We start from the raw sequence: 56443 nt of genomic DNA, 5'->3' as shown, positions 1-56443 counted from the left end.
AGTCGGGTTTTAAAGCACAGGAAGAAAATCTGAAAACCACATTACAGACGCTGACGCAAAAATACAGCAATGCCAATTCATTGTACGACAACCTGGTAAAAGTGCTGAGCAGTACGATAAGTAGCAGCCTGGAAACCGCCAAAAGCTTCCTGCAAGGATAACAGAAGAGGATATTAATAATGGTTACAAGTGTAAGAACTCAGCCCCCCGTCATAATGCCAGGTATGCAGACCGAGATTAAAACGCAGGCCACGAATCTTGCGGCGAATCTTTCCGCAGTCAGAGATAGTGCCACAACGATGCTATCAGGGGAAATTAAAGGCCTGCAACTGGAGGATTTTCCCGCGCTGATCAAACAGGCGAGTCTGGATGCGTTGTTTAAATGCGGGAAAGACGCTGAGGCGTTAAAAGAAGTTTTTACCAATTCAAATAATGTCGCCGGTAAGAAAGCGATAATGGAATTTGCCGGGCTCTTTCGTTCAGCGCTCAACGCCACCAGTGATTCTCCTGAGGCGAAGACGCTACTAATGAAGGTGGGGGCAGAGTATACCGCGCAAATCATAAAAGATGGCCTGAAAGAAAAGTCAGCTTTTGGGCCATGGCTGCCAGAAACAAAGAAAGCGGAAGCGAAGCTGGAAAACCTGGAAAAGCAGCTGTTAGATATCATCAAAAATAACACTGGCGGTGAATTAAGTAAATTATCGACGAATCTTGTTATGCAGGAGGTGATGCCCTATATTGCCAGCTGCATTGAACATAACTTTGGCTGTACGTTAGATCCGTTAACCCGCAGCAATCTTACGCACCTTGTTGACAAAGCGGCGGCGAAGGCGGTTGAGGCGCTTGATATGTGCCACCAAAAATTAACGCAAGAGCAGGGTACCAGCGTAGGACGGGAAGCCCGGCACCTTGAAATGCAAACGTTGATACCCCTGCTGCTACGTAATGTTTTTGCACAAATTCCTGCAGATAAACTGCCCGACCCTAAAATTCCGGAACCTGCGGCTGGACCAGTACCTGATGGTGGGAAAAAAGCAGAACCTACGGGTATTAATATCAATATTAATATTGATAGCAGTAACCGTAGCGTGGATAACAGTAAGCATATTAACAATAGCCGAAGCCATGTCGATAATAGCCAGCGCCATATCGATAATAGCAACCATGATCATAGCCGGAAGACGATTGATAATAGCCGAACATTTATTGATAACAGCCAACGCCATGGCGAGTCACACCATTCGACTAACAGCAGTAACGTAAGTCATAGTCATTCGCGTGTGGATTCGACTACGCATCAAACGGAGACGGCACACAGCGCCAGCACAGGGGCAATTGACCATGGCATCGCGGGTAAAATTGACGTCACGGCTCATGCGACGGCAGAGGCTGTGACCAACTCTTCATCCGAAAGTAAAAATGGAAAGGTGGTCACGTCAGAAAAGGGCACTACGGGTGAAACCCCCTCTTTTGATGAAGTCGATGGCGTAACCAGCAAGAGCATTATCGGCAAGCCGGTACAGGCCACGGTGCACGGCGTTGATGATAATAAACAGCAAAGCCAGACGGCAGAGATTGTGAATGTGAAGCCGCTTGCCAGTCAACTGGCTGGCGTCGAGAATGTTAAAATCGATACCTTACAATCAGACTCGACGGTAATTACAGGTAATAAAGCCGGTACGACCGATAATGATAATAGCCAGACAGATAAGACTGGCCCATTTTCTGGTTTGAAGTTTAAGCAAAATAGTTTCCTCTCAACGGTACCGAGCGTTACGAATATGCATTCAATGCATTTCAACGCCCGTGAGGCGTTTTTGGGTGTGATACGTAAAGCGCTGGAGCCGGATACCTCCACACCGTTTCCTGTACGCAGAGCGTTTGACGGCTTGCGTGCGGAAATATTACCCAATGACACGATAAAGAGTGCAGCGTTGAAAGCGCAATGTAGCGATATTGACAAGCACCCAGAATTGAAAGCGAAAATGGATACGCTCAAAGAGGTCATTACTCATCATCCACAAAAAGAAAAACTGGCTGAGATTGCACTGCAGTTTGCCAGAGAGGCGGGGTTGACCAGGCAAAAAGGGGAAACTGACTATGTGTTAAGTAATGTGCTGGACGGCCTTATCGGAGACGGTAGCTGGCGAGCTGGCCCGGCTTACGAGTCATACCTGAATAAACCTGGCGTGGATCGGGTTATTACTACCGTTGATGGCTTGCACATGCAGCGTTAATTAACTGGGAAAGATGCGATGAATATGGATATTGAAGCAAGAGTCAAAAAAGTGATCACCTCCTGTATTGCCGTTGATGTTGATAGTATCAATGGTCAGACCCATCTGGTTGAGGATCTTTACGCTGACTCATTGGATTTAATTGATATTGTATTTGGTCTTAGTGAGGAGTTTGACATTAGTTGTAATGAAAACGATCTTCCGGATATGACGACCTTTGCGGATATATGCCGTGTTGTTAAAAAAAGTCTTGAGTCCAGGGTGTAGTATTTTTCTCTCGCTCGACAACAATTGAACAAGATTAATTGTTATGAAAATCATCACACACGTAGTACCCGGTTCAGGTATGGCTGCAATATATGATGATATTGCTGACAGTCCGCGTTTTGTTATTAAAGGCAAGTTACGTCATGTTGAAAATGATCCGAAGGAGCTGCTGATATGTGTTCCGATGCGTAGTGAATGGCTATTCTACTGGATTAAAGGAGAGAAATATTGCGCCCGGCGATGGGCGCGAAAAAGTATCAAGTCATTGTGTAACCAGATTAAATTTGAAGAAGCAATCTTATAAAAGATATAATTCAAGAGGAAAGTAAATTGCAAGCACACCAGGATATTATCGCTAATATTGGTGAGAAATTGGGTTTACCGCTCACTTTTGACGACAACAATCAGTGCTTATTACTACTCGATAGCGATATTTTTACGTCTATTGAAGCTAAAGATGATATCTGGTTATTGAACGGTATGATTATACCGTTATCGCCTGTTTGTGGCGATTCTATCTGGCGGCAGATTATGGTGATTAATGGTGAACTGGCTGCGAATAATGAAGGTACGTTAGCGTACATTGATGCCGCAGAGACGTTGTTGCTTATACATGCAATTACCGATCTGACAAATACTTACCATATTATATCGCAGCTTGAGTCATTTGTGAATCAGCAGGAAGCGCTCAAAAACATACTGCAGGAATATGCTAAAGTATGAGGAGAGAAAATTGAATAATTTAACGTTGTCTTCGTTTTCAAAAGTTGGTGTGTCGAATGATGCCCGACTTTATATTGCTAAGGAAAATACTGATAAGGCATATGTTGCGCCTGAAAAATTTTCGTCAAAAGTATTAACCTGGCTTGGAAAAATGCCGTTATTTAAAAACACTGAAGTGGTGCAAAAACATACGGAAAATATCAGAGTACAGGACCAAAAGATTTTACAGACATTTCTCCATGCACTAACGGAAAAATATGGGGAAACAGCGGTTAATGACGCATTGTTAATGTCCCGTATAAATATGAACAAACCCCTTACCCAACGTTTAGCAGTGCAGATCACGGAGTGTGTAAAAGCTGCTGACGAAGGGTTTATAAACCTTATTAATATCAAGGATAATGTTGGTGTCAGGAATGCCGCTTTAGTCATAAAAGGCGGCGATACAAAAGTGGTAGAAAAAAATAACGATGTTGGAGCAGAAAGTAAGCAACCTTTACTCGATATCGCGCTAAAGGGACTTAAAAGAACATTACCGCAACTGGAACAAATGGATGGAAATAGCCTGCGAGAAAACTTCCAGGAGATGGCTTCAGGTAACGGCCCGCTGCGTTCATTAATGACCAATTTACAGAATTTAAATAAAATTCCAGAGGCTAAACAACTTAATGATTATGTTACAACGTTAACAAATATTCAGGTCGGTGTAGCCCGGTTCTCACAATGGGGAACCTGTGGAGGAGAGGTTGAGAGGTGGGTTGATAAAGCCTCTACTCATGAATTAACCCAGGCTGTAAAAAAAATTCACGTTATTGCTAAAGAACTGAAAAACGTTACAGCTGAACTTGAGAAAATAGAAGCCGGCGCGCCAATGCCACAGACGATGAGCGGACCGACACTGGGCCTGGCACGGTTTGCGGTCAGCAGCATTCCAATTAATCAGCAAACCCAGGTGAAACTGAGCGATGGAATGCCTGTGCCAGTGAATACGTTAACTTTTGACGGTAAGCCTGTGGCATTAGCCGGTTCGTACCCAAAAAATACGCCGGATGCGCTGGAAGCGCATATGAAAATGCTTCTTGAAAAAGAATGCTCATGCCTGGTGGTGTTAACGTCGGAAGATCAGATGCAGGCAAAACAATTACCAGCCTATTTCAGAGGGAGCTACACCTTTGGCGAGGTGCATACCAACAGCCAAAAAGTGAGCTCAGCCAGTCAGGGAGGAGCGATAGACCAATACAATATGCAACTGTCCTGCGGGGAAAAGCAGTATACAATCCCGGTATTGCATGTGAAAAATTGGCCAGATCACCAGCCGTTACCGTCTACTGATCAGTTAGAATACCTGGCGGATAGGGTGAAAAATAGTAACCAAAATGGCGCGCCGGGGCGTAGTTCATCAGATAAGCATTTACCGATGATTCATTGTCTGGGTGGAGTGGGGAGAACCGGAACGATGGCGGCGGCTCTTGTACTTAAGGATAATCCTCATAGTAATCTGGAGCAGGTACGTGCAGATTTCCGGGATTCACGGAACAATAGAATGCTGGAAGACGCCTCACAGTTTGTACAACTAAAAGCAATGCAAGCCCAGTTGCTTATGACGACGGCAAGCTGATAAAAATATAGCTTACTTTTAGAACTATCTGAAAGTAAGCTATTTCTGTATAATTATTTGTTTACCGCGATAGAAAGTCTTTTGTTTTTCTCTTCTGCTGACATCCCTTTTAATTTTCTGTAATTCTCCCAAATTTTTTTAGCATAACGTTTCCTTATATCCGATCGTTTCGGTGACGTCCCGGCATTATAAGCGCCAACGGCCTCCCAGCTATAACCGTAGATTTTCATCATATCTGATAAAATGGATGCGCCCACAATGACAGAAATGCAGGGGTCCTGTAACAACTGTTTTTCACTAATCCCCATTTTTTTCAGCCTTTTCATATGGAAGCTGTTAATTTGCATCAGGCCAAGATCGGTTGAACCATCTCGGTTATGACCAATGGCGCCAGGTTTCATGGCTGATTCCTGCTGGGCGATAGCGTAAAGTAGTTCGGATTCAATATTGAACATTTTTTCAGCCTGAAGCCAGCAATCAGCCCATGCCGTATTTATGCTAAGCAACCAGATTACGATGATAAAAAAATAATGCATATCTCCTCTCTCAGATTTTACCGTAATTTAATCAAGCGGGGATCCTGTTTCCATCTTTTGAACCAAATATTGTCTTCGTTTTTAAATTTATTCCACATTTTCTCGGCAATAGCTTCGCCGTGGGCTACCAGCACTAACGGTAATAATCCCGGATTATTATCAATACGCTGTTCACTTTCCAGAAATTCTCTTATCGTCGGTAAGGCACGCTCACTATTCTGACAGTATTCAGCATAAAGAAGATTAACAGCAATAAGCCCTGTTATTTCCTGCGTGGATATTTCTTTAGTTAATTTTCGTGCCAGTTCATGTTTACCTTTAAGCGAAAGGAACATAACCTGCATACTTAATAATATTGGATTATCCTGCAGGTGTTGTGAGCGTAATTCATCGCCTAAACGTATAGCATCATCAATACCGGTATGATAATAGGTAATCCATAGCTTAGTGATCCCTGCGGCTGCGCGCGTTGGGTCCAATTTTAAACACTCGTTAATCGTTTGTAAGGCCTCCTCCAACTGACCAGCCATGAAGAGATTCCAGCCATAATAATATTTAATATCTGCAGAGATGGGCGAAAGTAAGTTAGCTTGTTTGAATAGCAAACTCCCGACGATGTATTCTGAATGAATCGTATTAATTAGCCCCAGTAATCCTAACGCTTGTGGATTATTGTGGTCCAGCTCTGTTGCCTTAATCGCATGTTCTTTAGCTTTGATCATGGCGTTTTGTTTATCAAAAATCCCCATTTGCGCCATGCTGAGGTAGCATTCTGCCAGCGCACAGTAAGGCGCAATGCTGTTTGGCGACATGTTAACGCATTGAGTCAGCAATTTAAGCGCTTGCTGTAAGCTATAGGGGGTATATTGATTTAACTCATGCTTACCGCGTAAGTAAACCATCGTACTGTCAATCGAATTTAGCTCGCTAATCTGCTTTGTGTCCCAGCGAAGCCCGGGAATACATCTGAGCAAAAGATTCGCAATTTTGTTTTGCAAGAGAGAAGCGGGTTGGTGTTCTATCAACTTAATGCTTTCCTGGTGCAGCAGGTGATAACCTTTAACCCGAACTATCTCGATCTGTACAATATTATCATTACCATCGGGTATCATCTGCCCGGAGATATAATAATCGGGGCGTAATTGATCCATGAGCTCAAGAATATCCTTAACACTGCGGCAGTTCTTCGTAATGGTTACCGGCAGCACGCTCAGGCCAAAGGGCGCATACTGCGATAATCCCTTCACGATAGAGTAATGCAGACTCTCGGATTGAACCTGATCCTGCATCTGAAAAGGAAGTATCGCTAATGTATGAGTCGTAGGTTGCGGCGCTGGCGGAGACACCACTACGACCGGACGATTAAACCGATAGCCCTGTCCGTACAGTGTTTCAATGTAACGATGCTCTTTATCTTCCGACAGAATACGTCGTAAGGCATAAATACAGCGGGTAAGAGATTCTTCGTTAACTTCCGCGTCGCCCCATACCTGGTCCAGTAAGGTGTTTTTACTCACAATCTCGCCGGCGGCTTCGAGCAGGATGACCAGAACGGCATATTCTTTTGGCGGAATATTGACTTTCTTTTCTGAGCGTAGCAGGGAGCCGTCCATGTTGAGTATGAAATCATCAAAGACGAATTTTTTATTAGATACAGGAACAGGATTAAAATGTGGCATGATAATAGTGTATTCTCTTACAGGGTGAAAAGTTATAATAGTTAATACAAGTCGTTAGGATAGAATCTACGGTTTCAGTAATTCTGCTATTAGTACTAACGGTCAGGTTGAGCTTTTATTATGAGCTTAATGTCATATTCTACGGGCTCGGGTTTATATGTTTTTAACATTTGATTATTTAGCTTATGTCTGTGCTTTAAATAACTGACATGTTGGTAATAATATTGTTATAACTAACCGTGATTATCGAATGGACGCTGCCGTATATCCTGGTGCAGAGAGGGGCAGAGCCGGGCATCTAAATATTTACATATTTAACTTGGCCTCATTGCTATAGAGATTAGTTTTGTAGCTATCTTACTGCATTTTTTTGGGGTGTAAATGCTGCTTATTATATCTTCATGGTTAATGGTCTGATAATTACACCATCAGAACTATTTTTCTCGAAGGTTTCCACTAAATGACCATTCGTTGAAAGTTTAAGAGTGTAATTTGTCTTAGGTGTCAAAATATAAATGAAAGACCATTTTTAATGGTGCGCTTATTTTTATATTTTTTTGCAAAATAATGATATCGTCTTTTCTTTACTCCCTTCAGCTATAAAGTCAAAAGGCAGGAGGGTTATGAGCAGTATCATCCTCAGGCTGTCCCCCAGGCATTATATCGATATCAGGAGGAAGAGAAGAGGTATGCCAGGCAGAAGCTAACAAGCGTGACTGTTTCGGTGTAGACCGTTCAGGCAAATAGTTCCCAGAGGGAACGGATGATGTATAAATATGAATAAAATGCCGGCCTTAATCCACAGGGTTAAAGCCGGAAGGAGATAGTGTCATCTGGATGGATTGTTACGCTGTGAATAAGGCAATATCGATTTACCAGTCATCATAGCGATGACAAGTTCACAAAAATCGTGTTATATAATCAGCCTTACTTTAAATTACCAGAGATATCAGTATAAGCTGTCTTCCTGACAGAACAATGATATTGAATAGCCTCCCATCCTGATATAGCGTGTTAATGCGCAGTCTGAATTTTAAATTATTACAATTTTAATAAAAATCTTTACTTGAGTGACAGATACAAAAAATGTTAATGGTTCGCCATTTTTATGAATGTCGATGGCGTAGTTTTAAAATATTTTTTGAAACATTGAATGAAGTAGGACGTGCTGTCATAACCACATTTTAATGCTACAGCATTAACATTATGGTTGCCTATGCGTAAAAGTTTTGCTGCCTGATTCATTCTTGCCGATAAGTAGATGTCGCTAAAGCTGGTACCTTCTTCTGCAAGTTTCCGTTTGAGCGTTGACGTACTCATAAATATATGATCGGCAACATCCGTAAGCTTCCACTGTCTACTGGGTGACGAAGATATAATGTTGTAAACGCGCTCCTTTAACGTTATCTGAGCCGAGCTAAGGATGATCTCATAACTCTCCGGGAGTCGGAGAAAAGCAGTAAGCAGGAACAGCAGAAAATAAGGAATTAACTCTTCATTTTCAATACAACTTTTGTTGTTACAGTTACTGCAACCTTTGCTTGTATCCTTCGTACAGGAGAACGCCGTTTTCAGATGTTCAAATACCTCTCTTCTGGCAGGAAAGTCAGGCGTATAGAAGATTTTCTGCGCTTTCTCTGTGGGTACCGCCATTTTGGTTTGCTGCTCGTTTGGGATAAGTGCATAGAGAGCGCCAAGTCGTTGCGTCGGTATCTCGAGTATATCGAAATCCATGTGGCCATTGACCTCTTCAAGCGTCACGTTAACTACCTGCTCTTTTTTGAGCACCAACATCCCAGGTTCGTCACAGTAAATCGTATCGTGATTATTGCTAATCGTCAGTTTACCGCTCCGAAAGCAAACTAAAGTGAAACTGCTTACATAAAGATTTTTGATGGTAACCTGCTGAGTCTGACTTTTAATTTGCTGCCGGGTATTTGTCAAAAGTGATTTTAATTTCTGTAAGTTATCTGCGGCAGGACGCTGATGACTATTACTTACAAAGGTTACATTTTCCATATTATCCCTTTGTTGATGTTATTTTAATGTTCCTTACTGGTATCCTACTGAAAAAATCTGAGTTGTAAATGCTCTTTATTAGCGTGTGTTGGCAATGGTCTGATTGTTACACCAAAAGAACCCAAATTTGGGTAATTTATCTACAGTAGTTTAAGCCCCAATGGGGATGATGGTTCTTTTAATATGTGTTGAGACGTATTATACAGAATAAATTGATTTTATTTCTCACTTTTCATTCTATTTTCATCAGGAATCCCTGTGTCCTGTGCGGTAATCTGCTGCTATCGAGAACGACAGACATCGCTAACAGTATATATGGAAACATCAAAAGAGAAGACGATAACAAGCCCAGGGCCATACATAGTTCGATTACTTAACAGCTCACTGAACGGCTGTGAGTTTCCATTGCTGACAGGCCGAACACTCTTTGTGGTAGGTCAGAGTGATGCGCTCACTGCTTCAGGCCAACTCCCTGATATACCTGCCGATAGCTTTTTTATCCCGCTGGACCATGGCGGAGTAAATTTTGAAATCCAGGTGGATACGGATGCGACCGAAATTATACTCCATGAGCTGAAAGAAGGAAATTCTGAATCTCGTTCGGTGCAATTAAATACACCAATACAGGTCGGTGAATTGCTTATCCTGATTCGCCCGGAAAGCGAGCCGTGGGTGCCCGAGCAGCCTGAGAAGTTAGAAACGTCTGCAAAAAAGAACGAGCCGCGTTTTAAAAACGGAATTGTAGCCGCACTGGCCGGGTTTTTTATATTAGGGATTGGGACGGTAGGGACGTTGTGGATACTTAACTCGCCGCAGCGGCAGGCCGCAGAGCTCGATTCGTTATTGGGGCAGGAGAAGGAGCGCTTTCAGGTGTTGCCAGGACGGGACAAAATGCTCTATGTCGCTGCGCAAAATGAAAGAGATACGCTGTGGGCTCGTCAGGTTTTAGCGAGGGGCGATTATGATAAAAATGCGCGAGTGATTAACGAAAACGAAGAAAATAAGCGTATCTCTACCTGGCTGGATACCTATTATCCGCAGCTGGCTTATTATCGGCTTCATTTCGATGAGCCGCGTAAACCCGTTTTCTGGCTAAGCCGCCAGCGAAACACGATGAGCAAGAAAGAGCTCGAGGTGTTAAGTCAAAAGCTGAGAGCGCTAATGCCCTACGCGGATTCGGTTAACATCACGTTGATGGACGATGCTACCGCCGCAGGCCAGGCGGAAGCGGGGCTAAAACAGCAGGCGTTACCTTATTCCCGCAGGAATCATAAGGGGGGCGTAACGTTTGTTATTCAGGGGGCGCTCGATGATGTAGAAATACTCAGAGCTCGTCAATTTGTCGATAGCTATTACCGCACATGGGGAGGACGCTATGTGCAGTTTGCGATCGAATTAAAAGATGACTGGCTCAAGGGGCGCTCATTTCAGTACGGGGCGGAAGGTTATATCAAAATGAGCCCAGGCCATTGGTATTTCCCAAGCCCACTTTAATTTAACGCAAATAAGGAAGTCATTATGCCAACACCTTGGTCAGGCTATCTGGATGAAGTTTCAGCAAAATTTGATACGGGCGTTGATAATCTACAAACGCAGGTAACAGAGGCGCTGGATAAATTAGCAGCAAAACCCTCCGATCCGGCGCTACTGGCGGCGTATCAGAGTAAGCTCTCGGAATATAACTTGTACCGTAACGCGCAATCGAACACGGTAAAAGTCTTTAAGGATATTGATGCTGCCATTATTCAGAACTTCCGTTAATCAGTTATAAGGTGGATTATGTCGATTGCAACTATTGTCCCTGAGAATGCCGTTATAGGGCAGGCGGTCAATATCAGGTCTATGGAGACGGACATTGTCTCGCTGGATGACCGGCTACTCCAGGCTTTTTCTGGTTCGGCGATTGCCACGGCTGTGGATAAACAGACGATTACCAACAGGATTGAGGACCCTAATCTGGTGACGGATCCTAAAGAGCTGGCTATTTCGCAAGAGATGATTTCAGATTATAACCTGTATGTTTCTATGGTAAGTACCCTTACTCGTAAAGGAGTCGGGGCTGTTGAAACGCTATTACGCTCATGATTCGTCGATATCTATATACCTTTCTGCTGGTAATGACCCTTGCCGGCTGTAAGGATAAGGATCTTTTAAAAGGACTGGACCAGGAACAGGCTAATGAGGTCATTGCCGTTCTGCAAATGCACAATATAGAGGCGAATAAAATTGATAGCGGAAAATTGGGCTATAGCATTACCGTTGCTGAGCCTGATTTTACCGCTGCGGTGTACTGGATTAAAACTTATCAGCTTCCTCCCCGGCCACGGGTGGAAATAGCGCAGATGTTCCCGGCGGATTCGCTGGTATCGTCTCCGCGAGCTGAAAAGGCCAGGTTATATTCGGCTATTGAACAGCGACTGGAACAGTCATTACAGACGATGGAGGGCGTGCTCTCCGCCAGGGTCCATATTAGTTATGATATTGATGCTGGTGAAAATGGCCGTCCGCCAAAACCTGTTCATCTGTCGGCATTAGCCGTATATGAACGAGGTTCGCCGCTTGCGCATCAGATCAGCGATATCAAGCGTTTCTTAAAGAATAGTTTTGCCGATGTGGATTATGACAACATTTCTGTTGTGTTGTCAGAACGTTCTGATGCCCAATTACAGGCTCCCGGCACACCAGTAAAACGTAATTCTTTTGCAACCAGTTGGATTGTGTTGATTATTTTGTTATCCGTGATGTCAGCAGGCTTTGGCGTCTGGTATTACAAAAACCATTATGCCCGCAATAAGAAAGGCATAACGGCTGATGATAAGGCGAAATCGTCAAATGAATAGGCAGCCATTACCCATTATCTGGCAAAGAATCATTTTTGATCCGTTATCGTATATCCATCCTCAGCGGTTGCAGATAGCGCCGGAAATGATTGTCAGACCCGCCGCCAGGGCGGCGGCAAATGAGTTAATACTGGCGGCATGGCGGCTTAAGAACGGAGAAAAGGAGTGTATTCAAAACTCACTGACGCAGCTGTGGCTGCGTCAGTGGCGCCGACTGCCGCAGGTAGCGTATTTACTCGGTTGCCATAAACTGAGAGCCGATCTGGCAAGGCAGGGAGCCTTGCTTGGCCTGCCGGATTGGGCGCAAGCATTTTTGGCAATGCATCAGGGAACAAGTTTATCTGTCTGCAATAAGGCGCCGAATCACCGGTTTTTACTTAGCGTCGGGTATGCACAGTTAAATGCCCTGAATGAATTTTTACCTGAATCTTTAGCACAGCGTTTTCCTTTGCTTTTTCCTCCATTTATTGAGGAGGCATCGAAGCAGGATGCTGTAGAAATGTCAATTTTGCTACTGGCCTTACAATATGCTCAAAAATATCCCAATTCCGTCCCCGCTTTCGCCTGTTGAGGGGATACTGATAAAGCGTAAAACGCTGGAACGTTATTTCTCTATTGAAAGATTAGAACAGCAGGCGCATCAACGGGCTAAGCGTATTTTGCGAGAGGCGGAAGAAGAGGCAAAGACCTTGCGGATGTACGCCTATCAGGAAGGTTACGAGCAGGGAATGATAGACGCGTTACAGCAGGTCGCCGCTTATCTTACTGATAATCAGACAATGGCCTGGAAGTGGATGGAAAAAATACAGATTTATGCCCGCGAGTTATTTTCAGCTGCGGTCGACCATCCCGAAACGCTTTTAACCGTCCTGGATGAGTGGCTAAGGGATTTCGATAAGCCTGAGGGGCAACTTTTTTTAACACTACCTGTTAATGCGAAAAAAGATCACCAAAAACTGATGGTGTTGCTTATGGAGAACTGGCCTGGCACTTTTAATCTTAAATATCATCAGGAACAGCGCTTTATCATGAGTTGCGGCGATCAGATCGCAGAATTTTCACCTGAACAATTTGTTGAAACGGCAGTAGGCGTCATTAAGCATCATCTTGATGAACTTCCACAAGACTGCCGGACGATTTCTGATAACGCCATTAACGCACTTATTGATGAATGGAAGACAAAAACGCAAGCATTGTAAAATGGAGGTTATAAGGTGATACCGGGTACGATTCCGACTTCTTATTTGGTCCCGACAGCGGACACTGAAGCGACGGGTGTGGTTTCGTTGAGTGCCAGGGCCGCTATGCTGAATAATGTGGATAGCGCGCCTTTAAGCAATGGCGGCGACGTTGATCTTTATGATGCATTCTACCAACGACTTTTGGCGCTCCCTGAGTCAGCCTCTTCTGAAACGCTTAAAGATAGCATTTATCAAGAGATGAATGCCTTCAAAGATCCTAAAAGTGGTGATTCGGCTTTTGTTTCTTTTGAGCAGCAAACGGCTATGCTACAAAACATGTTAGCAAAAGTTGAACCGGGCACCCATTTATATGAGGCTTTAAACGGGGTATTAGTTGGTACAATGAATGCACAGTCACAAATGACCTCCTGGATGCAGGAGATTATTTTATCGGGCGGGGAAAACAAAGAGGCAATTGACTGGTGAACCCCCATTGCTGGCGATTTGTGATAAGGTATGGTGTATATATCAGCAAGTAATGCACCATGCCAGTGTATCTATCTTATTGATGTATATGGATTATTAAGGTCTCTGCCAGGCGTTTTATTCTGAAAGGATTATATTAATATTGTAAGCTTCCATTACAAAATTGTGCATAAAGTTTGTAAGAGTATCTTTTTGTGACAAAATGAACGCGCGTTGGAATGTAATTATTGGCTATAATAATAAAAAAATCGGATTTAAATCATCACTGTGAGTTTTAATTATTTGTTTATAAGAATATAACGATTTTGAGTTCCTTATAGCACACAGGATAAAATATGGTATTGCCTTCAATGAATAAATCAGTTGAGGCCATTAGCAATAATCACCTTCAACAGCCGAACAAATTTCCATTAATAAATGGATTAGCTGACGTAAGAGACTATTATGTCGCAAACTGCTTATTGTTTAAACTTAATAAAGGCAGTTTGCGAATTGAAAACGAATTTGGGGAGTTCATCGAACAATCTGCGCCGTGTTTATTTTTATTGGAAAAAGATCAAACAATCACGCTTAGTATGAGCGAAATAGAAGGGCATATTGATTTTTCTTCACTGGAAGTTTCCTATGACTTAATGCAAAAATTCTACAAAGTTTTTTACAGTACAAGAAACTACAATGATCGAGAGCTATCATTAAAAACGAAACCAAAGTATTTTTTTCATGCGGACTTGTTGCCAGGGATGAGTGATACTTTTGACTCTATTTTGCATGGTGTGGCATGTCCACGGGTTTGTAGTAATGTGAGTATTGATGATCATGATTATTCATATTTCTCATTGATGTATCTTATATCGGCATTTGTACGTAAGCCCGGCGGGTTTGATTTCCTTGAGCGAGCAATAAAAATTACGACAAAAGAGAAAGTTTATAACATTATTATCAGCGATCTCACCCGCAAATGGTCACAGGCTGAGGTGGCAGGAAAGCTGTTTATGAGCGTATCAAGTCTGAAGCGAAAACTGGCCGCTGAAGAGGTGAGTTTTAGCAAAATATACCTGGATGCTCGTATGAATCAGGCTATAAAATTATTACGTATGGGGGCTGGAAATATTTCACAAGTCGCGACGATGTGTGGCTATGATACGCCTTCTTATTTTATCGCTATTTTTAAACGGCATTTTAAGATTACACCGCTTAGCTTTATGCGTACAATGAACCATTGATTTGTGAAATTATTTTAAACGTTACTATCTGTTTGCGTTACAGATACCAAATATTTTTTAATCGTAGTGTATATTTCAGTATCGCTACACCAGTGATATGTAGTTAATGAAAGGGAATCGAAAGCGTTCATTGTCAGACATACATGGCCACCAGGCGTCGGGCAATCGTTGTACTCTAAGAGATTACAGTAAAGTAAAACAGCAAATTTAATCATTATCAGATTTGTAAAAGGAATTCATTTCGGTAACGACATTGCGCATGTAATAACGTATCTGGTCTTATTACCTTTGTAGTAAGAAGGCGTTATCTACTTGCGCAGTAGTCGCCCAGGAAGAAAAATTATTACCGAAGCTGTAGTCAGTTTTCAAAAAAGGATAAATAAATGAGAAATGTAATTATATACGGTATTAACTGGACTAATTGTTATGCCCTTCAGTCTATTTTTAAGCAAAAATATCCGGAAAAGTGCGTTAAAACGTGTAACTCATTAACCGCACTTTTGCATTCTCTATCCGATATACCGGACGCCGGGCTGATTTTAGCTTTGAACCCGCATGAGCATGTTTATCTTTTTCATGCGTTGCAGACGCGGTTGCAGAACCGTAAAGTTTTGGTAGTGGCAGATCGCTTGTATTATATCGATCGCTGTGTGCTGCAATATTTTGGCGTTATGGATTATGTTTTAAAAGACGAACTATCCTGCGCTATCCGCTCGGATCGAGAGAAGCTCCGTCTTCCGGAAGCCTGGCTGCGTTTCTGCCACAGGCCACAAAAGAAAACCGTGGCTACTACGTATGCTTTTAATGCCGGCGAGACGCCGGAAGAGGTATTGTTTAATATCAATCAATACGCCTGGTGGAATCTACCTCCCGGCGTCACTCAGGCGAAATATGCGCTGCTGATATTATTATCCTCCGGACATCCGGCAATTGAACTGGCGAAAAAATTTGGTCTGGGAACAAAAACCGTCAGTATTTATCGTAAGAAGGTTATGTATCGTTTGGGGATGGACTCTTCACCGCTATCGCTGTTCCGGGGACTGAAACTAGACGCGCATTTACAGCGCACTGCTTTTGCACATAACCCTGGTGTACTTGACGATAATTGCGCGTTACCGATTGCGGTAGGAATGAATTAAAATATTTTTTATCATTTATGACCATGTGTTGAGCTTTTATTATAAAAAAGATTTTTTGAGTAGTAATTCTTATATATAATCATCCGGAGGTGGTTGGTAGCCTGGCTCAATCATTGAGGCATATTTTTGCAGGCAATATATTGAATCTGAAAAGTTAAAGATGATATTTTCGGTGCAGGAGCTATCATGTGGAGGGAAAAGTATGCTAAGTCCTACGACTCGTAATATGGGGGCGAGTTTATCGCCTCAGCCTGACGTCAGCGGGGAGCTAAACACCGAAGCATTGACCTGTATTGTTGAGCGTCTGGAAAGTGAAATTATAGATGGCAGCTGGATTCATATCAGTTACGAGGAAACCGATCTCGAAATGATGCCTTTTCTTGTTGCACAGGCCAATAAGAAGTATCCAGAGTTAAATCTTAAATTTGTTATGTCAGTCCATGAGCTTGTTTCCTCTATAAAGGAGACCAGAATGGAAGGCGTTGAATCTGCCCGATTTCTCGTAAATATGGGAAGTTCAGGTATCCATATTTCAGTCGTCGATTTTAGAGTTATGGACGGAAAGACATCGGTGATTTTGTTCGAACCAGCAGCGTGTAGCGCTTTTGGACCTGCTTTACTGGCGTTGAGGACCAAAGCAGCTCTTGAACGTGAACAACTGCCTGATTGTTATTTTGCTATGGTCGAGCTGGACATTCAACGAAGCTCTTCTGAATGCGGTATTTTTAGCCTGGCGCTCGCCAAAAAACTTCAGCTTGAATTTATGAACTTAGTAAAAATTCATGAAGATAATATTTGTGAACGTCTGTGTGGTGAAGAACCTTTTCTCCCGTCCGATAAAGCAGACCGCTATCTGCCGGTGAGTTTTTACAAACATACTCAAGGCGTACAACGATTAAATGAATATGTGCAGGCCAATCCGGCGGCGGGAAGCAGTATAGTAAACAAAAAGAATGAAACGCTTTATGAGCGATTCGATAACAATGCCGTTATGCTAAACGATAAAAAACTCTCTATATCCGCTCATAAAAAAAGGATAGCTGAATATAAGTCTTTGCTTAAACCGTAATGAAATTATGAGGTTACCTGCCAGAGGAAATCCTTCCAGCGCCATAAAACTACTCTATATTATGACCGTATGTTTCCTGAATAGCAGGCAAAAAAGTGTTAACCTTGCGCCTCTGGTACGATTTCATTACGCCTGTCGCGCCATGTTGCGTAAATAAATGCCGCAATAAACACGATGGCAAATAATACCACGATGGTCGGCGCTGGCGCGCTATCAAGATAAAAAGACAGATAGACGCCCGCAAAAGCGGTAATAACTGACAGACTCACCGCTAATCCCAGCGCGCGCGCAAAGCGTCGCGTCAGCAAAATGGCAATTGCGCCGGGGGCGATAAGCAGTGAGATCGACAGAATAATGCCCACCGATTTCAGCGTGGCGACGATAGTCAGCGCAATCATACATAGCAGGCCATAATGCAGTAGCGTGGTATTCAGCCCGCTGGCTTTCGCCTGGTGCGGGTCAAAAGCGTGTAGCAGGAGATCTTTCCATTTCAGCCCTATGATTAACGCAATACCCAGTGCAATAACCGACGTTTGTACGATATCCCCCAGCGATACGCCCAGCATATCCCCAAACAGGATGTGATCCAGATGCACTTCCGATTGAATAGAAACATAGAGCACCAGACCTGCGCCAAACATCCCGGAAAAGACGATGCCCATCACCGTATCACGTTTGATGCGGCTGTTATCGTCCAGATAGCCGGTCGCGATAGCGCAAAATAATCCGGCAATGAAAGCGCCAATCGCCAGGGGGATCCCCACAATATATGCCAGCACGACCCCGGGGAATACCGCATGACTCATTGCGTCGCCCATTAACGCCCAGCCTTTTAACACTAAAAACACGGACAGCAAGGCGCAGGGAATCGCCACAATGACCGAAACCATAAGGGCGTTCACCATAAAATCAAACTGAAAGGGTTCCAGTAACGTTGTTAAGAACATGTCGGCTCCTTCTGCAGGCGGGCGCGTCGACGGTTAGCTAACAGACCGTGTTTCGGGGCGAAAATAAAGGCCGTGATGAACAGTAAGGTTTGCATGACGACAATAATTCCACCCGTGGCGCCATCCAGCCAGTAGCTAAGCCATGCGCCCAGAAAACTGGTCAGGCTGCCAATCACGACGGCAATCATGAGCAGACGTGGAAAACGGTCGGTGAGTAACCAGGCCGTCGCGCCCGGCGTGACGACGAGACAGATCACCAAGAACGCCCCAACGGTTTGCAGGGCCGCTACGGTAGAGACGGACAATAGAGTGAAAAACAACAGCTTTAGTCGACCCGGATTAAGCCCGATAGAACGCGCATGGGTCTCATCGAAAAAGACGACCATCAGATCTTTCCACTTTAACAGCAGAATCGTCAGCGAGACCGCGCCGATAATCGCCAGTTGCGCAATATCCGCTGGCGCGATCGCCAGCACGTTGCCGAGAATAATCGTCTGGATATTCACCGACATCGGATTGAGCGACACCATAAAAAGGCCGACGCCAAAAAAAGAGGAGAAGATAAGCCCGATAATCGCGTCTTCTTTCAGGCGTGAGCGTTGGTTAAGAAAGAGCATACTGCCTGCAGCCAGTCCGCCGGAAAGAAACGCGCCGAGCGAGAAAGGCAGCCCTAACATCCAGGCGCCAGCGACGCCAGGCACAATAGAGTGAGATAGCGCATCGCCAATGAGCGACCAGCCTTTGAGCATCAAATAGCAGGAGAGAAACGCGCACAGACCGCCCACCATCGCGGAGACCCACATCGCGTTGAGCATATACTGGTAGCCAAACGGCTCAACAAGCCAGTTCATGACGATTTTCCTCCGCTGGCCACGCGCCGGGAAATAAAGGGGCGCTCGTCATCGGTGATGATGTGCTCTTCACCTCCGCTTAGCGCGATATGACGTAGAACGCCGCTAAACGCCTGTTCCAGATTCGCGGCGGTAAACGTGGTTTCGGTAGGGCCGCTGGCCAGTACGGTTCCTTTAATCATTACCGTATAGTCGCAAAACTCGGTGACGGAGCCGAGATTATGCGTTGAGACCAGCATCGTGCGGCCTTCATCGCGCAGTTCCCGCAGTAGATCGATGATTCGCGCTTCGGTTTTTACATCCACGCCGGTAAAAGGTTCATCCAGCAGGATTACCTGTCCATCCTGAGCGATGGCCCTGGCAAGAAACACACGTTTTTTCTGCCCGCCGGACAGCTCGCCAATCTGCCTGTGACGATACTCCTGCATATCTACCCGCGCCAGCGCGGCGTCAACACAGGCGTGATCATGCGCAGTGGGACGGCGTAGCCAGCCCATATGGCCGTAGCGTCCCATCATCACCACATCTTCTACCAGCACCGGAAATGACCAGTCCACTTCTTCCGATTGTGGAACATAAGCAATGAGGTTTTTTTTCAGCGCCTTGTTGACTGACTGTTGCAGGATAGTGATATCGCCCTGCGCAAGATGCACAAAGCCCATTAACGCTTTAAATAACGTAGACTTACCGGAACCATTTACGCCTACCAGCGCGGCGATTGAACCGCCAGGCACCTGAAAAGTGGCGTCCCGTAGGGCGGTATGACCGTTGCGATACGTCACCGTGACCTGATCAACGGTAATCGCAGATTGACTCATTGTTGACTCCTCAGTCCGTCGTTAATGCCGTTGACGATGGTTTCGGTCGTGACGCGCAGCAGATCCAGATAGGTTGGCACAGGGCCGTCAGCGGCGCTCAGAGAATCGACATACAGTACGCCGCCATAATGCGCGCCGGATTCACGCGCGACCTGGCGGGCGGGTTTATCGGAAACCGTACTCTCGCTAAAGATGGCGGGAATATGGTGCTTTTTAATGGTATCAATCACTTTACGCACCTGTTTTGGCGTCCCCTGTTGATCGGCGTTAATTGGCCAGAGATAAAGCTCTTTCATGTCGTTATCGCGCGCCAGGTAAGAGAACGCGCCTTCACTGGTGACCAGCCAGCGCTGATCGGCGGGAATTTTTTCCAGCTCGGCACGCAACGGATCGGCCATCTGGCGAATTTTCGCTTTATAGCGTTCGGCGTTTTGCTTATAGATCTGCGCATTATCCGGATCGTACTTCACCAGGGCGTCGCGAATGTTATCGACATAAATCAGCGCGTTTTCTGCCGACATCCAGGCGTGCGGGTTCGGTTTACCGTTATACGGGCCTTCGGTAATGCCCATCGGTTTGACGCCGGTAGAGACGACGACTTCCGGTACGCCGGAAAGGTGCTGATAAAATCGGGCGAACCATCGCTCCAGGTTCAGACCATTCGCGAGGATAAGCTGTGCCCCCTGCGCTCGTTTAATATCGCCGGGCGTTGGCTGATACTCATGGATTTCAGCGCCGGGTTTGGTAATCGAGCTGACTTCCGCTGCGTCGCCCGCCACGTTTTTCGCCATGTCGGCAATAACGGTAAACGTGGTGATGACTTTAAATTTCTCTTTTGCATAGGCTGGCGATAGCGCGAGTATCGCGACAATACCGGCAATCAGGAGTGTTTTCAGACGATGTAGATTCGTCATAGTATCCCTCGCAACAATGTGGTTAATTAATCATCGAATATAGCCTTTGCTATGTTATATAGCACAAGGCATGAATAAATGAAAATAATTCTTATTTGCGAAATGGCGACGATATGCAGTGATAGTGCTAAAGAGGGATAAGGTGTAAAATAAATACACCTTAATGTTCGGAGAGAGCACGATGCCTGGTAAACGTATCGCTCGTGAAAAACTGACGATCAAAAAAATGATCGCGCTGTATGAAAGCCAGTGCCCACAGGCGTCAGCGGTGCAGGGGCATTACGACGCGCTGTTCGCCTACGCGCAAAAACGTCTTGATAAATGCGTATTTGGCGAGGAAAAACCCGCCTGTAAGCAGTGCCCGGTGCACTGCTATCAGCCGGCTAAACGCGAGGAGATGAAGCAGATTATGCGTTGGGCAGGTCCGCGAATGCTTTGGCTACACCCTGTCCTGACCGTGCGGCACCTTATCGACGATAAGCGCCCCGTTCCGGAATTGCCGGAAAAATATCAGCGCAAGAAGTGAAGGGGAAGCGCCAGGCCTACGGCGCGCATCATCTCCTGGCCGGATCAGATCCGGCAACCCGTTACGCTAACGCGTCTTTATCAATACCCAATCGCTTCATACGCGACAGCAGGGTGGTTCGTTTAAGCCCCAGACGCTGCGCCGCGCCTTTTGGTCCAGCCACTACGCCATTGGTCTCTTTCAGCACGCGTATAATAAGCTGATATTCATCTTCGCCTTCTTTGGCGCTTTCAGTCGCAACAGGCGAGGTATCGGGCGTTACGGCGGTAATATCCGGCAGTGACAGTTGTAGCACATTGCCGCGCGTCAGCAGCACGGCGCGCTCGACGACATTCTCCAGCTCGCGAACGTTCCCCGGCCATTCCATGCCGCTGAGCGTGCGCAGTGTTTCGGCGGGAATGCTGTCGATATTACGCCCCATTCGGCGGGCAATTTTGAAGGTGAACGCTTTGACCAGTAGTGGAATATCTTCCGGACGTTCGCGCAACGGAGGAAGCTGGATCGGAAAAACATTCAGCCGATAGTAGAGATCGTTACGGAATTCGCGATCGGCGACCATTTTTTTCAGATCGCGGTTAGTCGCGGCGATCAGCCGCACGTCGGTCTGGATCAGTTTATTGCTGCCGAGACGTTCAAACTCTTGCTCCTGAAGGACGCGCAGCAGCTTAGGCTGTAGCTCCAGCGGCATGTCGCCCACTTCATCCAGAAACAGCGAGCTTTTATCCGCCAGCTCGAAACGGCCAATCCGCTGCGCGCTGGCGCCGGTAAACGCGCCGCGCTCATGACCAAACAAATCGCTTTCCAGCAGCCCCGCCGGCATCGCGGCGCAGTTCATCTTTACCATCCTGCGCCCGCTACGTCCGCTCAGGTTGTGAATGGCGCGGGCAATCAACTCTTTACCGGTTCCCGTTTCGCCCAGGATCAGTACGGTACTGTCGCTCTGCGCCACCATCTCAACCTGCTTTAGCACGTTGTACATCGCTTCGCTGCGCCCGATGATCTCGCCAAACTCGCTGTCGACGTTATTAAGCTGCTCCGTGAGCGCCAGGTTTTCGTCGACCAGGCGTTCCTTCAGGCGGTGGATTTCCTGATAGGCCAGCGCATTATCCACGGCAATGGCTACCCGTTCGGCAATCTGACGCAGCAGCTTGAGGTTGGCGGTGGTAAACACTTTTTCTTCGCACTGGGCCAGTTTGAGCACGCCAAGCATCGTCTTGCCGGACATCAACGGCAGCAGGCAAAGCGTCTGGATCTGATTGCCCCAGGTATCGAACAGCATGCGTTCGTAGGGGGCAAGCGGATCGCGTTCGTTGAGGTTGATAAGCAGCATCTCTTTACTTTTAAAGACGCGCTCCGTGAGCGTGCCGGCTTCGTCGACTTCGCTCTGTTCGTGCGCCGGATGATGCTCATCAAGGTAGTGGGTGGAGTAGATATTCAGCTTATTTTTGCGATGGCTGCGCAACACGATGCTGATCGCGTCGATATTGAAATAGTGGTGGATCTCTTTTGCGACTTCGCTTACCAGTTCATCAATATCCAGACGCGACAGGACGGCGTTGGTGATTGCAACCAGAATACGGAAGTTATCGCGTTCGCGGCACAACAGATCATAATCGACATTATTGTTTACCCGGTTTTGAATTTGCTCGGCGACCACGCCGACAATTTGGGTAAACGTATGCAGGCGGTCATATTCCTTTTCACTCCAGGGACGATCTTCCTGACGGATGAATTCGCAGCCGCCGAAAATACGGCCCTCCGCGGCTAAAGGAAGCAGACAGTAATGACCAAATTCAGGGTAGAGGCCGCTCGCGGCAAGCTGCGGCCAGGTTTCGGTAAACTCATGGAAATTACAGTGTAATGCATCGGGGCGAGAAAGGATGCGACGTACCGGGCCGTGCGCCAGTACGGTTTCATCTTCATATTCAACAGGACGGCCATTTTCTCGCGTCGCATAATATTGTGCGCGTTGCGACTGCGCCTGCCATAGCACAATGCCGGCGCTGTCGGCGAGCGCTGAACGCTTTACCAGTTGCGAAAGCGCTTCACTGAGCGACGCCAAATCGGGCTGCTGCAATAAGGTACGAGTGATATCGAACAAGCCTTGCTGTCCAAGATCGCTCATGGGTGTATACGACATGTTGCTTTTCCAGGAAAATACCGCAAAACGGTGCGAAAACGGTAAATGAATTATAGGTATAAGTCGTAAGTTATTGCCGGATGGCTGACCGCAAACTCGCTGGTCACACACTCCGTAGGCCTGATAAGCAAAGCGCCATCAGGCGTTAATGCAGCGTTAATGCCGGATGTCGACGCAAATGCGTCTTATCCGGCCTACAGTATGCTGCCAACAGGCTGCTAGCATATACGAGGTAATGGTTCGGCGTGTGGCAAATCAAGGGTTCGCTTCACGCCATAGAGTCCGGCTAAGCGAACGCCTTTGCGTTCCACGACTTCGCCAATCAGCGCCGCATCACGTCCCAGCGGATGCGCGCGTAATGCCGCCAACGCCCGATCTGCGGCCTGCCGTTCAACGGCAATCACCAGTTTTCCTTCGTTGGCAAAGTTCAGGGCATCCAGCCCCAACAGCTCGCAGACGCCGCGCACGGCAGGTTTGAGCGGCAGTGCGGATTCGGACAATTCAATACCGTAACCGCAGGACGCCGCAAACTCATGGGCGACCGCATTCACGCCGCCGCGCGTGGCGTCACGCAATGCCTTCACTCCGTCAATATGACGCAGCGTCTGAATAAGCGGCGTTAATACTGCGCAGTCGCTCGCCAGCTCGCCATCCAGTCCCAGTTGCTCACGCAGGTTGAGGATAGTGGCGCCGTGATCGCCAAGCGTACCGCTGACTAACAGCACATCGCCAACGCTCAGCGTTTGCGCGCCCCAGCGAATATCGGCGGGAATCGCCCCCATGCCGGCAGTGTTGATAAACAATTTATCCGCCGCGCCGCGCTGCACAACTTTGGTGTCGCCGGTTACAATGGCGATACCCGCTTCCCGCGCGGTCGCCGCCATGCTATTGACCACGCTTTTTAACGTCTCCATCGGCAGCCCTTCTTCAAGGATAAAGCCGCAGGAGAGATAGCGGGGGATCGCGCCGCTCACCGCTACGTCGTTCGCCGTACCGCAAATCGCCAGTTTGCCGATATTGCCGCCGGGGAAAAAGAGCGGATCGATCACATAGCTATCGGTAGAAAACGCCAGACGGTCGCCCTCCGCCGTCAGTTGCGCCAGCTCCAGACGCGCCTGATCTTCTTGTTCCGCCAGCCACGGGTTGGCAAAGGCCTCCATAAACAGGCTATTAATCAACTGTTGCATAGCCTGGCCGCCGCTGCCGTGGGCGAGTTGTATATTGTTCAAACTTCACACTCCTGCTGACGATACTGATACCAGGCGGCGCATGCGCCTTCGGAAGAGACCATCAGCGCGCCGAACGCGGTCTCTGGATTACATGTTTTACCAAATAGCGGGCACTGATGCGGCTTGCATCTGCCGGTCAGCACTTCGCCGCAGCGGGCGCGCGGATCGTCATAGACCTGCTGTGGCGCTGGGCGGAAATGCGCTTCGGCGTCAAAGCGCTGATACTCTGGCGTCAGGTGGACGCCGGAGGATTCAATTACGCCCAGACCGCGCCACTCGCTGTCGCCATTAACGCAGAACACATCGGCGATGGCCTGCTGCGCCAGCATGTTTCCGGCATCCGGCACCACGCGACGGTATTGGTTTTCAACCTGGCTTAGGGCCGCTATTTTCTGCTCAACCAGCATGACCACGCCTTGCAGTAGATCAAGCGGTTCGAATCCAGCCACCACCAGCGGGCGATTAAAATCGGCGGCGATAAACTGGTACGCCTCGGTGCCGATGACCATGCTGACGTGGCCTGGCGCAAGAAAGGCGTCAATGCCGTTGTCCGGCTGCTCCAGTAGGCTACGCAGCGTCGGGATCAGCGTAATGTGCTGGCAGAAAAAGTAGAAGTTTTGCACGTCACGCTGTTTTGCCTGCTGTAGCGTGATGGCGGTGGTCGGCATGGTGGTTTCAAAGCCCAGCCCGAAAAATACCACTTTGCGGGTCGGGTTATCCTGCGCCAGCTTCAGCGCGTCCATCGGAGAGTAAACAATACGGACATCCGCGCCGCGCGCTTTAGCCTGCAACAGAGAACCCTGTTTCCCCGGCACGCGCATGGCATCGCCAAAGGTGCAGAAAATCACCTCCGGATGGCTGGCGATTTCCACGCAACTGTCGATGCGTCCCATCGGCAGCACGCAGACCGGACAACCGGGACCGTGAATAAACTCCACGTTTTCGGGCAGTAACTGATCGAGACCAAATTTAAAAATTGCGTGGGTATGACCCCCGCAGACTTCCATAATGCGCAACGGACGTTCGGCAGTGTAAGGAAGAAGGGCGGCGCGTTCACGCAGGTGTTCAATGAGCTGCATTACCTGTTCCGGCGCACGGTACTCGTCAACAAAACGCATTATCTCTCCTCACCATACAGCAGTGCGCCGACGTCCGGCTCAACATCAAACATATTTTGTAGCGCGTCGAGCGTGTCGCGCGCTTCCGCTTCGTTAATGACGCTCATGGCGAATCCGACATGAACCAGCACCCACTGACCCAGACGCGGCTGACCGTTTTCATCACAACTGCCGACTAATGTGAGATCGACGTCGCGCTGAATGCCGCAGACGTCAACTTTTGCCTGATTGCCGTCAATGGCGCGGATTTGACCCGGCACGCCTATGCACATCGCTGCGCCTCCAGCCAGGCCAGCCACTGATCCATGCCTTCGCCGCTGGTGGCGGAAATCAGGATAATTTCAATCTCCGGGTTCACTTCACGCGCGCTGGCGATGCACTTCTCAACGTCAAAATTGAGGTAGGGCAGCAGATCGACTTTATTGAGCAGCATGAGCGACGCAGCGGCAAACATATGGGGATATTTCAGCGGCTTATCTTCACCTTCGGTCACGGAAAGCACTGCGACTTTATGCTTTTCGCCCAGATCGAAGCTGGCCGGGCAGACAAGGTTACCGACGTTTTCGATAAACAGAATACCGCGGTCATCCAGCGGCAGGCGCGGCGCGGCGTCGGCGATCATTTGCGCGTCAAGATGGCAGCCTTTACCGGTGTTGACCTGAATGGCGGGCGTGCCGGTAGCACGGATGCGGGCGGCGTCGTTCACTGTCTGCTGGTCGCCTTCAATCACCGCGCACGGTACACGGTCTTTCAATTTCATCAGCGTTTCGGTCAGCAGGGTGGTTTTACCTGACCCGGGGCTGGACACCAGGTTGAGCACCAGTTGCTGGCGGGCGGCGAAACGGGCGCGGTTGCGCTCAGCCAGACGATTATTTTTGTCCAGCACGTCGATTTCAACCTCCAGCATCCGCCGCTGACTCATACCAGGCGCGTGAGTTCCGGCTTCGCCGTGGCCGTAATGCAGATCGCCTTCTGCGGTCTGACTTGGGGTAAAGTCAGGCGTTTTAATGCCGGTAATATTCAGCGCCGGGCGAGCCGCTGGGGCAAAGGGCGCGCTACGAAACGCTGAGTGCGGATTATGTTCATCGCCTTCTATATAAAGGTTGCCTTCAGCGCAACCGCAAGTCGTACACATCGCTTACTCCTGATCTTTTTCTTGTTACAGGCTTTCTGCCGGATGGCGACGCGAGCGCCTATCCGGCATTAATCTTCAGTTTCATCAATCTCTATGCGCCGAATTTGTAAGCCGTCATCGGCCACAATTCGCAGCGTATCGCTATGACATTGCGGACAACGACGTACACGGTGGGTTAACAACGTGACATATTGTTGACAATGCTCACACCAGCATTCGGCTTCCTGTTCTTCGAGGTGCAGTTTACAACCTTCTGCTATCGTGCCGCGGCATACCAGATCAAAACAAAAGGAAAGAGCGCTGGTTTCCACGCAAGAAAATGCGCCAATTTTGATCCAGACGGCTGTCACACGTTTTGCACCGTATGCTGAAGCCTGTTGTTCAATCAATTCCAGTGCCCGTTGGCAGAGGGTGATTTCGTGCATATCGCCTCCCGTAGTGGTTGCCCCTGTAAAGCAATATTTATGCCAATATTTGTATCCCCTGGCAGGTTAATGTCGACGATGACGAAATGACATGTCGTCACCGCGTCGAAACGGCAGTTACTGTGCGCGTCTGCCATTAAAAACAATAAGTTAAAAATTGGCATGGAAAATGCTTAACGCAGGCATCTCTGTTAAACGGGTAACCTGACATGACTATTTGGGAAATAAGCGAAAAGGCCGATTACATCGCGCAACGGCATCGTCGCCTACAGGACCAGTGGCATATTTACTGCAACTCGCTGGTTCAGGGGATCACCCTCTCGAAAGCGCGCCTGCATCACGCAATGAGCTGCGCGCCGGAAAGGGATCTTTGCTTTGTCCTGTTTGAGCACTTTCGTATTTACGTCGCGTTGGCGGATGGTTTTAACAGCCACACCATTGAGTACTACGTTGAAACCAAAGATGGCGAAGATAAGCAATTGATTGCACAGGCGCAGCTCGATATCGACGGCAAGGTTGACGAACGGGTTAACAACCGCGATCGCGAGCAGGTGCTGGAGCACTATCTGGAAAAAATCGCCAGCGTTTACGACAGCCTCTATACCGCTGTAGAAACCAACTCGCCGGTTAATTTGCGTCAATTGGTAAAGGGAAACAGCCCGGCGGTATAAGCCTGAGGCGTTGCCCGCTTTGATTCGCGATGTGGCGTTGCGCCATGTCATGAATGTTTTGGGGATGGGCGTGTCGATAAGTGTCGAAAATGACATTTCAACGGCATGTTTTCGTCAAAAATGACAATCACCTGAGGAATGCCTGGTGAATCGTTTTGTAATTGCTGACTCCACTCTCTGTATCGGCTGCCACACCTGTGAGGCCGCCTGTTCAGAGACGCATCGCCAGCATGGCCTGCAGTCAATGCCGCGCCTGAAAGTGATGCTGAATGAAAAAGAATCTGCGCCGCAGCTTTGTCACCACTGTGAAGATGCGCCATGCGCCACGGTATGCCCGGTTAACGCGATTAATCGCGTTGACGGCGCTGTCCAGCTTAATGAAAGCCTGTGCGTGAGCTGCAAACTGTGTGGTATTGCCTGTCCGTTTGGCGCTATTGAGTTTTCCGGCAGCCGTCCGCTGCATATTCCAGCGAACGCCAATACGCCGAAAGCGCCGCCCGCGCCGCCAGCGCCTGCGCGCGTCAGTACGTTGCTCGACTGGGTGCCGGGCGTACGCGCTATTGCGGTGAAATGCGACCTGTGCAGCTTTGACGAGCAAGGCCCGGCCTGTGTGCGGATGTGCCCGACTAAAGCGCTACACCTGGTGGATAACACGGATATCGCCCGCGCCAGCAAACGTAAACGTGAGCTGACGTTTAATACCGATTTTGGCGATCTCACCTTGTTTCAGCAGGCTCAGAGTGGGGATGCATAATGAGTTCACTTTCACTGATTACTAGCGGCGTCGCGTGGTTTGCCGCCGCCGCCGTTCTGGCGTTTCTGTTTTCGTTTCATAAAGCGCTGAGCGGCTGGATTGCCGGTATCGGCGGCGCGGTCGGCAGCCTGTGTACGGCAGGCGCGGGGTTCACCGCACTGACCAGCGCCGTTACGGTGAGCGGCGTGATGCCGTTTACCGGCCACATGCTGCAAATTACGCCGCTGAATGCTATCTGGCTGATTACGCTGGGGCTGTGCGGTCTGTTCGTCAGCCTGTTCAATATCGACTGGCATCGCCATCCACAGGTAAAAGCCAACGGACTGTTGATCAACCTGCTGATGGCGGCAGCCGTCTGCGCCGTGGTCGCCAGTAACCTGGGGACGATGGTGGTGATGGCGGAAATCATGGCGCTCTGCGCCGTGTTCCTCACCGGCGGTAGCAAAGAGGGCAAACTGTGGTTTGCGCTGGGCCGTCTCGGTACGCTGCTGCTGGCAATCGCCTGCTGGCTGGTGTGGCAGCGCTACGGCACGCTGGATCTGGGGCTGCTTGATCAACGCGCTCAGCAACTGCCGCTGGGCTCCGATATCTGGCTGCTCGGCGTTATCGGTTTTGGTCTGCTGGCCGGGATTATCCCGCTACACGGTTGGGTGCCGCAGGCGCACGCCAACGCCAGCGCTCCCGCCGCCGCGCTGTTCTCGACCGTGGTGATGAAAATCGGGCTGCTGGGCATTCTCACGCTATCTCTGCTTGGCGGCAATGCGCCGCTGTGGTGGGGCGTGGCGCTGTTGGTGCTTGGGATGATCACCGCCTTTGTCGGTGGTTTGTACGCGCTGATGGAGCATAACATTCAGCGTCTGCTGGCCTATCACACGCTGGAGAATATCGGCATCATTCTGCTCGGTCTGGGCGCAGGCGTTACCGGGATTGCTCTCAATCAGCCGGTACTGATCGCGCTGGGTCTGACCGGCGGGCTCTATCACCTGCTGAACCATAGCCTGTTCAAAAGCGTGCTGTTTCTGGGCGCGGGCAGCATCTGGTTCCGTACCGGTCATCGCGATATCGAAAAACTGGGCGGTATTGGTAAACGGATGCCGGTTATTTCTATCGCCATGCTGGTCGGTCTGATGGCGATGGCTGCGTTGCCGCCGCTGAACGGCTTTGCCGGCGAGTGGGTGATTTACCAGTCCTTCTTCAAACTGGGCAACAGCGGCGCGTTTGTTGGTCGTCTGTTAGGACCGCTGCTGGCGGTTGGCCTGGCGATTACCGGCGCGCTGGCGGTGATGTGTATGGCGAAAGTTTACGGCGTGACGTTCCTTGGCGCGCCGCGCACGAAGGAAGCTGAAAATGCCAGCTGCGCGCCGATCCTGATGGGCGTCAGCGTGGTGGCATTGGCGATTTGCTGTGTACTGGGCGGGGTTGCCGCGCCGTGGCTGCTGCCGATGATTTCCACTGCGGTACCGTTGCCGCTGGAAACCGCGCACACCACCGTATCGCAGCCGATGATCACGCTGCTGTTGGTCGCCTGTCCGCTACTGCCGTTCATCATTATGGCGATGTTCAAAGGCAACCGTCTGCCGTCGCGTTCTCGCGGCGCGGCCTGGGTGTGCGGCTACGATCATGAGCAGTCGATGGTGATTACCGCGCACGGTTTTGCCATGCCGGTGAAAGAGGCCTTTGCCCCGGTACTTAAACTGCGTAAATGGCTTAACCCGGTATCGCTGGTGCCGGGCTGGCAGAACGCGGCGGCCGCGGTGCTGTTCCGTCGTCTGGCGCTGATTGAGCTGGCGGTGCTGGTGGTGATTGTGGTTTCACGAGGAGCCTGAAAATGAGTGTGTTTTATCCGTTAATTCAGGCGCTGGTGCTATTTGCCGTTGCGCCATTGCTGTCCGGTATTACTCGCGTGGCGCGCGCCCGTCTACACAATCGCCGAGGGCCGGGTGTGTTGCAGGAGTACCGCGACATTATCAAACTGCTCGGTCGTCAGAGTATTGCGCCTGCGGATTCCGGCTGGGTTTTTCGCCTGACGCCGTTTGTGATGGTCGGCGTGATGCTGACTATCGCCACCGCGCTGCCGGTTGTCACCGTTGGATCTCCGTTGCCGCAACTGGGTGATTTAATCACCCTGATTTACCTGTTCGCGATTGCGCGCTTCTTCTTCTCTATTGCAGGCCTGGATACCGGCAGCCCGTTCACCGCGATCGGCGCCAGCCGTGAAGCGATGCTCGGGGTGCTGGTGGAGCCGATTCTGCTGCTGGGTCTGTGGGTCGCCGCGCAGGTGGCGGGTTCAACTCATATCAGCAATATCGCCGATACCATTTATCACTGGCCTGTCGCGTGCAGTATTCCGCTGATTCTGGCGCTGTGCGCCTGCGCCTTCGCCACCTTTATCGAAATGGGCAAGCTGCCGTTCGACCTGGCGGAAGCGGAGCAGGAGTTGCAGGAAGGGCCGTTGACCGAATACAGCGGTAGCGGCTTTGCGGTGCTGAAATGGGGCATCAGCCTTAAACAACTGGTGGTGTTGCAAATGTTCGTCGGCGTGTTTCTGCCGTGGGGACAGATGGAAACCTTCAGCGCAGGCGGACTGTTGCTGGCGCTGGTGATTGCCGTCGTCAAGCTGATTGTCGGCGTACTGGTGATCGCCCTGTTTGAAAACAGCATGGCGCGACTGCGTTTTTGCGCCACTTCACGCGTGACCTGGGCCGGTTTTGGGTTTGCGTTTTTAGCCTTCGTCTCCTTGCTGGCGGCGTGATTTAAGAGAGTTTGAGCATGTCTGAAGAAAAATTAGGTCAACAATACCTTGCGGCGCTGCACCAGGCGTTTCCGGGCGTCGTGCTGGACGAAGCCTGGCAGACCAAAGATCAGCTGACTATTACGGTGAAAGTAAACTATCTGCCGGAAGTGGTGGAGTTTCTTTACTACCAGCAGGGTGGGTGGCTGTCGGTGCTGTTCGGTAATGACGAACGCCAGTTGTGCGGCCACTATGCCGTTTATTACGTACTGTCGATGGAGCAGGGTACGAAGTGCTGGATTACCGTCCGCGTTGAAGTGGATGCCAATAAGCTGGAATTCCCATCCGTTACGCCGCGCGTGCCGGCTGCCGTGTGGGGTGAGCGCGAAGTACGCGACATGTACGGTTTAATCCCGGTCGGTCTGCCGGACGAGCGCCGTCTGGTGCTGCCGGACGACTGGCCGGATGAACTCTATCCGCTGCGTAAAGACAGTATGGATTATCGTCAGCGCCCGGCGCCGACCACCGATGCGGAAACCTACGAGTTCATTAACGAGCTGGGTGACAAGAAAAATAACGTGGTGCCGATTGGCCCGCTGCATGTTACTTCCGATGAACCGGGCCACTTCCGTCTGTTCGTCGATGGCGAAAACATTATCGACGCCGACTACCGCCTGTTCTACGTCCACCGTGGTATGGAAAAACTGGCGGAAACCCGCATGGGTTATAACGAAGTCACCTTCCTGTCGGATCGCGTGTGTGGTATCTGCGGCTTCGCCCACAGCACCGCCTACACCACTTCCGTGGAAAACGCGATGGGCATTCAGGTGCCGGAGCGTGCGCAAATGATCCGCGCTATTCTGCTGGAAGTGGAACGCCTGCACTCGCATCTGCTCAACCTTGGCCTGGCCTGTCACTTCACCGGCTTTGACTCCGGCTTTATGCAGTTCTTCCGCGTGCGTGAAACCTCCATGAAAATGGCAGAGATACTGACCGGGGCGCGCAAAACTTACGGACTGAACCTGATCGGCGGGATTCGCCGCGATCTGCTCAAAGAGGACATGATCCAGACCCGTCAACTGGCGCAGCAGATGCGTCGTGACGTGCAGGAGCTGGTGGACATGCTGCTGAGCACGCCGAATATGGAACAGCGTACCGTGGGTATCGGTCGTCTGGACCCGGAAATTGCCCGCGACTTCAGTAATGTCGGCCCGATGGTGCGCGCCAGCGGTCACGCCCGCGACACCCGCGCCGACCACCCGTTTGTCGGTTACGGTCTGCTGCCGATGGAAGTACATAGCGAGCAGGGTTGCGATGTGATTTCTCGTCTGAAAGTCCGTATCAACGAAGTTTACACCTCGCTGAATATGATCGATTTCGGTCTGGATAATCTACCGGGCGGCCCGCTGATGGTGGAAGGCTTTACCTATATTCCGCACCGTTTTGCGCTCGGCTTTGCCGAAGCGCCGCGTGGCGATGATATCCACTGGAGCATGACCGGCGACAACCAAAAGCTGTACCGCTGGCGCTGTCGTGCGGCGACCTACGCCAACTGGCCGACGCTGCGCTATATGCTGCGCGGCAACACCGTCTCCGATGCGCCGCTGATTATCGGCAGCCTCGACCCTTGCTACTCCTGTACCGACCGGATGACCGTGGTCGATGTGCGTAAGAAGAAGAGCAAAGTCGTGCCGTACAAAGAACTTGAGCGCTACAGCATTGAGCGTAAAAACTCGCCGCTGAAATAAGGAATCGACATGTTTACCTTTATCAAAAAAGTTATCAAAACCGGCACGGCGACCTCGTCTTATCCGCTGGAGCCGATTGCGGTTGATAAAAACTTCCGCGGCAAGCCGGAACATAATCCGCAGCAGTGCATCGGCTGCGCCGCCTGCGTTAATGCCTGCCCGTCGAACGCGCTGACGGTGGAAACCGATCTTGCGACCAATGAGCTGGCGTGGCAATTCAATCTTGGCCGCTGCATCTTCTGCGGCCGCTGCGAAGAGGTGTGCCCGACGGCGGCGATCAAACTGTCGCAAGAGTACGAACTGGCAGTGTGGAAGAAAGAAGATTTCCTGCAACAGTCCCGCTTTGCGCTGTGCAACTGCCGCGTGTGTAATCGTCCTTTCGCCGTACAGAAAGAGATTGACTACGCCATTGCGCTGCTTGCGCACAACGGCGACAGCCGCGCGGAAAACCACCGCGAAAGCTTTGAGACCTGCCCGGACTGTAAGCGTCAGAAATGCCTGGTGCCGTCCGACCGTATTGAACTGACTCGCCATATGAAAGAGGTCAGCTAATGAGCAATTTATTAGGCCCGCGTGACGCCAACGGTATTCCGGTACCGATGACGGTGGATGAATCCATCGCCAGCATGAAAGCGTCTCTACTGAAAAATATTAAGCGTTCGGCATACGTTTACCGCGTGGACTGCGGCGGCTGTAACGGCTGTGAAATCGAAATCTTTGCGACGCTGTCGCCGCTGTTTGATGCCGAGCGTTTCGGTATCAAAGTGGTACCGTCGCCGCGTCATGCCGATATTCTGCTGTTTACCGGCGCGGTGACCCGCGCCATGCGCTCTCCGGCGCTGCGCGCCTGGCAGTCGGCGCCGGACCCGAAAATTTGTATCTCTTACGGTGCCTGCGGCAACAGCGGCGGCATCTTCCACGATCTCTACTGCGTCTGGGGCGGTACCGACAAAATCGTCCCGGTGGATGTGTATATTCCAGGCTGCCCGCCAACGCCTGCGGCGACGCTGTATGGCTTTGCGATGGCGCTTGGCCTGCTGGAGCAGAAAATCCACGCCCGCGCGCCGGGTGAGCTGGACGAGCAGCCCGCAGAGATCCTGCATCCGGATATGGTGCAGCCGCTGCGCGTGAAGGTGGATCGCGCGGCGCGCCGGCTGGCGGGTTATCGCTATGGTCGTCAGATCGCCGATGATTACCTGACACAGTTGGGGCAGGGCGAGCAGCAAGTGGCGCGTTGGCTGGAAGCGGAAAACGATCCGCGTTTAACCGAAATTGTCACCCATCTCAATCATGTTGTTGAAGAGGCGCGTATCCGATGAGCGAACAGGTGGTGTTCAGTCAACTGAGCCGTAAGTTTATTGATGAGAACGATGCGACGCCTGCCGAGGCGCAGCAGGTTGTCTATTACAGCCTGGCGATTGGTCACCACCTGGGGGTTATCGATTGCCTGGAGGCCGCGCTCACCTGCCCATGGGATGAGTATCTGGCGTGGATCGCCACCCTGGAAGCCGGTAGCGATGCCCGGCGTAAAATGGAAGGCGTGCCGAAGTATGGCGAGATCGTCATCGATTTCAACCATGTGCAAATGCTGGCGCGCGCGTTTGATGAGGCGCGCGCCGCGCAGACCCCGCAGCAGCAAGAATGGAGCAAACTGATGCTCAGTATGCTGCATGACATTCATCAGGAAAGCGCCATCTACCTGATGGTGAGGAGGCTTCGTGACTGACGTTTTACTCTGTGTCGGCAACAGCATGATGGGCGACGACGGCGCAGGCCCGTTATTGGCGGAAATGTGTGCGGCGCAGCCGAAGGGTAATTGGGTGGTGATTGATGGCGGCAGCGCGCCGGAAAACGACATTGTGGCGATTCGCGAACTGCGCCCGCAGCGTCTGTTGATTGTCGACGCCACCGACATGGGACTTAATCCGGGCGAGATCCGCATTATCGATCCGGATGATATCGCCGAAATGTTTATGATGACCACCCACAATATGCCGCTCAACTACCTGGTCGATCAGCTCAAAGAGGATGTCGGCGAGGTGATTTTTGTTGGTATCCAGCCGGATATCGTCGGGTTTTATTATCCGATGACTCAACCGATTAAGGACGCGGTAAACACTGTCTATCAGCGCCTGGAAGGCTGGCAGGGAAACGGCGGATTTGCCGCGCTGGAAGCGCCGGAGGCGTAAAATGCGTACCCATTGGACGGATTTGTGTTCCCCGGCATAGGCGGTAAGAAGAACGTGAAGGTTATCGTATGGAGCGGACTGCTATTTTTCTGCATCGCCGCGCGCGCACTGGCCACCGGTTTTGTCGGTTACCTGCCGATGAGCGACGGTGAATATGCGCAAAAGCGTGCGCTGAAGCCGCTGTTGACCCTGCCTTATTCTGTATCGCCCGACCAGACCTGGCATTTTCGCCAGGTCGGAGTCAGTGGCGTGACGCTACTGCCGGAGCCGAAAAAAGATAACGAATGGCGGATTAGCGGAAAAGACAGAGCCGGTAATTCGTGGGTTGTCCCGGTGGGAATGCTGATTAATTTGGCGGGTAATGCGCAATTTTATCGTGCTGACCTCGATCGTAACGGCATTCAGGATCTGGTTATCTGGTTGGGCAATCCTGGGTTGGGCCTGGCGCCGAGCGCGCAATACATCATTTTCACCTTTCTCAAGAATGGCCGCCCCTGCGTCTTTGAACCGTGGGGGTTTTATACCGCCACCGATACTGGCGTCGATGATTTGCTTGATTTACAGGGCAATGGGCGCACGCAACTGTTGGATATGCAGTTTGACTCAGGCTACTGGATAACCAATTTATATCAGGTGAAGGACGCCCGCTGGCAGCGCGTACACGGCTGGTTTGGCCGGTTGAGTTATCCGGCGCTGACCCGTTTTAATCACTATCCTGGCCGTAAATTAATTATCAAACCTATTGCCGGAAGGAATCCGCAAACGGACGATCTTTCCCTTACGCAGCGCTGTTTAATACGCGGTAACGTATTGCCAGGCGTTAATCAGGATTGATGCCAGTTGCGGTGCAGAGTTGGCTGGCTATCACTGCAAATTTTGACCACCACTGGCGACATTACGTGTCATCGACACTTGTGACGATGACACGTAAATGCTCACGAAAATAGAAATAATATTCTTAAATAACAATGAAATAAAAATTGGCACGATTCGTGTATATATCGACACATCATCTGTTATTGCTGGAGAATTTGATGAACCGTTTCATCATTGCAGACGCGAGTAAGTGCATTGGTTGCCGTACCTGTGAAGTGGCTTGCGTCGTATCCCATCAGGAAAATCAGGATTGCGCATCGCTGACCCCTGAAACCTTTTTACCTCGTATCCATGTCATCAAAGGCGTGAATGTTTCCACGGCAACGCTGTGTCGCCAGTGTGAAGACGCGCCGTGCGCCAACGTTTGCCCGAATGGCGCCATCAGCCGTGACAAAGGCTTTGTTCATGTGATGCAGGAACGCTGCATTGGCTGTAAAACTTGCGTAGTGGCATGTCCTTACGGCGCCATGGAAGTGGTGGTACGTCCGGTGGTTCGCAATAGCGGCGCGGGGCTGAACGTGCGTGCCGAAAAAGCCGAAGCCAACAAGTGCGATCTGTGTCACCACCGTGAAGCCGGTCCGGCCTGTATGGCCGCTTGCCCAACGCACGCCCTCATCTGCGTGGACCGCAATAAGCTTGAACAGCTGAGCGCGGAAAAACGCCGTCGTGCAGCGCTGGATTCAACGGCATCGCTGCTTTTCTGATTTCTGCGATTGCGCGTAGAATACGCCACAAAGCATTGCCGGATGGCGGCATCAATGCCTTATCCGGTCTACGGTCCGTGCGGTTGTAGGCCTGATAAGCGTCGCGCCATCAGGCATCCGGGTTCGATGATGGCGGGAAAATAAGATGGCGATAGACACACCTTCCGGCGTACAGCTACGCATTCGGGGCAAAGTACAGGGCGTCGGTTTTCGTCCTTTTGTCTGGCAGCTGGCGCAGCAGTTGCGATTACACGGCGACGTGTGTAATGACGGCGACGGCGTCGTCGTTCGGCTGCTGGAAGATCCGTCGCAATTTATTGCCGCGCTCTATCAGGATTGCCCGCCGCTGGCGCGCATTGACAGCGTTGAACACGCGTCGTTGGTATGGGAGCGCGCACCGACGGATTTCACCATTCGTCAGAGCGCAGGCGGTTCGATGAACACGCAAATCGTGCCGGATGCGGCGACCTGCCCGGCATGTCTTGCCGAGATGAATACCCCAGGCGAGCGGCGCTACCGTTATCCTTTCATCAATTGCACCCACTGCGGACCACGCTTCACCATTATTCGCGCTATGCCCTATGACCGGCCATTTACGGTGATGGCGGCGTTTCCCTTGTGTCCGGAATGCGACAGCGAATACCGCGATCCGTACGATCGCCGTTTTCATGCCCAGCCCGTTGCCTGTCCGTCATGCGGGCCGCATCTTGAGTGGCGGAGCCAACATGAACGAGCGGAAAAAGAGGCGGCTTTGCAGGCGGCGGTCGCCCAACTGAACGCCGGAGGCATTATTGCCGTTAAAGGGCTGGGTGGTTTTCATCTGGCCTGCGATGCGCGCAACGATAACGCAGTGGCGATGCTGCGGGCGCGTAAACATCGCCCGGCGAAACCATTGGCGGTGATGTTGCCCACGGCGCAAACGCTGCCGAGCGCGGCGCGTTCGCTGCTGACCACGTCAGCGGCCCCGATTGTGCTGGTGGATAAGCAGTATGTACCTTCGCTGAGTGAGGGCATCGCGCCAGGACTTACGGAGGTGGGTGTGATGCTGCCAGCCAACCCATTGCAACACCTCTTGTTGCAGGAGCTCAATTACCCGCTGGTGATGACATCCGGCAACCTGAGCGGCAGACCGCCCGCCATCACCAACGAACAGGCGCTGGACGATTTACACGATATTGCCGATGGTTTTCTGTTGCACAATCGCGACATTGTACAGCGCATGGACGACTCTGTCGTGCGCGACAGCGGCGAAATGCTGCGTCGTTCGCGGGGATACGTGCCGGACGCAATTGCGTTGCCGCCCGGATTTCGCGATGTGCCGCCGATACTTTGTCTGGGCGCGGATCTGAAAAACACGTTCTGTCTGGTACGCGGCGAACAGGCGGTTGTCAGCCAGCATTTAGGCGATCTCAGCGATGACGGTATCCAGGCGCAGTGGCGCGAGGCATTGCGTTTGATCCAGTCAATCTACGATTTTACCCCAGAGCGTATCGTCTGTGATGCGCATCCGGGCTATGTTTCCAGTCAGTGGGCCAGTGAGATGCGTCTACCGACAGAGACGGTGTTACACCATCATGCCCATGCGGCGGCTTGCCTGGCCGAGCATGGGTGGCCGCTGGACGGCGGAGAGGTGATTGCCCTGACGGTAGACGGTATCGGCATGGGTGAGAATGGCGCGCTATGGGGCGGAGAATGTTTGCGGGTCAATTATCGCGAGTGCGAACATTTAGGTGGTTTACCCGCCGTGGCGCTGCCGGGAGGCGATCTGGCTGCCAAACAGCCGTGGCGTAATCTGTTGGCGCAGTGCCTGCGCTTTGTGCCGGACTGGCTGGATTACCCGGAGACAGCGGGGCTGCAACAGCAAAACTGGCATGTCCTGGCGCGCGCCATTGAGCGCGGCGTCAATGCCCCGTTGGCCTCTTCCTGCGGGCGGTTGTTTGACGCGGTGGCTGCCGCGCTTCGCTGCGCGCCAGCATCGCTTAGCTATGAGGGCGAGGCCGCCTGCGCGCTGGAGGCGCTGGCCTCTCAATGCGCTAACGTTGAGCATCCGGTAACGATGCCGCTTAACGGCGCTCAACTGGACGTCGCCGTTTTCTGGCGGCAATGGTTGAACTGGCAGGCCACGCCCGCGCAACGCGCCTGGGCTTTTCATGATGCGCTGGCGTGCGGGTTTGCCACGCTAATGCGCCAGCAGGCTACGGCGCGGGGGATAACCACTCTGGTCTTCAGCGGCGGGGTGATACACAACCGCTTACTGCGCGCGCGTCTTGCCTTTTATCTTTCTGATTTTAAATTGTTATTTCCGCAGCGGTTACCAGCGGGCGACGGCGGGCTGTCGTTTGGACAGGGCGTGATTGCCGCAGCGCGAGCGTTAAGTGAAGTGTAGGGCACCGGATGGCGGCTGCGCCTTATCTGGCCTGTAAACAGATGCTCACTCGTAGGCCGGATAAGACGCGAAGCGGCGCTATCCGGCATCACAGGCTTATACGGACAACGTTTTCAGCAGTGCAAAGGCCTCTTTCATGCGGTCTTCACTCACCACAAAGGCGCGTAGTTGGCCTTCTCCACTCATGCCTTTGGCAATCATACCGTCAGATTCTGCGGTAATCTGCCAGCTCAAATCGCGGCGCTGAGTTTCTCCCGCCAGATGCAGCGGCAGTTCCGGCGTTTTGACTTTGACCAGCATCGCCGGTAGCTTCAGCGGCGCGTTGCCGCCGAGCAGATTTTTCGCCAGGTACATCGCACTTAACTGGATCGGTTGCAGGAAGGGCAGCACCTGACCGTTGATCTCCGCGCAGTCGCCGATCGCATAAATATCCGGGTGACTGGTCTGTAGATAGCTATCCACGCAGACGCCGCGGTTGACGGCTACCCCGGCGCGGCGCGCCAGAGCGGTTTCCGGGCGTAAGCCGGTGGCGGCAATCACCGCATCGACCTCAATACTACGCTGGCTTACCAGCGTAGCGCGGATACCGGCTTCGGTTTTCTCCAGTTTTTGCAACTGCGATTTCAGCAGCAGATGCACCCCCATATCGGTCAGGTGATGCTGTAAGCGACTGCTCACTTCCGGTGGCATCAGTGAGGCGAGAAGGCTGGCGGCGTTATCCATCAACGTTACCGTTTTCCCGGCGCGGCAGAAATCCATCGCTAATTCACTGCCAATGAGACCGCCGCCGACAATCATCACTCGCTGCGCGTCGCGCAGTTGTGTCTCACAGGCGCGGTACTCCTGCTGGCTATTCAAAGTAAGCATTAACTCACGTCCTGTAATCGGCGGTACAAAGGCTGTCGCCCCGGTCGCCAGTACCAGCTTGTCGTACTGCCACTGCTTATCCTGACTTTTCACCACATGGGCATCGGCATCAATGTCAGCAACCCAGGTATGCGGGAACAGTCGCAGATTAAACTGTTCAGCAAATTCCCCCGCTAACTGGCGGGTGAGATCATCGGCGCGCTGCGACTGGCTGATAACGTGGCTGAGATCGGGCTTGTTGTACTCATCCATACTGTCCGCCGCAATCAGGGTTAACGGCACATGCGCATCTTGTTTACGGATATTTTTGACGAGCTGGCGGGCGGCGAAGCCCGATCCAATAATGATGATCCCCCGACTCATTTTGCCTCCGTCGCCAGTACGTCGAACACGTCTTTACCTAATGAACATTCCGGGCACAGGAAGTTATCTGGCACGTCGCTCCACGGCGTACCCGGCGCGACATCCTGCAACGGCTCGCCCAGCGCAGGGTCGTAAATCCACTGGCATACGCTGCATTGCATTTTAGGGCCGAGGTCTGCGGCGGCGCAGGTTGTGGTTTCTTCGGCTGGCGTGGTTTTCTGTGTGATTTCCGGCAGCGGAGCAAGCGCCCACTGACGCGCGATGTCGCGACCGTGCTGACGGCACAACTCCAGCGCATCCAGATCCGGACGCCATTTCGCTTTCAGGCTCAGGGACATTTCAAAACCGGCATCCTGTAAGCGCGTGGACAGTCGATCCACCGCGCCGCCGCTCCAGCCATGAGAACCGAAGGCGCTGGCGCGCTTGTTGCGAAAGCGCAGGCCGGTCATCTCTTCCACCAGACCAGCGATTTTCGGCATCATCACGTTGTTCATGGTAGAAGTGCCGACCAGAACGCCTTTCGAACGGAAGACGTTGGTCAATATTTCATTTTTATCGCTGCGGGCGACGTTAAAGATTTTGACCGCCACGTTGGGGTCCACTTCGTTGATACCCTGCGCGATGGCATCCGCCATCATGCGAGTATTGTTCGACATGGTATCGTAGAAAATAGTGATACGATCTTCCTGATAATCTGCCGCCCATTTCAGATACAGTTCCACGATTTGCGTTGGGTTGTCGCGCCATACCACGCCGTGTGAGGTGGCAATCATATCCACCGGCAGGTTGAAGCCGAGGATTTCGGTAATTTTTGGCGTTACCAGACGGCTGAACGGCGTCAGGATATTGGCGTAGTAGCGCTGGCATTGTTCAAACAGTTCAGTTTGGTCCACTTCATCATTGAACAGGCGCTCGTCGCAGTAGTGCTGACCAAAGGCGTCGTTGCTGAATAACACCGCGTCGCCGGTCATATAGGTCATCATGCTGTCCGGCCAGTGCAGCATCGGCGTTTCCACGAAGATCAACTGCTTGCCGTTGCCGATATCCAGCGTATCGCCGGTTTTCACCACCTTAAAATTCCATTCCGGGTGATGGTGATGGCCGTTGATAGAGTCAATGGCGTTGGCGGTACAGTAGATAGGCGTGTCCGGGATCTGCGCCATCAGTTCGGTCAGCGCGCCTGCATGGTCTTCTTCGGCATGGTTAATGATGATGTAGTCGATGTCCGCGAGGTCGATTTCACTGCGCAGGTTTTGCACAAACTCACGGCTAAACTTATGATCGACGGTATCGATCAGCACATTCTTTTCTTCACGAATGAGATAGCTGTTATAGCTGCTGCCGCGCAGAGTTTTGTATTCAGTGCCGTGAAAATCACGTACTTCCCAGTCGCGCTGGCCAACCCAATGAATATTATTTTTAACCAGGATAGACATAACCACCTCAATTCATTCAACGTTTGCAAAAAGTTGTTTTGCTTATTGCAGGTAGTGTGCCAACTTTACATCTTATTGATTTATATGAAGTTATAATAAGTTTGTATTTTTGATATAGTCAAAAAGACTATAAATGATGCTGTCAATATGACACTATAGATTGTCAAAATGACAATGAGGTAACCATGAGTTTTTCCGTGGAGGTATTGGCGGGCATCGCCATTGAGTTACAACGCGGTATTGGGCATCAGGATCGTTTTCAGCGGCTGATTACTACGCTGCGTCAGGTGCTGGCGTGCGACGCCTCGGCGCTGTTGCGTTATGAATCACGACAATTTACTCCACTGGCGATTGATGGCCTGGCGCAGGACGTCCTCGGCAGACGTTTTACCCTGGAAGGCCATCCGCGCCTGGAAGCCATCGCCCGCGCGGGGGACGTGGTGCGTTTTCCGGCTGATAGCGATTTACCCGATCCGTATGACGGGTTAATTCCCGGACAGGAAAGCCTGAAAGTCCACGCCTGTGTTGGTCTGCCGCTGTTTGCCGGACAGAACCTCATCGGTGCGCTGACCCTTGATGCTATGACGCCGGAGCAGTTCGAGGTATTTAGCGATGAAGAGCTACGGCTTGTCGCCGCGCTGGCCGCCGGGGCATTGAGTAATGCGCTGTTAATTGAACAACTGGAAAGCCAGAACATGCTGCCGGGGTCGTCAGGCGTGTTTGAACCGATAAAAGAGACGCACATGATCGGCCTGTCGCCGGCGATGACGCAGTTGAAAAAAGAGATCGAGATTGTGGCGGGCTCCGATCTTAACGTGCTGATCGGCGGTGAAACGGGGACCGGTAAAGAGCTGGTGGCGAAAGCTATTCACCAGGGCTCCCCCAGAGCGGTCAATCCGCTGGTCTATCTCAACTGCGCCGCGCTGCCGGAAAGCGTGGCGGAGAGCGAGTTGTTTGGTCATGTAAAAGGGGCTTTTACCGGGGCTATCAGTAATCGTAGCGGTAAGTTCGAAATGGCCGACAACGGTACGCTGTTTCTGGATGAGATTGGCGAACTGTCGCTGGCGCTACAGGCCAAACTACTTCGCGTGTTGCAGTATGGCGATATTCAGCGCGTCGGCGACGATCGTAGCCTGCGCGTGGATGTGCGGGTGTTGGCGGCGACCAACCGTGACCTGCGTGAAGAGGTGCTGGCGGGGCGTTTTCGCTCCGATCTGTTCCATCGCCTGAGCGTTTTCCCGCTCTTTGTGCCGCCGCTGCGCGAGCGCGGCGATGATGTGGTGCTGCTGGCGGGCTATTTTTGCGAGCAGTGCCGACTGCGGCTGGGGCTGTCCCGCGTGGTGCTGAGTCCCGACGCGCGCCGCCATTTGCTCAACTATGGCTGGCCGGGCAACGTCCGGGAGCTGGAACATGCCATTCACCGTGCGGTTGTGCTGGCGAGAGCGACCCGGGCAGGGGATGAGGTGATACTGGAGGCGCAGCATTTTGCCTTGTCAGAGGACGTTTTACCCGCGCCGCCTGCGGAAAGCTTTCTGGCGCTGCCAACCTGCCGCAATTTGCGCGAATCGACGGAGAACTTTCAGCGAGAGATGATTCGCCAGGCGCTGGCGCAAAATAATCATAACTGGGCGGCCTGCGCGCGAGCGCTGGAAACCGACGTCGCCAACCTGCATCGGCTGGCGAAGCGTCTGGGACTGAAGGATTAGATAATCCCCGCCTGGTAGAAATCCTGTAGGTTAATGGCGCCGGTGAGTTTGCCGTTTTCATCGACCACTGGCGCGGCGGTAATTTTGCGCTTCATCAGGAGCTCTTTGGCGTCAATGGCGCGGCTTTGCGCCTGGAGCGTAATACCGTTGGGCGTCATGGCTTCGCTTACCGGCGTGGTGAGCGCGCCGTCGCCCACCAGCCAGCGACGCAGGTCGCCGTCGGTAAAGACGCCTTTCACAACATGTTGCTCATCGCAAACCGCCACCAGCCCCAGCCCGGTACGGCTAAGTTCCAGCATGGCATCCATCACGCTGGTGGCAAGCATCACCTGCGGTATTGCATCGCCCTGGCGCATCAGGTGATGCACATTATTGAGCAAACGCGCGCCCAGTGCGCCAGCCGGATGCGAACGGGCGAAATCTTCTTCGTTAAAACCGCGCGCCTGCATGACTGCCATCGCCAGCGCATCGCCCATCATCAGCGTATTGACGGTACTGGACGTCGGTGCCAGATGCATCGGGCAGGCTTCACGCTCGACGGAAATATCCAGAACGGCATTTGCCGCTCGCCCCAGCGGAGAGTGAGGTTTACCGGTCATCGCCAGCAGCGCGACGGATTTATCTTCCAGACGCGGGATGATGAGGTCGAGTTCTTTTGCGCCGCCGGAATAGGAGATAAATAACATTACGTCGCGGCTTTCAATCATCCCCAGATCGCCATGCAGTGCTTCCGCCGGATGAACAAAAAAAGCGGGAGTACCGGTACTGGCAAGCGTCGCGGCGATTTTTTTACCAATATGACCTGATTTACCAATGCCGGAAACGATCACTTTGCCTTCACAGTGAATAATGATATTGGCGGCGCGGACAAAATCATCGCCCAGACGCTCTGGTAGACGGCTGGCTTCCTGTAGCTCCAGCATTAAGGTCTGACGGCCCGCGTTTAGTAGTGCATCACTCATTGCTTTCTCCGGTTATGATTACTTCAATCCCTTTTGCTTCCAGCGCCTGACGAAATGCCGGATCGATCCCCGCGTCCGTGATCAGTTTGTCGACGGTTTCCAGACTGCACACCACATTGGGGCTTTTACGACCAAATTTTGAGGAGTCCGCCATCAGAATCACCTCGCGTGCTGCATTACACATTGCGTTACTGACGGTGTAAACCTCATTGAACGTGGTCACACCGACATTCAGGTCAATACCGTCAGTTCCCATGAAAAGTTTATCAAAGCTGAATTGCTCAAAGGCGTTTTCCGCCAGTTGACCGTGAAACGACGCCGATTTTTTACGGAAGGTGCCGCCGGGCATCAGGATAGTTTGTTCGTTGTCCAGTTCCGATAGCGCGTTGACAATATGGAGGCTGTTGGTCATCACCGTGATGTTGCTAAAACGCGAAAGCAACGGCACCATCTGTAACACGGTACTTCCGGCGTCCAGAATAATGGAATCGCCATCATGGATATATTTCACAGCGGCTGCGGCTATCAGCGCTTTTTTGTGGGTGTTGATAAGCGTTTTGTGATCAATAGGCGGATCGGACTCTTCTTTATTCAACACCACGCCGCCATAGGTGCGGATGACGGTTCCGGCATTTTCCAGAATGACCAGATCTTTACGGATAGTGGTGCCTGTCGTGTCAAAGTACTGGGCCAGTTCTTCAACCGAGCATTTTCCCTGTTTTTGCAGGTGCTCCAGAATCGCGGCCTGACGCTGACGAGGTTTCATAGGCGTGATTACCCTGACTTATGTATTTACCCGTCATACTTCACGCTGCATGTGCGTTGGCTTTCCTCGCTCACCCCGGTCACGTACTGATGTACGCTCCTGGGATTCACTGCGTCGCCGCCTTCCTGCAACTCGAATTATTTAGGGTATTGGTTGCAAAATGATAATTTCGCAAGCTATACGCATTCACAACGAAATTACCCATGTTTCAGTTTAAGCGCCAATGATAGTGCATTCTGCGCGAGCGAATCATGGGGAAAGATCACATCAGGCTGTAATTCATGCAAATGTTTTCCTTGCATTGCGGCAATTTTAACCGGTCTGGCGAATACCGTAAGGCCTTTCATCAATAAAGTGTCCGTCACCCGCTGCTGTTCGTCCAGCGCCACGGCAACCACCACCCGGGGCTTAAAACGCCCGCCGGAGCGCCCGACGCCGACCCGCCCCTGTTGGCTAAGTTTATCGAAGGCCCGATTAAAGCGGGAAATCTGCCAGCCGCCCAGCGCCAGTTGCGCACACCAGGCGATAACGGCGACGGTAATCAGAGTGGAAACCATAATATGCTCCTGTTGGTTTGCCTGATGGCGGCGTAACCGTCTTATCCGGCCTACGGCGCCATCCGGCAATTCACGGTCAGAACATCACTTGACCGCCGGTTACGTTGATCGACTGCCCGGTGCAATAAGACGCTTTCGGGCTGGCATAAAATAACAGCATGTTCAGCACATCCTGATAATCACACCCGCGTTTGAGTGGTACCTTATCAATGTAATACTGTTCCACCTCGTCGGGCTTAATGCCCAGTTTAGTGGCGTATTGCGGCAGCAGTGACTGGAACATTGGCGATTTCAACAGGTTGCCGAGCATCAACGAGTGTACGGTAATGCCGTATTCCGCCAGATCCAGCGCCAGAGACTGGGTTAACCCCACGCCGCCGAATTTCGCCGCGCTGTAGCCGGAGTTGTGTTTACTGCCCACTTTGCCGGATTTAGAGTTAATCTGAATAATGCGCCCCTGAATGCCGTCGCGGATCATCAGGCGGGAAAACTCACGGGCGCAGAGGAAATAGCCCACCAGATTCACCTGTAGCGAGCGGTCAAAATCGCCCAACTGGAAATCGCTGATAAACGCCGCTTTGGCGATACCCGCGCTGTAAACCAGCAGATCGACGCGCCCGAAAATTTCGTCTACGCCGCGGGACAGCGCCAGCACGCTCTGCTCGCTGGTAGCGTCGGCGCCAAAACCGTACGCCATACCTTCGCCAAAATCGGCGTTAATTTCCTGGGCGACATTCGCGGCTTTATCGCTTTGAATATCAACGACCGCCACGCGGTATCCTTCTTCTGCAAGCCCACGGCAAAGGAATGCCCCCAGGGTCTGGCCTCCGCCAATGACAACGGCAACTTGATTCATGTTTTTTCTCCTTAAGCGACAAACGTCAAAATACAGCCCGGCGCGATATCGTCCGGTACAGGCCCCGCAACGTGTACGGTGCCGGGAAATTCTGCTTCACGCAGACCATCGAAGCGCAAAGTGATATGCCCCAGTTCACGCAGGTTTTGCTCGGCTACGCTGCCGACCGCCGTGACCGGATAGCAATGTTGGCCCAATTCACACCGCGCGCCAGGCTGCAGCGCGCCGGTCAGTTCGCCATGACAATGGATGAAGCAAAATTCTTCGATATCCGCCGGCGCGCCTTCCCGAAACGTAATCAGCATCTGTTCGCCGAGCGCCTCCATCGCGCTCTGGCCGATACGGGTGATAGTGGTTTGATAAATCACGCTCATGTCTGAACCTCTTATTGATAGATAAAGCCGGAAACAAACCAGGCGATAAGTACCGTGGGCGCGCCAGTCAGGAAGCGTCCGACCAGCACGGAAGGTACGCCGACGCGAACGGTGTCTTGTTTCGCTTCCGCCAGTGACAGGCCGACCGGGATAAAGTCGCAGGCCGCCTGCGCGTTAATCGCGAACAGGGCGGGAAGCGCCAGATGCGGGGGGATATTGCCCAGGCCTATCTGAACGCCGATCAGGACGCCAATGACCTGAGCGATAACCGCGCCAGGGCCGAGAAAGGGCGACAGCAGCGGGAAAGAGCAGATCAATGCCAGCGTCACCAGCCCCAGTGGATGGCTGGCTAATGGCGCCAGGCCGTGGGCGATCCAGTCGCCAAGACCTGAGGCCATAATGATGCCGATCAGCGCCGAAACGAACGCCATAAACGGCAGGATTGTTTTCAGGACCGTATCAATGGTGTCGCGACCGGACTGGAACAGTACCGCCACGGCGGAGCCCATTCCCATACCGACTTTTGCCAGCAGCCCGTCGCTCTGCTCGGTGATTTTTTTGCTGGTGTCGTAGTCACGTCCTAATGTCGTTTTGGCAGGCTGGGGACTGGCAGGCGTTTCGCCGACAAGAGTAATGTTTTCTTCTTTTACGCCGGAGACATAAATATCCTCAACAATATACTGCGCCAGTGGGCCGGACTTACCCGTCGAGTGAATATTAATGGTTGGAATCCGGCGTTTCGGATAGATACCGCAGCGCAGCGTACCGCCGCAGTCGATAATGGCCGCGCCGATTTCCGCTTCCGGCGGTTCGCCTTCTTTAAAGCCGTCCACCGCTTGCCAGCCTGTTAGTTGCGCCAGTTTGTCGACGATGGCCGGGCGCGTACCGGCTGTGATATAGACGATCTTTTTGCCTGGCGTAACGTCCAGTTCAAGCGGGCCGCCCCAGCCGCCGGCGCCTTTCTCAATACGAACCCGTGTCATGATACCGCTCCTGTCAGATGAACTTTCTGCTCAAGTTGAATCCCCATTTTTTTCTCAAAAATAGCGGTGGTGAGATCGGTGACCCAACCGCGGAAGAAGTTCGTCACCAGACCTACCAGCAGATAGCTCACCGCGAGCGGGCCGAGAGGAAGCCCTAACGTGGTGAGTCCGCTGGCGATACCCAGATAAACAAACAGTTCGCCGGGATTGATATGCGGAAACAGACCGTTCATGGAGTGACAGCTATAGGAGGCCGCCGCGTAATAGCTCGGCTTGTACTTCTCCGGCATAAAGCGTCCCAAACTCAGGGTCATCGGATTACAAAAAACAAATGTCCCGATACACGGTAAAAGCAGGTAACGAGATAGCGGATTTCCGGCACAACGTTGGGCAAAACGCTCAATACGCTGCTGGCCGATAAAATTGATGAGCGCATTCATGATAACCAGCAGGCTTATCAGTAGCGGAAGAATACCTGTCACCATACCGGTAAACACCTCTCCGCCTTTCTGGAATAACCCGATGAACCACTCCGCACCATGTGTAATGGTTTCGATCATTGTTCTCTCCTGTAGGGTTTTTAGTTTTCTTGCTAATTTCCTGTTCATTGTAATCATGTTGAAAGATTAAAAAGTGTTATTGTGATCGCAAAATAAAAGAAAAATATTTTAAGTTGAAAGATTGCGGGAGTGGGGGAGCGGATACAAACTGAAAAGAGGAGAAAGGTGATTTATTCTCTTGTGCCGCTTCCTTGTGCGGCGGGGGATGCTTTACCATACTTCTCCCTGGCTGAATTTGTTTAATGGATGTCTCATGTTCAAGCGTCGTTATGTAGCGTTACTTCCACTTTGCGTATTGCTTGCTGCCTGTAGCAGCACGCCAAAATCTTCCGAGACTCAAGCGACGACGGGCACGTCTTCCGGCGGCTTCCTGCTTGAGCCGCAGCATAACGTCATGCAAATGGGCGGCGACTTCGCCAACAACCCTAATGCGCAGCAGTTCATTGATAAAATGGTCAGTAAACACGGTTTCGACCGTCAGCAGCTGCAGGAGATCCTCTCGCAGTCTAAAAGACTGGATTACGTCCTGCGTCTGATGGACAGACAAGCGCCGACCACTCAGCCGCCCGCTGGACCAAATGGCGCCTGGTTGCGCTACCGCAAACAATTTATTACGCCGGATAACGTGCAAAACGGCGTCGCGTTCTGGAATCAGTATGAAGACGCGCTGAACCGCGCCTGGCAGGTATACGGCGTACCGCCGGAAATCATCGTGGGGATTATCGGCGTGGAAACCCGCTGGGGACGTATCATGGGGAAAACGCGGATTCTGGACGCGCTGGCGACGCTGTCATTTAACTATCCGCGCCGGGCGGAATATTTCTCCGGCGAGCTGGAAACCTTCCTGCTCATGGCGCGCGATGAGCAAGACGATCCGCTCAATCTGAAAGGTTCCTTTGCGGGCGCGATGGGCTACGGCCAGTTTATGCCATCTTCCTATAAAGAATATGCGGTCGATTTCAATGGCGATGGGCACATTAACTTGTGGGATCCGGTAGATGCCATCGGCAGTGTGGCGAACTACTTCAAGGCGCATGGTTGGGTGAAAGGCGATACGGTTGCGGTGCCGGCGAATGGTCAGGCGCCGGGACTGGCGAATGGTTTCAAAACAAAATACAGCCTCTCTCAGCTTGCCGCCGCAGGCTTAACGCCGCAGCAATCGTTGGGCAATCATCAGGAAGCCAGCCTGCTGCGTCTGGATATCGGTACGGGCTACCAGTACTGGTACGGCCTGCCGAACTTCTACACCATTACCCGATATAACCACAGCACGCATTATGCGATGGCGGTTTGGCAACTGGGCCAGGCGGTAGCGCTGGCGCGGGTGCGCTAATTTACGCTTAGGGAGGGGAGTCCCCCCTCCGCTATTATTATGGCTTTTTGGGCTGATTCTCTGCCTGCAAGTGGGATATCTTCTTTGATAGTGCCAGACTATATCCCAGACATCCCAGGCCTAAGATAATTTGACCGCCATCATACGGTTCAAAATAGCCTGACGACAATATATTCAGTACTCCCATGACAAGTGAACAGACGCCGCCAATTGTGGCCCATAGCCGTAGTTGGGTGGTTTGTTTTAGTGTTTGCTGTGTGCTTTCCGTTTTTTTGAGTGACATCCTTGCTTTCTCTCCGTGCGTGTAAATTTAGCGACATGGTACTGCTATTTAGTCATGTGCTACCTCATTTCATTCTGCATAAATAACCTGCTGGCATTTTTTCGGAATCCGACTCGTAAAATCGACTGCTCGTCCCCATCTCTGGTGAGAAAGTGCTATCTTGTGCGGCAGGATTTCTAACTGACAGAGGTCATGATGACTGACAGTGAACTGATGCGGCTTAGCGAGCAGGTCGGGCTGGCGTTAAAAGCGCGCGGGGCGACCGTAACGACAGCAGAGTCCTGTACCGGCGGCTGGCTGGCGAAAGCCATTACCGACACCGCCGGAAGCTCCGCCTGGTTTGAACGCGGCTTTGTCACCTATAGTAATGAAGCCAAAGCGCAGATGATTGGCGTGCGTGAAGAGACTCTGGCGCAGCATGGCGCGGTCAGCGAACCCGTAGTGGTCGAAATGGCGATCGGGGCGCTGAAGGCCGCTCGCGCCGATTTTGCTGTCGCTATTAGCGGGATTGCCGGGCCGGATGGCGGCAGTGAAGAAAAGCCGGTTGGTACGGTGTGGTTTGCTTTCGCCAGCGTCAGCGGAGAAGGGATTACGCGTCGGGAATGCTTCAGCGGCGACCGTGAATCGGTGCGCCGACAGGCGACGACGTACGCGCTACAAACCCTGTGGCAACAATTTCTACAAAACACTTGATACTGTATGAGCATACAGTATAATTGCTTTAACAGTACGAATTCACTATCCGGTTCAATACCAAGTTGCATGACAGGAGTAATAATGGCTATCGACGAAAACAAACAGAAAGCGTTGGCGGCAGCACTGGGCCAAATTGAAAAGCAATTTGGTAAAGGCTCCATCATGCGTCTGGGTGAAGACCGTTCTATGGATGTGGAAACTATCTCCACCGGTTCGCTTTCACTGGACATCGCACTCGGTGCGGGCGGTCTGCCGATGGGGCGTATCGTCGAAATTTACGGGCCGGAATCTTCCGGTAAAACGACCCTGACGCTGCAGGTGATTGCCGCTGCGCAGCGTGAAGGTAAAACCTGTGCGTTTATCGATGCGGAACACGCGCTTGACCCCGTTTACGCACGCAAGCTGGGCGTCGATATCGATAACCTGCTCTGTTCTCAGCCGGATACCGGCGAGCAGGCGCTGGAAATCTGTGACGCGCTGGCGCGTTCAGGCGCGGTGGACGTCATTGTGGTCGACTCCGTAGCGGCGCTAACGCCGAAAGCGGAAATCGAAGGCGAAATCGGCGACTCTCACATGGGCCTCGCGGCGCGTATGATGAGCCAGGCGATGCGTAAGCTGGCGGGGAACCTGAAACAGTCCAACACGCTGTTGATTTTCATCAACCAGATCCGTATGAAGATTGGCGTGATGTTCGGTAACCCGGAAACCACCACCGGCGGTAACGCGCTGAAATTCTACGCCTCTGTTCGTCTTGATATCCGTCGTATTGGCGCGGTGAAAGAGGGCGATAATGTCGTGGGTAGCGAAACGCGTGTGAAAGTGGTGAAAAACAAAATCGCCGCGCCGTTTAAGCAGGCCGAGTTCCAGATCCTCTACGGTGAAGGCATCAACTTCTATGGCGAACTGGTTGACCTGGGCGTGAAAGAGAAGCTGATCGAGAAAGCGGGCGCATGGTACAGCTACAACGGCGAGAAGATTGGCCAGGGTAAAGCGAACGCGACTACCTGGCTGAAAGAGAACCCGGCGACAGCGAAAGAGATCGAGAAAAGGGTACGTGAATTACTGTTGAGTAATCAGAATACCACGCCTGATTTCGCCGTTGACGATAGCGAAGGCGTTGCAGAAACCAACGAAGATTTTTAATCATCAGGTGATGGTGGGTCGGACAAAACGAAGCCGCCATTCAGCAAAACGTTAAATTACCATCAAGGGCTGCATTTATGCGGCCCTTTTGGCATTTACCCCTGTTAAGGTTTTTTATGAGTGAACCCACATCGCGCCGTCCCGCTTATGCTCGTCTCCTTGATCGTGCGGTACGTATTCTTGCTGTCCGCGATCACAGCGAGCAGGAATTACGGCGTAAACTCTCCGCGCCGGTGATGGGCAAAAATGGGCCGGAAGAGATTGATGCGACGGCAGACGATTATGAACGCGTGATCGCCTGGTGCCACGAACATCACTATCTTGATGACGAGCGCTTCGTGATGCGCTTTATCGCCAGTCGTAGCCGTAAAGGCTATGGCCCGGCGCGTATTCGCCAGGAGTTGAATCAGAAAGGCATTTCCCGTGAATCGACTGAAAAAGCGATGCGAGAATGTGAAATTGACTGGCGTGAAATGGCACGTGAACAGGCCGTTCGCAAATATGGCGAGCCGCTCCCTTCAAACTTTTCAGAAAAGGTTAAGGTACAGCGCTTTTTGCTCTATCGCGGGTATCTGATGGACGATATCCAGCAAATATGGCGAAATTTTGCAGATTGAGCGCATACGGGATTTTACTTCCCGGTAAAGAAAACTTATCTTATTCCCACTTTTTCCGTCTGGACGCGGGTTGCTTAACGGCGAACAGCGTCTGCGACGAATATTCCTTAAATACACAAAATCATTCAAGCCGCATCAAAGCGGCAAGTGAGCCTCGGGAACGCGTGACCGGGAAACTCGCAGCCAACGCAGAGGCGGCCTGAAGGATGAAGTGTAGCTTGATTTCAGGATAATTATGAGCAAGAGCACCGCTGAGATCCGTCAGGCGTTTCTCGACTTTTTCCATAGTAAAGGGCATCAGGTAGTTGCCAGCAGTTCCCTGGTGCCTAACAATGACCCCACTCTGTTGTTTACCAATGCCGGGATGAACCAGTTCAAGGATGTTTTCCTTGGGCTCGATAAACGTAATTATTCCCGTGCAACCACTTCCCAGCGTTGCGTACGCGCGGGGGGTAAACACAACGATCTGGAAAACGTCGGATACACTGCACGTCACCATACTTTCTTCGAAATGCTGGGCAACTTCAGCTTCGGCGATTACTTCAAACACGACGCCATTCAGTTCGCATGGGAATTACTGACCGGTGAAAACTGGTTTGCTCTGCCAAAAGAGCGTTTATGGGTCACCGTCTATGAAACCGACGACGAAGCCTATGAGATCTGGGAAAAAGAAGTCGGCATCCCGCGCGAGCGTATTATCCGTATTGGCGACAATAAAGGCGCGCCATACGCATCGGATAACTTCTGGCAGATGGGCGATACCGGTCCCTGCGGTCCGTGCACCGAAATCTTCTACGATCATGGCGACCACATCTGGGGCGGCCCTCCGGGAAGCCCGGAAGAAGACGGCGATCGCTATATTGAGATCTGGAACATCGTCTTTATGCAGTTCAACCGTCAGGCTGACGGGACTATGGAACCATTGCCGAAACCGTCTGTAGATACCGGTATGGGGCTGGAGCGTATTGCCGCGGTACTGCAACACGTTAACTCTAACTATGACATCGACCTGTTCCGCACGTTGATTGAAGCGGTAGCGAAAGTCACCGGCGCCACCGATCTGGGTAATAAATCGCTGCGCGTTATCGCCGACCACATCCGTTCTTGCGCATTCCTGGTTGCCGATGGCGTGCTGCCGTCGAATGAAAACCGTGGCTATGTGCTGCGTCGCATTATTCGTCGCGCGGTTCGTCACGGCAACATGCTGGGCGCGAAAGAGACCTTCTTCTACAAGCTGGTTGGGCCGCTGATTGAGGTAATGGGCTCCGCAGGCGAAGAGTTGAAACGTCAGCAGGCGCAGGTCGAGCAGGTTCTGAAAACGGAAGAAGAGCAGTTCGCCCGTACGCTGGAGCGCGGTCTGGCGCTGCTGGATGAAGAACTGGCGAAATTGCAGGGTGATACCCTGGACGGCGAAACCGCTTTCCGTCTGTATGATACTTATGGTTTCCCGGTCGATCTAACGGCGGACGTCTGCCGTGAGCGCAACATCAAAGTCGATGAAGCCGGTTTTGAAGCCGCTATGGAAGAGCAACGCCGTCGCGCGCGCGAAGCTAGCGGTTTTGGCGCGGACTACAACGCGATGATCCGCGTTGATAGCGCTTCTGAATTTAAAGGTTATGACCATCTGGAACTGAACGGCAAAGTGACCGCGCTGTTTGTCGATGGTAAAGCGGTTGAAGTGATTAACGCGGGACAGGAAGCAGTTGTCGTGCTGGATCAGACCCCATTCTATGCGGAATCAGGCGGTCAGGTTGGCGATAAAGGCGAGCTGAAAGGCGCTGGATTTACTTTCGCTGTGGACGACACGCAAAAATATGGTCAGGCGATTGGTCATATCGGCAAATTGTCTGCGGGCGCTCTGAAAGTGGGCGATGCGGTACAGGCTGACGTAGATGAAGCGCGCCGCGCACGTATCCGTCTGAACCACTCCGCCACGCACCTGATGCACGCGGCGTTGCGCCAGGTGCTTGGGACACACGTTGCGCAGAAAGGTTCGCTGGTTAGCGATAAAGTGCTGCGCTTCGACTTCTCGCACAATGAAGCGATGAAGCCGTCGGAGATTCGTCAGGTTGAAGATTTGGTGAATGCGCAAATCCGTCGCAACCTGCCGATTGAAACGAACATCATGGATCTCGAAGCGGCGAAGGCGAAAGGCGCCATGGCGCTGTTTGGCGAGAAATACGACGAACGTGTACGCGTTCTGAGCATGGGCGATTTCTCTACCGAACTGTGCGGCGGTACTCACGCCAGTCGTACCGGTGATATCGGTCTATTCCGTATTATCTCTGAGTCCGGCACCGCAGCGGGCATTCGTCGTATTGAGGCGGTAACCGGTGAAGGCGCTATGGCCACCGTTCATGCGCAAAGCGATCGCTTAAACGATATTGCGCATCTGCTGAAGGGCGACAGCCAGAATCTGGGCGACAAAGTGCGCGCCGTGCTGGAACGTACACGTCAGCTGGAAAAAGAGTTGCAGCAGTTGAAGGACCAGGCCGCAGCGCAGGAGAGTGCAAATCTTTCCAGTAAAGCGGTCGATCTCAACGGCGTGAAGCTCCTGGTCAGCGAGCTTGCTGGTATTGAGCCGAAAATGCTGCGAACCATGGTTGATGATCTGAAAAATCAACTGGGGTCTACCGTTATCGTACTGGCAACGGTTGTTGAAGGTAAGGTTTCTCTGATTGCGGGCGTGTCGAAGGATGTGACCGACCGGGTTAAAGCAGGGGAATTGATTGGTATGGTCGCTCAGCAGGTGGGCGGTAAGGGTGGCGGTCGTCCGGACATGGCGCAAGCCGGTGGTACGGATGCGGCAGCTCTGCCTGCAGCGTTAGCCAGTGTACAAGGCTGGGTCAGCGCAAAATTGCAATAATTATAAGCGTTCGTTGGCGCCGCAGCTCGTGCTGCGGCGTTTACGTCAACGCTATCGACAACGATAAAGTCAGGTTGAAGTTTTGTATATCGGCTAAACTTAGGTTTAACAGAATGTAATGCCATGACTGCTTACACCTAAGGTGTTTGTCATCGCTTACTTTTTGGCGTTATATGATGGATAATGCCGGGATACAGAGAGACCCGACTCTTTTAATCTTTCAAGGAGCAAAGAATGCTGATTCTGACTCGTCGAGTTGGTGAGACCCTCATGATTGGCGATGAGGTCACCGTGACAGTTTTAGGGGTGAAGGGCAACCAGGTGCGTATTGGCGTGAACGCCCCGAAAGAAGTTTCTGTCCATCGTGAAGAGATCTACCAGCGTATCCAGGCTGAAAAATCCCAGCAGTCCAGTTACTAAGGTTTTCGCGTCTCACTTTTCGGGTGAGACGCAGCCTCTCTTCTCGCTCGCCCGCGTTGTCCCTTCATGACTTTTTTCAACCTCACTGTTGATATGGTGCGCTTTTGGTGGCCAGCGTGTCATCAAATTATCTGTTGATAAAACACTCTTTTTGGCTTTTTTACAGACTAATTGAGCGTGAAGTGTGCAAACGATAAAAGCTCTGGAAAAATTGTTTGACTTATAAGTCCCAGAAAGTAATATGTGCGCCACGCAGCGACGATGAGCAGAACAAGTTCTTCGAAGCACTCGTAAGAGGCGTGTGGTGAGGTGGCCGAGAGGCTGAAGGCGCTCCCCTGCTAAGGGAGTATGCGGTCAAAAGCTGCATCCGGGGTTCGAATCCCCGCCTCACCGCCATTTGCATCCGTAGCTCAGCTGGATAGAGTACTCGGCTACGAACCGAGCGGTCGGAGGTTCGAATCCTCCCGGATGCACCT

Annotated in this window: 59 protein-coding genes and 2 tRNA genes (1 of these 61 cut by a window edge); 38 read left to right on the top strand and 23 right to left on the bottom strand. The window is 51.5% G+C overall.

Translation table 11 applies throughout. The features are described 5' to 3' along the window. The 6 genes in view from sipD to sptP are tightly spaced (at most 43 nt apart) and all read left to right on the top strand, a layout consistent with a single transcriptional unit that may run on beyond the window. A protein-coding gene (sipD, locus tag ACLJZ5_RS13330) for an SPI-1 type III secretion system needle tip complex protein SipD (RefSeq protein ID WP_024797823.1) crosses the window boundary here: on the top strand, positions 1–161 show its final stretch. The gene continues 862 nt to the left of window position 1, outside the view; 161 of the gene's 1023 nt are visible here — the last part of the coding sequence; its start codon lies beyond the left edge, outside the window; it ends in the stop codon at positions 159–161. An 18-nt stretch (positions 162–179) separates the two neighbouring features. Then, a complete protein-coding gene (gene sipA / locus ACLJZ5_RS13325) occupies positions 180–2237 on the top strand; it encodes an SPI-1 type III secretion system effector SipA (RefSeq protein ID WP_024797822.1) in 2058 nt (685 codons plus the stop codon). 18 nt (positions 2238–2255) lie between these two features. Continuing rightward, positions 2256–2504, top strand: coding sequence for an acyl carrier protein (locus tag ACLJZ5_RS13320; RefSeq protein ID WP_001055579.1), 249 nt, complete (start codon positions 2256–2258; stop codon positions 2502–2504). Between the two features lie 43 nt (positions 2505–2547). Continuing rightward, positions 2548–2808 (top strand): hypothetical protein, encoded by a 261-nt coding sequence (locus tag ACLJZ5_RS13315; RefSeq protein WP_072206347.1) that lies wholly within the window; start codon positions 2548–2550, stop codon positions 2806–2808. Positions 2809–2834: 26 nt separating this feature from the next. Next, complete coding sequence (gene sicP, locus ACLJZ5_RS13310; RefSeq protein WP_001147852.1) at positions 2835–3227, top strand: chaperone SicP; 393 nt, start codon at positions 2835–2837, stop codon at positions 3225–3227. After that, complete coding sequence (sptP, locus tag ACLJZ5_RS13305; protein ID WP_024797821.1) at positions 3214–4845, top strand: SPI-1 type III secretion system effector GTPase-activating protein SptP; 1632 nt, start codon at positions 3214–3216, stop codon at positions 4843–4845. The genes sicP and sptP overlap by 14 nt, the downstream gene beginning before the upstream one ends. A 53-nt stretch (positions 4846–4898) precedes the next feature. Here the strand turns inward: sptP and iagB are convergent, their stop codons facing one another. The 3 genes from iagB to hilD form a co-directional block, all read right to left on the bottom strand. After that, positions 4899–5381: an SPI-1 type III secretion system invasion protein IagB gene (gene iagB, locus ACLJZ5_RS13300; protein ID WP_000558930.1), complete on the bottom strand. Its 483-nt coding sequence runs from the start codon at positions 5379–5381 to the stop codon at positions 4899–4901. A gap of 17 nt (positions 5382–5398) precedes the next feature. After that, the gene (gene hilA / locus ACLJZ5_RS13295) at positions 5399–7060 is read right to left on the bottom strand and encodes a transcriptional regulator HilA (protein WP_001120085.1); all 1662 of its coding nucleotides are present in this window, start codon (positions 7058–7060) and stop codon (positions 5399–5401) included. 1089 nt (positions 7061–8149) lie between these two features. Next, positions 8150–9079, bottom strand: coding sequence for a transcriptional regulator HilD (gene hilD, locus ACLJZ5_RS13290; RefSeq protein ID WP_000432699.1), 930 nt, complete (start codon positions 9077–9079; stop codon positions 8150–8152). A 315-nt stretch (positions 9080–9394) separates the two neighbouring features. On the opposite strand from hilD, the gene prgH reads away from it, so the two are divergent. The 10 genes from prgH to avrA all read left to right on the top strand — a co-directional run bounded on the left by prgH (position 9395) and on the right by avrA (position 17017). After that, positions 9395–10573 carry a type III secretion system inner membrane ring protein PrgH gene (gene prgH / locus ACLJZ5_RS13285; protein WP_023213650.1) on the top strand — a complete coding sequence of 393 codons (1179 nt, stop codon included), beginning with the start codon at positions 9395–9397 and terminating at the stop codon, positions 10571–10573. Between the two features lie 24 nt (positions 10574–10597). Continuing rightward, positions 10598–10840, top strand: a complete 243-nt coding sequence (gene prgI, locus ACLJZ5_RS13280; RefSeq protein WP_001143113.1) for a type III secretion system needle filament protein PrgI — start codon at positions 10598–10600, stop codon at positions 10838–10840. Between the two features lie 18 nt (positions 10841–10858). Next, complete coding sequence (prgJ, locus tag ACLJZ5_RS13275; RefSeq protein WP_000020431.1) at positions 10859–11164, top strand: type III secretion system inner rod protein PrgJ; 306 nt, start codon at positions 10859–10861, stop codon at positions 11162–11164. Further along, positions 11161–11919 (top strand): type III secretion system inner membrane ring lipoprotein PrgK, encoded by a 759-nt coding sequence (gene prgK / locus ACLJZ5_RS13270; RefSeq protein WP_000621238.1) that lies wholly within the window; start codon positions 11161–11163, stop codon positions 11917–11919. Before prgJ ends, prgK begins: the two co-directional genes overlap by 4 nt. Next, positions 11891–12490: an oxygen-regulated invasion protein OrgA gene (orgA, locus tag ACLJZ5_RS13265; protein WP_001591231.1), complete on the top strand. Its 600-nt coding sequence runs from the start codon at positions 11891–11893 to the stop codon at positions 12488–12490. Before prgK ends, orgA begins: the two co-directional genes overlap by 29 nt. Continuing rightward, complete coding sequence (gene orgB / locus ACLJZ5_RS13260; RefSeq protein ID WP_000916655.1) at positions 12447–13118, top strand: type III secretion system linker protein OrgB; 672 nt, start codon at positions 12447–12449, stop codon at positions 13116–13118. The genes orgA and orgB overlap by 44 nt, the downstream gene beginning before the upstream one ends. A gap of 15 nt (positions 13119–13133) precedes the next feature. Next, positions 13134–13586, top strand: coding sequence for a type III secretion system effector protein OrgC (locus ACLJZ5_RS13255; RefSeq protein ID WP_000612177.1), 453 nt, complete (start codon positions 13134–13136; stop codon positions 13584–13586). Positions 13587–13921: 335 nt separating this feature from the next. Then, positions 13922–14809: an invasion transcriptional regulator HilC gene (hilC, locus tag ACLJZ5_RS13250; protein WP_000243998.1), complete on the top strand. Its 888-nt coding sequence runs from the start codon at positions 13922–13924 to the stop codon at positions 14807–14809. A gap of 383 nt (positions 14810–15192) precedes the next feature. Next, on the top strand, positions 15193–15948 hold the full coding sequence (gene sprB, locus ACLJZ5_RS13245; protein ID WP_024797820.1) for a transcriptional regulator SprB: 756 nt from the start codon (positions 15193–15195) through the stop codon (positions 15946–15948). 160 nt (positions 15949–16108) lie between these two features. Further along, a complete protein-coding gene (gene avrA / locus ACLJZ5_RS13240) occupies positions 16109–17017 on the top strand; it encodes a type III secretion system YopJ family effector AvrA (RefSeq protein WP_023785403.1) in 909 nt (302 codons plus the stop codon). 98 nt (positions 17018–17115) lie between these two features. Here avrA and sitD read toward each other — a convergent pair whose 3' ends face one another. Genes sitD through sitA form a run of 4 tightly spaced genes read right to left on the bottom strand, consistent with a single transcriptional unit; the run spans position 17116 to position 20547 of the window. Next, positions 17116–17964, bottom strand: coding sequence for an iron/manganese ABC transporter permease subunit SitD (sitD, locus tag ACLJZ5_RS13235; RefSeq protein ID WP_000480208.1), 849 nt, complete (start codon positions 17962–17964; stop codon positions 17116–17118). Next, positions 17955–18815 carry an iron/manganese ABC transporter permease subunit SitC gene (sitC, locus tag ACLJZ5_RS13230; RefSeq protein ID WP_001104336.1) on the bottom strand — a complete coding sequence of 287 codons (861 nt, stop codon included), beginning with the start codon at positions 18813–18815 and terminating at the stop codon, positions 17955–17957. Before sitC ends, sitD begins: the two co-directional genes overlap by 10 nt. Further along, complete coding sequence (sitB, locus tag ACLJZ5_RS13225; RefSeq protein ID WP_000083153.1) at positions 18812–19633, bottom strand: iron/manganese ABC transporter ATP-binding protein SitB; 822 nt, start codon at positions 19631–19633, stop codon at positions 18812–18814. The genes sitC and sitB overlap by 4 nt, the downstream gene beginning before the upstream one ends. After that, the gene (sitA, locus tag ACLJZ5_RS13220; protein WP_000182930.1) at positions 19630–20547 is read right to left on the bottom strand and encodes an iron/manganese ABC transporter substrate-binding protein SitA; all 918 of its coding nucleotides are present in this window, start codon (positions 20545–20547) and stop codon (positions 19630–19632) included. Before sitA ends, sitB begins: the two co-directional genes overlap by 4 nt. Before the next feature lie 181 nt (positions 20548–20728). On the opposite strand from sitA, the gene ACLJZ5_RS13215 reads away from it, so the two are divergent. Then, positions 20729–21073, top strand: coding sequence for a nitrous oxide-stimulated promoter family protein (locus ACLJZ5_RS13215; RefSeq protein WP_024797819.1), 345 nt, complete (start codon positions 20729–20731; stop codon positions 21071–21073). A gap of 61 nt (positions 21074–21134) precedes the next feature. On the opposite strand, the gene flhA is transcribed toward ACLJZ5_RS13215, so the two are convergent. From flhA to hypA, 6 genes are all read right to left on the bottom strand, one after another. After that, entirely contained in the window at positions 21135–23213 is a 2079-nt protein-coding gene (gene flhA, locus ACLJZ5_RS13210; protein WP_000122691.1) for a formate hydrogenlyase transcriptional activator FlhA, read from the bottom strand. Between the two features lie 218 nt (positions 23214–23431). Next, positions 23432–24442, bottom strand: coding sequence for a hydrogenase expression/formation protein HypE (gene hypE, locus ACLJZ5_RS13205; RefSeq protein WP_001059962.1), 1011 nt, complete (start codon positions 24440–24442; stop codon positions 23432–23434). After that, positions 24439–25560 carry a hydrogenase formation protein HypD gene (gene hypD / locus ACLJZ5_RS13200; protein WP_001212956.1) on the bottom strand — a complete coding sequence of 374 codons (1122 nt, stop codon included), beginning with the start codon at positions 25558–25560 and terminating at the stop codon, positions 24439–24441. Before hypD ends, hypE begins: the two co-directional genes overlap by 4 nt. Beyond that, positions 25560–25832: a hydrogenase 3 maturation protein HypC gene (gene hypC / locus ACLJZ5_RS13195; RefSeq protein WP_000334871.1), complete on the bottom strand. Its 273-nt coding sequence runs from the start codon at positions 25830–25832 to the stop codon at positions 25560–25562. Before hypC ends, hypD begins: the two co-directional genes overlap by 1 nt. After that, positions 25823–26695, bottom strand: a complete 873-nt coding sequence (gene hypB / locus ACLJZ5_RS13190) for a hydrogenase nickel incorporation protein HypB (RefSeq protein WP_024797818.1) — start codon at positions 26693–26695, stop codon at positions 25823–25825. The genes hypC and hypB overlap by 10 nt, the downstream gene beginning before the upstream one ends. A 68-nt stretch (positions 26696–26763) precedes the next feature. Next, positions 26764–27120, bottom strand: a complete 357-nt coding sequence (gene hypA / locus ACLJZ5_RS13185) for a hydrogenase maturation nickel metallochaperone HypA (protein ID WP_000544461.1) — start codon at positions 27118–27120, stop codon at positions 26764–26766. A 209-nt stretch (positions 27121–27329) separates the two neighbouring features. On the opposite strand from hypA, the gene hycA reads away from it, so the two are divergent. From hycA to hypF, 12 genes are all read left to right on the top strand, one after another. Continuing rightward, a complete protein-coding gene (hycA, locus tag ACLJZ5_RS13180; RefSeq protein ID WP_000158075.1) occupies positions 27330–27791 on the top strand; it encodes a formate hydrogenlyase regulator HycA in 462 nt (153 codons plus the stop codon). Between the two features lie 145 nt (positions 27792–27936). Beyond that, positions 27937–28545, top strand: coding sequence for a formate hydrogenlyase subunit HycB (hycB, locus tag ACLJZ5_RS13175; protein ID WP_001079163.1), 609 nt, complete (start codon positions 27937–27939; stop codon positions 28543–28545). After that, entirely contained in the window at positions 28545–30371 is a 1827-nt protein-coding gene (hycC, locus tag ACLJZ5_RS13170) for a formate hydrogenlyase subunit 3 (RefSeq protein WP_000097041.1), read from the top strand. Before hycB ends, hycC begins: the two co-directional genes overlap by 1 nt. 2 nt (positions 30372–30373) lie before the next feature. Then, positions 30374–31297 (top strand): respiratory chain complex I subunit 1 family protein, encoded by a 924-nt coding sequence (locus ACLJZ5_RS13165; protein ID WP_024797817.1) that lies wholly within the window; start codon positions 30374–30376, stop codon positions 31295–31297. Positions 31298–31314: 17 nt separating this feature from the next. Continuing rightward, a complete protein-coding gene (gene hycE, locus ACLJZ5_RS13160) occupies positions 31315–33024 on the top strand; it encodes a formate hydrogenlyase subunit HycE (protein ID WP_001288155.1) in 1710 nt (569 codons plus the stop codon). Positions 33025–33033: 9 nt separating this feature from the next. Further along, positions 33034–33576 carry a formate hydrogenlyase subunit HycF gene (gene hycF, locus ACLJZ5_RS13155; RefSeq protein WP_000493767.1) on the top strand — a complete coding sequence of 181 codons (543 nt, stop codon included), beginning with the start codon at positions 33034–33036 and terminating at the stop codon, positions 33574–33576. Further along, the gene (hycG, locus tag ACLJZ5_RS13150; RefSeq protein WP_000067422.1) at positions 33576–34343 is read left to right on the top strand and encodes a formate hydrogenlyase subunit HycG; all 768 of its coding nucleotides are present in this window, start codon (positions 33576–33578) and stop codon (positions 34341–34343) included. Before hycF ends, hycG begins: the two co-directional genes overlap by 1 nt. Then, positions 34340–34750, top strand: a complete 411-nt coding sequence (locus tag ACLJZ5_RS13145; RefSeq protein ID WP_000003725.1) for a formate hydrogenlyase maturation HycH family protein — start codon at positions 34340–34342, stop codon at positions 34748–34750. Before hycG ends, ACLJZ5_RS13145 begins: the two co-directional genes overlap by 4 nt. Then, positions 34743–35213: a hydrogenase maturation peptidase HycI gene (hycI, locus tag ACLJZ5_RS13140; protein WP_000132987.1), complete on the top strand. Its 471-nt coding sequence runs from the start codon at positions 34743–34745 to the stop codon at positions 35211–35213. Before ACLJZ5_RS13145 ends, hycI begins: the two co-directional genes overlap by 8 nt. A 24-nt stretch (positions 35214–35237) precedes the next feature. Further along, entirely contained in the window at positions 35238–36047 is an 810-nt protein-coding gene (locus ACLJZ5_RS13135) for a hypothetical protein (protein ID WP_001747661.1), read from the top strand. Between the two features lie 200 nt (positions 36048–36247). After that, positions 36248–36793, top strand: a complete 546-nt coding sequence (hydN, locus tag ACLJZ5_RS13130) for an electron transport protein HydN (RefSeq protein WP_001078791.1) — start codon at positions 36248–36250, stop codon at positions 36791–36793. A gap of 145 nt (positions 36794–36938) precedes the next feature. Further along, positions 36939–39179 (top strand): carbamoyltransferase HypF, encoded by a 2241-nt coding sequence (gene hypF / locus ACLJZ5_RS13125; protein ID WP_024797816.1) that lies wholly within the window; start codon positions 36939–36941, stop codon positions 39177–39179. Positions 39180–39275: 96 nt separating this feature from the next. On the opposite strand, the gene norW is transcribed toward hypF, so the two are convergent. Then, positions 39276–40409, bottom strand: a complete 1134-nt coding sequence (norW, locus tag ACLJZ5_RS13120; RefSeq protein ID WP_000086344.1) for an NADH:flavorubredoxin reductase NorW — start codon at positions 40407–40409, stop codon at positions 39276–39278. Continuing rightward, positions 40406–41845, bottom strand: coding sequence for an anaerobic nitric oxide reductase flavorubredoxin (gene norV, locus ACLJZ5_RS13115; RefSeq protein WP_000026004.1), 1440 nt, complete (start codon positions 41843–41845; stop codon positions 40406–40408). Before norV ends, norW begins: the two co-directional genes overlap by 4 nt. A gap of 185 nt (positions 41846–42030) precedes the next feature. On the opposite strand from norV, the gene norR reads away from it, so the two are divergent. After that, positions 42031–43551: a nitric oxide reductase transcriptional regulator NorR gene (gene norR / locus ACLJZ5_RS13110; protein ID WP_024797815.1), complete on the top strand. Its 1521-nt coding sequence runs from the start codon at positions 42031–42033 to the stop codon at positions 43549–43551. Here norR and gutQ read toward each other — a convergent pair. The 7 genes from gutQ to srlA all read right to left on the bottom strand — a co-directional run bounded on the left by gutQ (position 43548) and on the right by srlA (position 48609). Next, positions 43548–44513 carry an arabinose-5-phosphate isomerase GutQ gene (gene gutQ / locus ACLJZ5_RS13105; protein WP_024797814.1) on the bottom strand — a complete coding sequence of 322 codons (966 nt, stop codon included), beginning with the start codon at positions 44511–44513 and terminating at the stop codon, positions 43548–43550. The two genes, norR and gutQ, sit on opposite strands and share 4 nt — an antisense overlap. Further along, entirely contained in the window at positions 44506–45279 is a 774-nt protein-coding gene (gene srlR, locus ACLJZ5_RS13100; protein WP_000804536.1) for a glucitol operon DNA-binding transcriptional repressor SrlR, read from the bottom strand. Before srlR ends, gutQ begins: the two co-directional genes overlap by 8 nt. Before the next feature lie 197 nt (positions 45280–45476). Beyond that, positions 45477–45836, bottom strand: a complete 360-nt coding sequence (gutM, locus tag ACLJZ5_RS13095) for a transcriptional regulator GutM (RefSeq protein WP_000255198.1) — start codon at positions 45834–45836, stop codon at positions 45477–45479. 76 nt (positions 45837–45912) lie between these two features. Then, entirely contained in the window at positions 45913–46692 is a 780-nt protein-coding gene (gene srlD, locus ACLJZ5_RS13090) for a sorbitol-6-phosphate dehydrogenase (protein WP_001077372.1), read from the bottom strand. Positions 46693–46703: 11 nt separating this feature from the next. After that, positions 46704–47066, bottom strand: a complete 363-nt coding sequence (gene srlB / locus ACLJZ5_RS13085) for a PTS glucitol/sorbitol transporter subunit IIA (RefSeq protein WP_000111555.1) — start codon at positions 47064–47066, stop codon at positions 46704–46706. Between the two features lie 11 nt (positions 47067–47077). Beyond that, positions 47078–48049 carry a PTS glucitol/sorbitol transporter subunit IIB gene (locus ACLJZ5_RS13080; protein ID WP_000199039.1) on the bottom strand — a complete coding sequence of 324 codons (972 nt, stop codon included), beginning with the start codon at positions 48047–48049 and terminating at the stop codon, positions 47078–47080. Continuing rightward, complete coding sequence (gene srlA, locus ACLJZ5_RS13075) at positions 48046–48609, bottom strand: PTS glucitol/sorbitol transporter subunit IIC (protein WP_000573333.1); 564 nt, start codon at positions 48607–48609, stop codon at positions 48046–48048. The genes ACLJZ5_RS13080 and srlA overlap by 4 nt, the downstream gene beginning before the upstream one ends. A gap of 253 nt (positions 48610–48862) precedes the next feature. Here srlA and mltB point away from each other — a divergent pair, with 253 nt between their 5' ends. Further along, positions 48863–49942, top strand: coding sequence for a lytic murein transglycosylase B (mltB, locus tag ACLJZ5_RS13070; protein ID WP_000476826.1), 1080 nt, complete (start codon positions 48863–48865; stop codon positions 49940–49942). 37 nt (positions 49943–49979) lie between these two features. Here the strand turns inward: mltB and ACLJZ5_RS13065 are convergent, their stop codons facing one another. Next, the gene (locus tag ACLJZ5_RS13065; protein ID WP_000053777.1) at positions 49980–50225 is read right to left on the bottom strand and encodes a hypothetical protein; all 246 of its coding nucleotides are present in this window, start codon (positions 50223–50225) and stop codon (positions 49980–49982) included. A 195-nt stretch (positions 50226–50420) separates the two neighbouring features. Here ACLJZ5_RS13065 and pncC point away from each other — a divergent pair, with 195 nt between their 5' ends. The 7 genes from pncC (at position 50421) to ACLJZ5_RS13030 (ending at position 56440) form a co-directional block, all read left to right on the top strand. Next, positions 50421–50918, top strand: coding sequence for a nicotinamide-nucleotide amidase (gene pncC, locus ACLJZ5_RS13060; protein WP_010835022.1), 498 nt, complete (start codon positions 50421–50423; stop codon positions 50916–50918). Between the two features lie 84 nt (positions 50919–51002). Further along, positions 51003–52064: a recombinase RecA gene (gene recA / locus ACLJZ5_RS13055; RefSeq protein WP_000963151.1), complete on the top strand. Its 1062-nt coding sequence runs from the start codon at positions 51003–51005 to the stop codon at positions 52062–52064. Between the two features lie 116 nt (positions 52065–52180). After that, the gene (gene recX, locus ACLJZ5_RS13050) at positions 52181–52681 is read left to right on the top strand and encodes a recombination regulator RecX (RefSeq protein WP_024797813.1); all 501 of its coding nucleotides are present in this window, start codon (positions 52181–52183) and stop codon (positions 52679–52681) included. 235 nt (positions 52682–52916) lie between these two features. Then, positions 52917–55547: an alanine--tRNA ligase gene (alaS, locus tag ACLJZ5_RS13045; RefSeq protein ID WP_024797812.1), complete on the top strand. Its 2631-nt coding sequence runs from the start codon at positions 52917–52919 to the stop codon at positions 55545–55547. A 234-nt stretch (positions 55548–55781) separates the two neighbouring features. Continuing rightward, on the top strand, positions 55782–55967 hold the full coding sequence (gene csrA, locus ACLJZ5_RS13040; protein WP_000906486.1) for a carbon storage regulator CsrA: 186 nt from the start codon (positions 55782–55784) through the stop codon (positions 55965–55967). 303 nt (positions 55968–56270) lie between these two features. Continuing rightward, a tRNA-Ser gene (locus tag ACLJZ5_RS13035) sits at positions 56271–56363 on the top strand. A 3-nt stretch (positions 56364–56366) separates the two neighbouring features. After that, positions 56367–56440 (top strand) — tRNA-Arg (locus tag ACLJZ5_RS13030). Positions 56441–56443 lie beyond the last annotated feature (3 nt).

The organism is Salmonella sp. 5800 (assembly GCF_046558195.1).
Classification (GTDB): Bacteria; Pseudomonadota; Gammaproteobacteria; order Enterobacterales; family Enterobacteriaceae; genus Salmonella; species Salmonella enterica.
The sequence above is the reverse complement of the archived record's forward strand: the minus strand, read 5'-3'. Positions and strand labels throughout refer to the sequence as shown.

Bases quoted from the DNA above. Each gene is read 5' to 3' on its own strand.
- sipA (WP_024797822.1), top strand. From the start codon at position 180: ATGGTTACAAGTGTAAGAACTCAGCCCCCCGTCATAATGCCAGGTATG.
- ACLJZ5_RS13320 (WP_001055579.1), top strand. From the start codon at position 2,256: ATGAATATGGATATTGAAGCAAGAGTCAAAAAAGTGATCACCTCCTGT.
- ACLJZ5_RS13315 (WP_072206347.1), top strand. From the start codon at position 2,548: ATGAAAATCATCACACACGTAGTACCCGGTTCAGGTATGGCTGCAATA.
- sptP (WP_024797821.1), top strand. From the start codon at position 3,214: ATGCTAAAGTATGAGGAGAGAAAATTGAATAATTTAACGTTGTCTTCG.
- iagB (WP_000558930.1), bottom strand. From the start codon at position 5,381: ATGCATTATTTTTTTATCATCGTAATCTGGTTGCTTAGCATAAATACG.
- hilA (WP_001120085.1), bottom strand. From the start codon at position 7,060: ATGCCACATTTTAATCCTGTTCCTGTATCTAATAAAAAATTCGTCTTT.
- hilD (WP_000432699.1), bottom strand. From the start codon at position 9,079: ATGGAAAATGTAACCTTTGTAAGTAATAGTCATCAGCGTCCTGCCGCA.
- prgH (WP_023213650.1), top strand. From the start codon at position 9,395: ATGGAAACATCAAAAGAGAAGACGATAACAAGCCCAGGGCCATACATA.
- prgI (WP_001143113.1), top strand. From the start codon at position 10,598: ATGCCAACACCTTGGTCAGGCTATCTGGATGAAGTTTCAGCAAAATTT.
- prgJ (WP_000020431.1), top strand. From the start codon at position 10,859: ATGTCGATTGCAACTATTGTCCCTGAGAATGCCGTTATAGGGCAGGCG.
- prgK (WP_000621238.1), top strand. From the start codon at position 11,161: ATGATTCGTCGATATCTATATACCTTTCTGCTGGTAATGACCCTTGCC.
- orgA (WP_001591231.1), top strand. From the start codon at position 11,891: ATGATAAGGCGAAATCGTCAAATGAATAGGCAGCCATTACCCATTATC.
- orgB (WP_000916655.1), top strand. From the start codon at position 12,447: ATGCTCAAAAATATCCCAATTCCGTCCCCGCTTTCGCCTGTTGAGGGG.
- hilC (WP_000243998.1), top strand. From the start codon at position 13,922: ATGGTATTGCCTTCAATGAATAAATCAGTTGAGGCCATTAGCAATAAT.
- sprB (WP_024797820.1), top strand. From the start codon at position 15,193: ATGAGAAATGTAATTATATACGGTATTAACTGGACTAATTGTTATGCC.
- avrA (WP_023785403.1), top strand. From the start codon at position 16,109: ATGATATTTTCGGTGCAGGAGCTATCATGTGGAGGGAAAAGTATGCTA.
- sitD (WP_000480208.1), bottom strand. From the start codon at position 17,964: ATGTTCTTAACAACGTTACTGGAACCCTTTCAGTTTGATTTTATGGTG.
- sitC (WP_001104336.1), bottom strand. From the start codon at position 18,815: ATGAACTGGCTTGTTGAGCCGTTTGGCTACCAGTATATGCTCAACGCG.
- sitB (WP_000083153.1), bottom strand. From the start codon at position 19,633: ATGAGTCAATCTGCGATTACCGTTGATCAGGTCACGGTGACGTATCGC.
- sitA (WP_000182930.1), bottom strand. From the start codon at position 20,547: ATGACGAATCTACATCGTCTGAAAACACTCCTGATTGCCGGTATTGTC.
- ACLJZ5_RS13215 (WP_024797819.1), top strand. From the start codon at position 20,729: ATGCCTGGTAAACGTATCGCTCGTGAAAAACTGACGATCAAAAAAATG.
- flhA (WP_000122691.1), bottom strand. From the start codon at position 23,213: ATGTCGTATACACCCATGAGCGATCTTGGACAGCAAGGCTTGTTCGAT.
- hypD (WP_001212956.1), bottom strand. From the start codon at position 25,560: ATGCGTTTTGTTGACGAGTACCGTGCGCCGGAACAGGTAATGCAGCTC.
- hypC (WP_000334871.1), bottom strand. From the start codon at position 25,832: ATGTGCATAGGCGTGCCGGGTCAAATCCGCGCCATTGACGGCAATCAG.
- hypB (WP_024797818.1), bottom strand. From the start codon at position 26,695: ATGTGTACGACTTGCGGTTGCGCTGAAGGCAACCTTTATATAGAAGGC.
- hypA (WP_000544461.1), bottom strand. From the start codon at position 27,120: ATGCACGAAATCACCCTCTGCCAACGGGCACTGGAATTGATTGAACAA.
- hycA (WP_000158075.1), top strand. From the start codon at position 27,330: ATGACTATTTGGGAAATAAGCGAAAAGGCCGATTACATCGCGCAACGG.
- hycC (WP_000097041.1), top strand. From the start codon at position 28,545: ATGAGTTCACTTTCACTGATTACTAGCGGCGTCGCGTGGTTTGCCGCC.
- ACLJZ5_RS13165 (WP_024797817.1), top strand. From the start codon at position 30,374: ATGAGTGTGTTTTATCCGTTAATTCAGGCGCTGGTGCTATTTGCCGTT.
- hycE (WP_001288155.1), top strand. From the start codon at position 31,315: ATGTCTGAAGAAAAATTAGGTCAACAATACCTTGCGGCGCTGCACCAG.
- hycF (WP_000493767.1), top strand. From the start codon at position 33,034: ATGTTTACCTTTATCAAAAAAGTTATCAAAACCGGCACGGCGACCTCG.
- hycG (WP_000067422.1), top strand. From the start codon at position 33,576: ATGAGCAATTTATTAGGCCCGCGTGACGCCAACGGTATTCCGGTACCG.
- ACLJZ5_RS13145 (WP_000003725.1), top strand. From the start codon at position 34,340: ATGAGCGAACAGGTGGTGTTCAGTCAACTGAGCCGTAAGTTTATTGAT.
- hydN (WP_001078791.1), top strand. From the start codon at position 36,248: ATGAACCGTTTCATCATTGCAGACGCGAGTAAGTGCATTGGTTGCCGT.
- hypF (WP_024797816.1), top strand. From the start codon at position 36,939: ATGGCGATAGACACACCTTCCGGCGTACAGCTACGCATTCGGGGCAAA.
- norW (WP_000086344.1), bottom strand. From the start codon at position 40,409: ATGAGTCGGGGGATCATCATTATTGGATCGGGCTTCGCCGCCCGCCAG.
- norV (WP_000026004.1), bottom strand. From the start codon at position 41,845: ATGTCTATCCTGGTTAAAAATAATATTCATTGGGTTGGCCAGCGCGAC.
- norR (WP_024797815.1), top strand. From the start codon at position 42,031: ATGAGTTTTTCCGTGGAGGTATTGGCGGGCATCGCCATTGAGTTACAA.
- gutQ (WP_024797814.1), bottom strand. From the start codon at position 44,513: ATGAGTGATGCACTACTAAACGCGGGCCGTCAGACCTTAATGCTGGAG.
- srlR (WP_000804536.1), bottom strand. From the start codon at position 45,279: ATGAAACCTCGTCAGCGTCAGGCCGCGATTCTGGAGCACCTGCAAAAA.
- gutM (WP_000255198.1), bottom strand. From the start codon at position 45,836: ATGGTTTCCACTCTGATTACCGTCGCCGTTATCGCCTGGTGTGCGCAA.
- srlD (WP_001077372.1), bottom strand. From the start codon at position 46,692: ATGAATCAAGTTGCCGTTGTCATTGGCGGAGGCCAGACCCTGGGGGCA.
- srlB (WP_000111555.1), bottom strand. From the start codon at position 47,066: ATGAGCGTGATTTATCAAACCACTATCACCCGTATCGGCCAGAGCGCG.
- ACLJZ5_RS13080 (WP_000199039.1), bottom strand. From the start codon at position 48,049: ATGACACGGGTTCGTATTGAGAAAGGCGCCGGCGGCTGGGGCGGCCCG.
- srlA (WP_000573333.1), bottom strand. From the start codon at position 48,609: ATGATCGAAACCATTACACATGGTGCGGAGTGGTTCATCGGGTTATTC.
- mltB (WP_000476826.1), top strand. From the start codon at position 48,863: ATGTTCAAGCGTCGTTATGTAGCGTTACTTCCACTTTGCGTATTGCTT.
- ACLJZ5_RS13065 (WP_000053777.1), bottom strand. From the start codon at position 50,225: ATGTCACTCAAAAAAACGGAAAGCACACAGCAAACACTAAAACAAACC.
- pncC (WP_010835022.1), top strand. From the start codon at position 50,421: ATGACTGACAGTGAACTGATGCGGCTTAGCGAGCAGGTCGGGCTGGCG.
- recA (WP_000963151.1), top strand. From the start codon at position 51,003: ATGGCTATCGACGAAAACAAACAGAAAGCGTTGGCGGCAGCACTGGGC.
- recX (WP_024797813.1), top strand. From the start codon at position 52,181: ATGAGTGAACCCACATCGCGCCGTCCCGCTTATGCTCGTCTCCTTGAT.
- alaS (WP_024797812.1), top strand. From the start codon at position 52,917: ATGAGCAAGAGCACCGCTGAGATCCGTCAGGCGTTTCTCGACTTTTTC.
- csrA (WP_000906486.1), top strand. From the start codon at position 55,782: ATGCTGATTCTGACTCGTCGAGTTGGTGAGACCCTCATGATTGGCGAT.